The sequence below is a fragment of the Williamwhitmania taraxaci genome (assembly GCF_900096565.1).
Lineage (GTDB): Bacteria > Bacteroidota > Bacteroidia > Bacteroidales > Williamwhitmaniaceae > Williamwhitmania > Williamwhitmania taraxaci.
Genome location: NZ_FMYP01000032.1, coordinates 1 through 44,911, shown reverse-complemented (window position 1 = coordinate 44,911; position 44,911 = coordinate 1). Strand labels below are relative to the sequence as shown.

Genomic DNA, 44,911 nt, shown 5'->3' with positions numbered 1-44,911 from the left:
GATGCGGCAGTAACCAAACGAAGGTTGCGCAACCACGTGATGCACAAGGCTGCAAAGAATCGCCCGCTCACAAAACGGGAGCAGGAGTGCAACAAGCTCATCAGCAAAGTAAGGTATCAGGTAGAGCGAACCTTTGGATCAATCCGGCGCTGGTTTGGGGGAGGTACTGCGCGGTATGTGGGGCTACAGAAAATGCATACGCAGCACCTGATGGAAGCAATGGCATACAACCTTTACCGATCACCTAGGATAGCTATGTACATAAACGAAAAATAGGTCGAAAACCATGCCTATGGAAGCATGGTTAGCTCGATGATAGAGCATAATTGAAGAGTTCCACCTCAAAAAAGTGTTTTTTGAGCTGGAAAAACAGAGAAAAATGAATTCTTTGCCTTTTGCAACGGTCTCAATATAACCACACAGCAATGATTGAGAGTATTAAGGCAGGAGCAACTATCCTAAATGAGTCTTCAAACTTCATCGATAAGTTGATCGACAAGATTGATAAATACAAGGAAATAAAGCAGGATACTACCACATTCCTTCGGGTTCTTTACCTGGAGATCATTGGGAATATTGAGGTGCTAAAAGTGATAAATTTTTCAGAGTTTGATTCACTGAGGCCCAACGATGTAAAGGTGAAAAGTCCCCTTAGTCTACTTCAAACCGATGTGGCCGAAGGGGTTTTCTACAAAGAGCAGGTTTCCCCTAACCTTCAGCTTTATGAGAAATTAAAAAAGCAAGGGCAGGTAAAGAACCGAAACCTATAATACTCCCCAAAAATCAGACCACTGGTTAAGTTGAAAAAACGAATTAATTTACCAGCGATTATGAAAAAGGGAAGACGAGTATTTACCGGAGCTTTTAAAGCTCAAGTAGCCATCGCTGCGCTCAAGGAGCGCGAGACGCTAGCGGAATTATCTAAGCGCTTTGACCTGCACCCCCAAATGATTACCAAGTGGAAGCAGGAGTTTGTGGAGCGATCATCTGAAATCTTTGAGACCCGTGCCCCACAGGAGAGCTTTGAGGCCGAAAAGGAGCGCCTGTTTTCCAAAATTGGCCAGTTGGAAATGGAGCGCGACTGGCTAAAAAAAATTTCAAAAAGAGCGGGACTATGAGCGAGCTAAGGAGTTATGTGTCGGCAAATGAGCCCCTAAGCGTTCGAAAGCAATGCGCGCTTTTAGGGATAAACCGCAGCACCCTTTACTACGATGCCGTGGGAGAAAGCCCAGAGAACCTTGAGGTCATGCGGCATATGGATGAGGAATTCACCAAGCATCCTACGCACGGAGTGCTCCAAATGCAGGATTTCCTGCTGGCCCTAAGCTTTACCGTGAACGCCAAGCGGATTCGCCGGTTGCTGCGAAAAATGGGCATTATGGCCCTCTACCCTCGGAGAAACCTGAGCAAGTTGGGCCACGCCAAGTATATCCGGCCCTACCTGCTCCGAAACCTAGCGGTAATCCGGCCAAACCAGGTGTGGGCCATCGACATCACCTACATCCCGATGGCCAAGGGGTTCATGTACATGACGGCCATTGTTGATGTTTACAGCCGATACATCGTGGCCTGGGATGTATTCAACAGTTTGGATGCTAAGAACAGCCTCGCGGTGCTAAAATCGGCCCTAGCGCACCACGGAAAGCCCGAAATCATCAACTCCGATCAGGGAAGCCAGTTTACCTGTGCGCTATGGACGGAATACGTAGAGGAGGTTGCAAAGATCAAAATAAGCATGGATGGCAGAGGCCGAGCCCTCGACAATATTTTTATTGAGCGCTTTTGGCGTACCGTAAAGCAGGATTATGTTTATATTTGCCCCGCTAGCGATGGAACAGAACTTTACAAAGGGCTATCGGAGTTTGTTTCCTACTACAACAACGTTAAAACTCATCAGGGAATAGGAAGGACTAAACCGGTCGACTTATATACCGCGGCAGCCTAGGGATAGAATTGTTGCATAGCAAAGTAAGATAAAACCACTTTCCAACCTTCAACTAAGAAAGTGAGTCCTGTGGTCTAAGAAATGGGGAGTATTATAACCAAGCCTTGGTAGTAGTGGTGAACGGAGTTGAAAAAAGTTCGTCTAAACTATTCGTTTATGAGAATATTCTTCAGGCCATTTCCTTTGTAGTCTCAAAGTTGGAGTTACTTCGCAATCTGAGTTACTTATCCGATGAGGAGCAGGTAATCATTAAAAACATGAACATTAAAACGCGACTTATCAACATTAACCAGCGGCTCATTATGATAAAATCGGTAATGGACAAGATGGAGGAGATAAAGGAGATGGCGCGTTAGGTCTTTTGGCTCGAGATATGGTTAGAAAAGGAAGCGACACTAGCTTGCGAAAACGTTTATGGCGACTGTAAAAATAAAGCCCCCGAGCAAATTAACTCGGGGGCTTATATTTACTTTAAGCTTGATTAGAATGCAACAGATGCCTCAATCATAAATCCTTTAAATTCGCCACCATTGCGAATGTCTGTGGTAGGAAAGTCCTTGTATTTCTGAATAACATACTCAGCCTTAACTAGCATGTTTGGTGTAATGTTCCAACCTGCTGCCGCCGCCATGCGGTCAATTGTAACCTTATCCGTTAGGCCTGCAAGTTCTCCTTTGAATTGATTATAACGACCGCCAACATAAAAATTTTCGGTGCCACCAAAGCGGTAAAGAATATCTCCAGCAAACTGGTTTACTTTTCTTTCCGAAGCCTCAAATCTTGAACGACCCTTGGCATTCTCGTAGGTTCCAAAGAACTCAAGGCCATCATACTTAACAAAAAGGTTACCCATCATTGCCAGAACTTTATCGGAGAATCCTGGGTTTAGGCGACCTGAAGCCAACGTAGCAGAAGTAGAGTTGTTATACTCCATTACCATAAAGTAGTGAGAACCTGCTCGGTCGCCAGAAAATAGTGTGTTGCTGGCTGAACTTGCTGTATAGTATCCTGAAGCTGAAACGCGAACGCGAAGGTCCTCATTTACTTGCTTGTCGTAACCAATTTTTCCAATAAACGAAGGGCTTCTCTTTGCTTTATCGTCTGGTGTTGCTCCAATTGGAGCAGGTTCGTTCACATCACCCTTAATTTCGCCACCGGTTACGCCACCAAGAAGAAAGGCACCGTTGCTTCTGAACATTATGTCTCCACCAATCTCGGTAGTGAACGCATCCAATATATAACCCTCCATAAATGGATTAAAGAAGGTGTTACCTGCATCGCTGCGGCGGAAGTGAGCATCGCCGTAGTTTACCTCCATATGCCCCACACGAATGGTTGTAAATTCCATAATCCTGTCTACCATTGAGTTCTTTAAGAATGGCAACTTTTCAAATTGGATAAAACCACCCTTAACCCATGTCTCGTTGTGGTGACGGGTAGAGAGGTAGGTAACCAAGTTTAAGCTAATACCATCGGCAAGCGCTACATCAATATTTAGGTTGGCCATTGCAGTATTAAAACCGTTGGAAATAGGTGTAAGCGTATTAACATCAACGGGAGGAGTGCCTTGAAGTTTTACATCGGCAGTATTGCTGTGCTTAAGGTTTTGGAGCGATTGAGCAAAGTTACCTCCAATACGAACGTCAACTCCTTTGAATGCTACGCTATCGGTTTTGCTGGTTTCAAAAACGTTAACTCCGCGTTTATCGTTTGGTCGGATATAACCAATCTCAGCACGCTGAGCAAAAGCCCCAATGGTTAAGGTCGTTAGGAACATCCCAATACCAAATTTTAAAATTGTATTTTTCATAGTGGTTTGAAATTAAATGAGTAAGATTCGGATTTTCTTGTTGTGAGTTACCCTTTTTTTAGGGTGATTAAATAGACAATATTCACCTCGTCGCCCGTTTTCATTGCGCCAAACATGGCGGTTGGAGGTGTTACTTTAAATGATGTCATTTTAAATTTTTGGGATCCGGAGAACTCTACCTCTCCGTTAGCAAGAATTCTAACCTTTACCGGTAGCGAAACTTTTTGCGTGGTACCGGAAATGGTTAAATTCCCCATTATAGTCGTGGAAAATTCGCCGGATGCCTGTGCCGGAATGGATAAATTTGACGCGGAGAAGGTAATCTTGGGATACTTCTCTGCATTAAGCGCGGAACGCATCTTTCCGCTCATTATACTTCCCTCCGAAGCCTCAAGTGTTGCGGCATCGATATCAATCATTGCCGTTGTAATACCCGATAGGGATCCCTCGGTAATATTGAGGTTGGAGGCAACCCCCATCTTTTTTACATCGGCACTCCAATCGTGGAGATTGGAAGTACCCTTAATCGTAATCTTGTAACTCTTTAGATTGTATGACGTTTGGCCAATTCCCAGTTGGACAAATGCAAGGCAGAAGACGGTAGCAAGTAGCAGTGATTTCTTCAACATATTGTTTGAATTTTTATAATATAGTAAGTCTATAGGGTTGGTATAATAAACTCAAAAAATAGAATAAGGTTTAATTGTTCAGTCCATTCGGGATGTGTCTTTTGACGAATATTTAAAATAGTTCGATTAATAACAATGTGTTATTGCGATAACATCTTTTTAATCAAGTTGTTAAATTTTTTTCTTTTTCCCCAAAAAAACGAATACTAATTAGAAGATAAGCGAGAGTCATGTATTGTGGTTCGAGAGTCGTAATTCTTCAAGATTGGTTTTGTTGGTGATTAAGAAAAAACAGCGAACTTTGGCCTACTGATTTAAAAGAAAAAAGAAATGAAGATAAATAAGAGTGGGGCCAAGCTTTCTGCCATTGTAAGTATTGGGGAAAAATTGCGCCAGTTGAGCAAGGATACAGGTAAACAGCATCTACTACTTAATAGAGGTGTGCCTTCTGTGGTTAATATTGATCTTTCGGAGGTGGTTAAACTAATCGAGTTTAATAGCGCGGAACTTCAAACGTATCCACCAGCCCAAGGTCGGCTCGATCTCCGACAAGCTATTAACGATGAGTTCTTTGGAGGCAAATCAGATGCTGCTAAAATTTTCCTTACTGGCGGAGGAATGAGCGCTCTCGACCTAGTTTTTCAGACGGTAGAGGTGGAGAAAATTATGCTTCCGGTTTACTACTGGGGCGCGTATTTTCATATAACTACTATCAGGCAGAAGCAAGTGGGCGAGTATAACAGCTTCGACGATTTAGCGGATATGCTCCCCTCGTTGAAGAACAGTGCTGTAGTCATCGGTGATCCGGGAAATCCACTGGGCGAAAAATACGATGATGAAAAATTGTTTGAGGTTATAAAAATGTTGAACGATAATGGTACTATTGTATTCTTCGATAGCCCATATCGCCGTATTTTCTTCGATAACACCGACACCTTCTATCAGCGGTTGCTTCCACTTTCAAACGTTATTGTGATTGAAAGTTTCTCGAAAAGCGTAGGGCTAAGCGGGCAACGTATTGGTTTTGTTCACTGCAACAACACCGAGTTTAACGACGAACTCGCTGTTCGGTTGATGTATGCCACTAATGGAATAAATGCTTTTAGCCAGGCGTTAGTATTGAAACTGATAACTACAGAGGTGGGCCGGAAGGCAGTTGCACAGTTTAAAGCCATTACTATCGCCGATGTTAAGAAGAACGTTGAATACTTGCGTAGTAAGGGCTTTTTGGCTGAGGAATTTTACAACGGAAGCACTCCCGTAGGTATTTTTGCCATAGTAAACATGAGCGAGCAGGAGTTATTGAAATACTATATTGGTTCCGTTTCCCTAAGTTTTTTTACAAAATCGAAGAAGGAATACGCCAGCAAGTATGCCCGAATATGTATTTCGGTACCACACGCCGAGTTGGTTAGCTATTTCGATGCCATACCCGCACGATAATTTCACTTCTAACACCACCACCCTGCCAACAATGGCAGGGTTTTTCATTATGAGCCTCGCAGTTTATATTCTTGCTTTACTTTTAATGGTGTGCTAAAGTAATCGGAATTAAATAGTGTGGATTAAGCCATTCTCCTTTAAGCCATAGCGAAGAATAAACGCTATTTCTCTTCTTTTTGCTAACTTGCGCAATTGTTTTTCTACCAAACAAATCATGTTTGATGGTGTTTGACAGTAGTAATTTTGGGAGATATGCTTAAAAAAATAGTTTTGATTGCTGGCCTAGTTCTTTCTTGCTGCCTCATCGCTGGAATGTTTCTTAGTTTTTCCGAAGATGGTAAGAGTATTGTGCGGGAGATTGGAGCCTCTTTTCAAAGTATAGAGGCAGTTGGGTTACCCGATTCCCTTTATTTTGCTAATGAGAGAGTCCCATTGGAAAATTTCGACACCAAGGAGAGCCTCGATCGAGAGATGTTGGTGAACTCTTACTGGCACTCGCAGACGATCTATCTTTTAAAACTATCTACTCGTTATTTTCCGGTAATTGAACCCATTCTCAAACGCGAGGGAGTACCCGACGATTTTAAGTATTTGGCATTAGCCGAAAGTGGATTGCAGCAGCTCATTTCGCCTGCAAAGGCTGTGGGCATGTGGCAGATTCTTGAAGCAACAGCCAAGGAAGAGGGACTTGAGGTTAGTCCTGAAGTCGATGAGCGTTATAATGTTGAAAAGGCAACACTCGTAGCCTGCAACTATTTGAAAAGGTCATATGCAACCTATGGCAATTGGACAATGGCTGCTGCTTCCTATAATATTGGACGAACCGGTTTGTTGAAACAGGCTACACGGCAGGATCGGTATAATTATTATGATTTGCTTCTTGGGGAGGAGACCGGACGCTATATGTTTAGGATTTTGGCACTCAAACTTATCTTTCAAACCCCAGCACACTATGGGTTCGATTTGACTCAATCCGATTACTATCCGGCGCTAAGGTTCCGGGAGGTTGAGGTAGATAGTTCCATTACCCGGATTTCAGACTTTGCAGCCCAAATGGGTACCAGCTATAAGATGATTAAGTATTTTAATCCATGGCTCCGTGAGGCCTCTCTCAACAACCCAATGAAGAAAAAATACACTATTAAAATTCCGATAGACGGATTTAGGACGGAAGCATACATCAAGAATAATTAACGCAAAAATATATTCGAAAATTGAAAAGTAATGAACCGATTGAGGTTGTTTTCACCGAAGAGGAATATATTAGCGTATTCGGGGCCCGCGAGCACAACCTAAAGAACATTGATGTAACCATTCCGCGCAATAAGCTTACGGTAATTACCGGCTTAAGCGGCAGCGGAAAATCTTCATTGGCTTTCGATACTATTTATGCCGAAGGCCAGCGTCGTTATTTTGAGACATTTTCGGCCTATGCCCGCCAATTCTTAGGCAGTATGGAACGTCCCGATGTGGATAAGATTACTGGTCTGAGTCCTGTAATTGCCATAGAGCAAAAAACTACCAATAAAAATCCCCGCTCAACAGTTGGGACTATCACTGATATTTACGATTTTCTTCGGTTGCTTTATGCCCGTGCCTCCATTGCCTACTCTTACGAAACAGGCGAGGCCATGGTAAAATATTCCGACGATCAGATTATCGCCCTAATACAAGAAAAGTTTGCTGGGAAACGAGTGGCGATTTTAGCCCCATTGGTTAAAGGCAGGAAGGGCCACTACAAAGAACTTTTCGAGCAACTGCGCCGTAAGGGTTTTTTGCACGTAAGGATCGATGGTGAAGTTGTTGAAATGCGCTCGGCTATGAAGCTCGACCGCTACAAGGTTCACTTTATTGAACTATTAATAGATAAATTTCCCGTAAACGAAGCTGATACAAAGAGGCTCCGGGAATCGGTTCAGGCTGCCATGAAGTTGGGAGAAAATACCATTGTCGTGCTCGATATCGACAGCAAGGAGCAGCGCTACTTTAGCCGGCACCTAATGTGTCCAACTACCGGAATATCCTATAACGAGCCCGCGCCACACAGTTTCTCCTTCAATAGCCCTCAGGGAGCTTGTCCCCGTTGCAATGGACTTGGAACAGTGTCGGAAGTGCATTTGGAGGCTCTAATTCCTGATCCTAAAACTAGCATTAAAAAGGGAGGCATTAAGCCTTTGGGGCCGTATAAGAACAACCTTATATTTTGGCAGCTGCAGGCCATCGCAGAAAAGCATGGCTTTACGCTCGACGATCCTATCGAGGATATTCCCGAGGATGCGCTTAGCATCATTCTCTATGGCTCCGAAGAACCACTTAGAGTTAAGTCGCCTGTGCAAGGAGTAAATACTACCTACAAACTTAATTTTGGTGGAGTGCTCGATATTATTGGCCCCAACGACGATGAATCGAGTGCTAAGAGCAAGCGTGAGACTGAGCAATACCTTCGGTTGACCACTTGCCCTGATTGTAATGGGGCACGGTTGAAAAAAGAAGTGCTCAACTTTAGAATGGTCGATAAGAATATTGCTGAACTAAGCAAGATGGATCTTACTGCCTTGTATGATTGGTTCTCAACGGTCGAGAAGGATCTAACTGTAAAACAGTTGGCCATTGCTAAGGAAATTATCAAGGAAATACGTGAACGACTAAGGTTCTTGCTCGATGTAGGGTTAAGTTACCTTGCGCTGAACAGGAGTGCCCAAAGCTTGTCGGGTGGCGAGAGCCAACGAATACGTCTGGCAACCCAAATTGGTTCGCAGCTGGTAAACGTTCTTTATATTCTCGATGAGCCTAGCATTGGATTGCACCAACGCGACAATCATAAGCTTATACATTCCCTTAAACAGTTGCGGGATGCAGGAAACTCAGTAATTGTTGTGGAGCACGACGAAGACATGATACTGGCTGCCGATTATGTAGTGGATCTTGGTCCTCATGCGGGTAGGCGTGGGGGGCTGATTGTTGCTCAAGGAACTCCTGAGGAGATTCTTAAATCAGATTCGCTAACTGCACACTACCTAAACCGGAAGCTAAAAATTCCAATTCCCTTGGAACGTAGGGCGGGGAATGGAAAATCTATTCATCTTAACGGTGCTACTGGCCACAACCTCAGGAATGTCTCAGTCGAAATACCCCTTGGCAAGTTAATTTGCGTTACGGGGGTCTCTGGTAGCGGCAAGTCGTCGCTAATAAATGAAACGCTTCAGCCCATATTATCCAAGCACTTTTATAGATCACATAAGGAGCCGCTTCCCTATAAATCTATTGAGGGTATCAAAGATATCGATAAGGTTATTGAAGTGAACCAGTCGCCTCTTGGACGCACACCACGGTCAAATCCGTCCACTTATACAGGTGTGTTTTCCGATATCCGAAAACTTTTCGAGATGACGCCGGAGGCAAAGATTCGCGGATATAAGGCAGGTCGATTCAGCTTCAACGTTAAGGGTGGCCGTTGCGAGGAGTGTGGAGGTGCCGGGGTTCAAACTATTGAAATGAATTTCCTTCCCGATGTATATGTGGAGTGCAAGGTTTGTCGAGGCAGGCGTTACAACAGGGAGACTTTAGAGGTTAAGTATCGAGGTAAATCCATCTCGGATGTGCTAGACATGACCATTAATACTGCGGTGGAGTTTTTTGAACCTATGCCGGCAATTTACCAAAAGTTAAAAACCATACAGGAGGTTGGCTTAGGTTATATTACGTTGGGGCAACCCTCTACAACCCTCTCGGGGGGGGAATCGCAGCGCGTTAAGTTGGCTGCAGAACTTGCTCGACGCGATACCGGAAAAACGTTGTATATTCTCGATGAACCTACCACTGGGTTGCACTTTGAGGATGTAAGAGTATTGATGGATGTACTTAACCGCTTGGTGGATAAGGGAAATACTGTAATTGTAATTGAGCATAATCTCGACGTCATCAAGATGGCCGATCATATTATTGATATGGGTAAGGAGGGAGGCGCAGGTGGTGGCGAATTACTCTGTGCGGGCACTCCCGAAGATATAATCCATAATACGGATAGCTATACTGCTCATTTTCTCAAGGATTACCTATCTCGCTAGTAAGTTTTCAAACAAATACTCATTTTCGATTACAAATTGAATTGGGTTCCTATCTTTGCTATCTAGTTAGTAAATGTGGATTAGTATGGCAAAGTTGGTCGAGATAATTTGTGAAAACAACAATTCCAAGAAGCACTATCCGATGGGTGTAACCCTATTGGAAATTGCTAAGGATCAAAATATATCGTTAGCAAATCCAATTTTTGGTGCACTGGTCAACAATGAGGTTAGGGAGTTGGACTATCATGTGTTTAGCCCCAAGCAAATACTCTTTTTCGATTTGTCTTCACCTGCAGGAATGCGGATGTATCAGCGATCGCTCTTTTTTGTCTTGGAAAAAGCGGTTCGCGATGTTTTGCCGGGCAAGCGCTTATCGGTAGAACATTCTGTATCGAAAGGATTCTACTGCGAAATTGAGGGCTTTGAGGGAAGCATCCCGCTTTCCTTAGCCTTTACGCTAGGAGATAGGATGCGCGAAATTATTGCCCGCGACATTCCGTTTACCAGCGAAAAAATGGCTACTACCGAAGTTATTAAATACTTCGACAATCAAGGATACGCGGAAAAATCGATGTTGTTGAAAACACGACCTCGTTTATATACAACGGTTTATCGCCTCGATGACCGTATGGATTATTTCTATGGTTGCATGGTGCCCTCCTCTGGATATTTAAAAAAGTTTGATCTTGTTAAATACTACGACGGCCTACTGCTGATGGTTCCTAAGCGAAGTAACCCATCGGAGATGGAAGACCTTATTCTGCAGGATAAAATGTTCGATATCTTCCGAGAGTATAAGGCATGGGTCGAAATCTTGGGTGTTAGCTCCATTGGATCAATTAACCAAATGGTGCTCGACGGCAACGGCGATGAACTTATAAAGATTGGAGAGGCCTTACAGGAGAAGAAGGTTGGGCAAATAGCCGATGAAATACGCAAACACAGGGATACGGTAAGCATGGTTCTCATCTCGGGCCCATCCTCATCGGGGAAAACAACTTTTGCAAAGAAGTTGGCTATTCAACTTAAGGTTGCCGGTCTTACACCGGTTACCTTGTCGCTCGACAACTACTTTGTAGATAGGGATAAAACCCCCTTGGATGAGAATGGTCAATTCGATTTTGAATCAATATACTCCTTAGATATTGAGGCTTTCAATCAGGATCTTCTCTCTCTATTTTCTGGTAAGGAAATTGAACTTCCCAAGTTTAGCTTTGAGCATGGGAAGCGGTTTTATGATGGAACAAAGTTGCTTATTACGGATAAAACCATACTTCTGATAGAGGGTATTCATGCACTTAATCCACTTCTTACTCACTTGGTGGATGCCGACAAAAAGTTTAAGGTTTACGTTTCGGCCCTAACCAGCCTTTCGGTGGATGGACATAATCGTATCCCTACCACAGATAATCGTTTGATAAGGCGTATTATTCGCGATTTCCGCTATCGGAATTATTCTGCATTAGATACCATTAGCCGTTGGGAGAGTGTGCGTAGGGGCGAAGATAAATACATCTTCCCATTTCAAGAGGAGGCCGATGTTATGTTTAACTCATCCCTGCTTTTTGAACTGGGTGTTTTAAAGCAATATGCCGATCCGGTTTTACGTGAAGTTCCGCCATCGGTAAAGGAGTATGCCGAGGCACAAAGACTGCTCAAATTTCTGGAGTATTTTGTCCCCATCGATGACAAGGAAATTCCTCCAACCTCAATAATTCGCGAATTTTTGGGAGGAAGTAGTTTCTCATATAAGTAAGAATATGGCTTTTTTGCGGCTTTTTACTTAAAACCGATTGGCTTTCTGCAAAATAGGCAATATTTGTATTACTGGCCATCAACAACTAATTGCCTGAAGATCAGTATTTGTTTTTAGATTTAAGTGATCAGATTAAACTTTTTTTTACTATTCTGCAATTTCTTTAGTATTTGCATACTTTTTTGATACATTTTTCATTAATTTGCTTAGGGTTACAACTAACCATTTGGCTGCAATATGATAAAATCTATTATGCTTCTTTTCAACATGTTAGGATTCTTCCTGCTGAATATACTATTCTCAGGGAGTGTCGGTTTGAACATGGTTGCCCCCAAAGAAGTTAATGCGGGCAAAGAGTTTGAGGTCGAAGTCACTCTCGACAAGGGCGATATCAGCAGTTTTGCTCGATTTCAGCAAGATCTTCCTGCTGGCCTTTCTGCTCAGGCCGTAGAAACCTCTAATGGTGAATTTTCCTTCCGCGATCAAAAGGTTCGTTTCGTTTGGTTGCGGTTACCTGTTGAATCTACCATTACCATTAAGTATAAAGTTAGGGTAAACGATAGGCTCACAGGGAGCTTTAAGCTAGGTGGTAAATTCTCATACATTGAAGATAATGAGCGTAAAGAGGTGGCGGTAATCGATCAGCAGTTGGCGATTATTACTAATCCCGCAATGGATCCAACCTTGCTTGTCGATATCAATGAGTTTCAACAAATGGCTACCTCTAAGCTTATGGCATATGGTGCTGGTAGCGTAAAGGCTATACGCCAAGACCCATATCTCGAAGGAAATAGTAACGATTACTTGGTGAATGTGCTCGTTTCCAAGGGTGCTACCGATAAGTTCGCCAAAATTGAGGAAGTTGTGCCCGAAGGTTTTAGGGCCGAAGTGGTAGATGCAAAGGATGGCATCTTTACCTTCAAGGATCAGAAAGTGAAATTTCTGTGGATGAACCTTCCTGCCGAACAAACCTTTGTGGTTACCTATCGACTTATTCCAGAGGATGGGATTGGTCCTAAAGATATGGCCCTAAAGGGAACATTCTCCTTTATTCAGAATGAAACAACGCAGGTTATAGATATCGTTCAAAAGGGCACAGACCTTAAGAAACTTGACTCGCAGCAGTTAGAAGGTTTAGTTAAATCCACTCTGGTTTCCACCGAAGGCCAAGATGCCTTTAGCAGTTATACTCCCGATGCAGCAGGAGGTATTGATATTCCTGTGAAATATGTGGGTGCCGATAAGATGGCTGACATGGAGAAGCAACGCAACGGAACCGTTGGTCCAACTAATGCTTCTACTCTTTCCTATACTCTCGAACCAGAGAAGGGCGTTTACTATCGGGTGCAGATTGCCGCCGGACATAAACTCGTAAACATCAAACAATATTTTAAAAAGTTCAAACTTCAAGAGGAGGTTAGAACCGAGCAGCACGAAGGCTGGTATAAGTATTCGGTAGGTTCCTTCTACGTTTATAAGGATGCCCGCGATCACCGTAGCCAACTTTGGACATCAACGCCTATTGATGATGCCTTTGTTGCCGCCTATAATAACGGTAGGCGCATAACTGTTCAAGAAGCCCTGATGATAACCAACCATAAATGGTATAAGTAATAGCATACCCATGAAATTGATCTGGAGAGGATTATTAGTTGCCATTTTCGCCCTTGTGCTTATTCCTACGGTTAAGGCTCAGGACGAGGATCTTGTTAATTGGGATGCATACTTGACTACCGAAGTTGAGGTGATCGATCCGCAATATCGTCCGATTATTGGTGTTGGAACCGGTGTCATTAATTTTTATGGCGACGTTAAGGGATCGAACGGAAACTTGTTGATGGGTACTCTAGGCTATAAGTTCAATGTTAGCACCCTTTTAGGCAAGGGACAAGATTTTAAGTTTAACTTATACGTGCTTTACGGTGAATTGAAAGGGATCGACAACGATATGTCGTACCAGTTTCAGCGCGATATTCCTGGATATACTGGAAATACTAGCTTCGACTATAACTTCTTTCAGCTTGGAGCAAACGTTGAGTATAACTTTGGTCCACTATTTCGCTGGAAAGGAGTAAAAGTGAAGAAGGGAACCAAGTTTAAGGTTCTCGATCGTACCTTTAGGCCTTTCCTTTCCATTGGTATTGCTCCAATTCAGTATAGCGCTAAGGGAAACTTAACCTATGGAAGTGACCAACAGTACCATTTCTGGAGCGACGGCACCATTCGTGACCTTAGACAGACAGATCCTTTGGCTAATACCGCTCAAATAGTTAAACTCGATGGATCGTACGAAACCGATTTGCGCAAGGCAAATCTTTACGGAACAAAGAGTACTGAGCAGAGCACAATATCGTTTCCAGTCGATTTTGGGTTGGATTTTTACCTGAACTACCGCGTTAATCTGCGTGTGGGAACTTCAATAAACTATACCCTTTCCGATTTACTCGACAATGTGGATTCCAAATCGGTAAAGAACACTAGTGTTAAAGATAATGGTAGACCGGACATGTTTACCTTCACCTATATTGCTCTTCATCTTGACCTGTTTTCTGATCCTGAAACTCGCAGAGTTTCGAGCTTGTTTAGCGATGTTGATAATTTCGATTACGATGGATTGGCCGATGGCGACGTGGATGGAATACTCGACCTCATGGACCAATGCCCCGATACTCCTTTGCGCGAACCTATTGATTCAGTAGGATGCCCATTGGACGACGATAAGGATGGCATTGCCAACTATTTGGATTCTGAACCAAATTCAGCAATTGGTGCTCTGGTGGATAAAACCGGCTCAACACTAACCGAAACCTCATTTGAACGCTATAATACCGAAGGGCTGGCGGTAAGCCGCGATAAGGTTATTACTCTGCCGGTAAACCAAATTTGGACGCGCTCCGTACGCTTCGAACCCGGTATTGTGCCTGAAAAGTTTAAGACCATTGACGCCAATAGCGATGGTTATGTTTCCTACGATGAAATGCTTAAGGAAATTAATAAGTATTTCGATGGGGAGTCGAAGCTCCAAACTGCAGACATTTATGAACTAAACGAATTCTTCTTCGAGCAACAGTAGCACAACTAGGCGATTTTGATACAAAAAGTCCAAGACCAAAGCGGTTTTGGACTTTTTGTATTCTACGGAGCAAACCAATGTGAATACTTTTGATATCCGTGTTGGCTATATGGTATCATGATTTCATCCCTGCTTGAAATTATTTTCAAATAATATGGTGATTGCGATAACAACCAACTGAAATTAGTAGTAGTTTCGTTCGGTATTCTACGAACAACGAACTAACTCTATATTTTTATGAATATTAAAGTATTGGGCACAGGTTGTCCTAAGTGCAAGACACTTGAAAAGGTTACTCGTGATGCTGTACGCGAGATGGGGATTACTGCCGATATTGAAAAGGTGGAAGACATCGCTAAGATTATTAACTATGGAGTAATGCGCACGCCAGCGCTCGTTATTAACGAAACGGTGGTTGCTAGCGGTCGTATTCCTTCAATTTCTGAGATTAAAGAACTAATCACTAAGAATAAGTAGGCCGATGAAATCATTTAATATTCTATTGACTCTTGCCCTTATTGTTCCAGTTTTGAGCTGTAGCGCACAAGGAAAGAAAGTCGATGAAAAGGTTGCCCCTTCGAGCAAAATCGAAGCCTACTACTTCCACTTTAACTCGCGCTGCGTTACCTGTAAGACGGTTGAGGCTCAGGCTAAAGAAAACCTTGCGGTATTGTGCCCAGAGCAAATGAAGGCGGGGACAATTACCTTTCAGTCAATCAACCTTGATGATGCCTCGAGCACTGCAATTGCCGAAAAGCTTAAGGTTTCCGGCCAATCGCTCCTATTAGTAAAGGGTGCTGCTCAGATAAACATAACCAACGAAGGCTTTATGTATGCGCGCTCAAATCCCGATAAGTTTAAGGAAATCATCAAGCAGAAGGTAGATGGGATGCTAAAGTGATTTGAAGATGAAATGATTTGATGATTTGAAAATTGTCGTTCTATTGAGAGTTATTCATCAATTATATTGAATCTGCAATATCCCCAATCTTCAATGTATTATTTTCAGATTAGTTGTATTCTTTAAGTTTACGAATTACTAAGCGTTAGATTGTTCTTTTCTTTAAAGTTCAAAAATCGTTTGTCATGAGAAATGATAGAGATAACTTGATTGTTGATAAAACGTTTAGGTTTGCGATAATGATTGTTAGTTTCTGTGAACTGCTTGAAGAAAACAGAAAATTTGTTGTTGCTAGGCAACTTTTACGTTCAGGAACTTCAATTGGAGCAAATGTTCGTGAAGCCCAAAATGCAGAGAGTAAACTAGATTTTATTCATAAGCTTAAAATTGCTATAAAAGAGGCTGATGAGACGCAATATTGGTTACTGATTTGCAAAGAAAGTTTATCCTATCCTTCCGACGAAGATCTGTTAATTGAGATCACTTCTATCATAAAGATCCTTTCAAAAATCATAAGTAGTTCTAAGAATCAGAATAGTAGTTAACGCCTTTAACTGTGATTAGCGAATCATTATCAAATTTTCAAATCATCAAATCACCAAATTTGCAATGAACGACTTTCTTAATAGTATCCTCGAAAGCAGCAATACTCCTTGGCTATCGGCTTTGGTATTGGGATTTATGACGGCAATTAGTCCATGTCCACTGGCTACCAACATTACGGCAGTTGGCTTCATTAGTAAGGATATCGATAATCGCCATCGCGTGTTCATAAATGGGCTGCTCTACACCCTTGGCCGCGTTATTACCTATACCGCCATTCCCCTAATAATATTTTTGGGAGCGGATCAGTTTGCCTTCTCCGGTTTCTTTCAGCGCTATGGTGAAAAGATTCTAGGTCCTATGCTTATTGTTATAGGGCTATTTATGCTTGATCTGATTAAGATCAAACTCCCAGGCTTAAATCGGCTTTCGGAGAAGATGCAACAGAAGACCAAGTGGGGCTACTGGGATGCCATTGTGCTGGGAATGCTCTTTGCTCTGGCATTCTGTCCGTATAGCGGCGTGCTTTACTTTGGAATGCTTGTGCCCATGACGGTTTCGAGCGCTTCGGGACTTTACCTTCCCATAATTTTTGCCATTGCCACCGGAATTCCTGTTATCGTATTTGCTTGGATTCTTGCCTATACCGTTTCCGGAATCGGAGGAGCCTACCATAAGGTTAAAACTTTCGAAATCTGGTTCCGACGTATTGTGGCAGTGCTATTTATCGTTGTGGGTGTTTACTACATCATCAGGGTATTCCTCTAAAAACACGATTTAAGTGTTAGTTGTGTTTTAAGCAATTTTAGAATAAAACATGGAAAATAAAAAAAGAATAAAACTGATTGCTGCTGTGGCTCTGATTCTGCCAGCATTAATCTTACTGTATTATATGCTTCAGCCATTGGTTGATTACCTAACTTATAGTCTCGTTGGGTTAAATGCAGAAACTCACCTTGGAGCAGCAATCAATTTTTTTATTTACGATACGATTAAAATTCTGATTTTGCTATTTCTCATCAGTACGCTGATGGGGTTGGTAAATGCCTATTTTCCAATAGACAGGTTGCGGATCTATTTGACTACAAAAAAGATGTATGGTCTGCAATACTTCTTTGCATCATTATTTGGTGCCATTACACCTTTTTGTTCCTGTTCTTCCATTCCGCTTTTTATTGGTTTTGTGAAAGGCGGAATTCCGCTGGGGGTAACGTTTGCTTTTCTGATCACCTCCCCTTTGGTAAATGAGGTAGCCGTGGCAATGTTCCTAGGTTTATTCGGAATAAAAGCAACCCTGATTTATGCTATAAGCGGCATATTGTTGGGGACATTTGGTGGGTTCATCCTAGGGAAATTCAAATTAGACCGATATCTATCCGATTGGGTAAAGGAAATTCAGGCGATTTCGGAACAGGAATCGGAAGAATGGGAAATTGACCGAACTCCGTTCATCGATCGGTTGCCAACTATTATCCACGATGGCTGGGAAATTGTAAGAAAAGTGTTGGTCTACGTGATTATTGGTATTGCCATTGGTGCGGCCATGCATGGTTATGTTCCTGAAAATTTCTTTACTGCCTATCTTTCGGCTGATAAGTGGTATGCTGTACCATTAGCTGTGATTTTTGCCGTTCCTATGTATGCTAACGCTGCGGGAATCGTTCCGGTTATTCAGGTATTTGTTGCCAAAGGTGTTCCACTGGGCACAGCCATAGCTTTTATGATGGCGGTAGTGGGACTCTCATTGCCCGAAGCTACCTTACTCAAAAAAGTGATGAAGTGGAAACTCATCGGTATCTTCTTCGGAACCATCACCGTTTTCATAATTATTCTGGGATATCTTTTTAATCTAATCCTTTAGTCGGTATGAGGTATATATATTATTAAGCACAGAAATAAGGAGAGATTACCTGCCGTGAATAATGTGTAACTTATCTTAAAAGAGATTCATACAAGTCTCTCCTAATCGGGGTGACTTGCTTTCTAACTCCCGAATGGTGTTAGCAAGTACCCCACCAAAGCGGCGGGAAAACGTTCCTTTTTTAGGGAAGGTGATGTTATGGGAATGTTAGTAACGCATAGAAGTTATATCGACGGGCACCGTGAAATGCTGAGATAGATGATTGTTGTTTTTTTAATACACTTGGTATGATTACTTTTATCAGTGGTTCTCTGTTTCCTTTGTGTCTCCGTGATAATTTTTTTTAATAAACGAACAAGCATGGACAGTTCCGATACACAAGATATAGCTGTTAAGCTAGCACCGCTGCTCAGTGCGCTATCGCATCCCACTAGGCTGCAAATCCTGCTGCATTTGGCTAAGTATATCGATTGCCCCGCATGGAACATCGCCAACCAGCTGCCCATTAGCAAATCAACCGTATCGCAGCACATGGCCAAGCTAAAGGAGGCAGGTCTTATTGAATGCGATGCCGATGGAACCAGCCAGCGATATAGGCTTAGCGACAATACGTTTGCTCTTCTAAAGGCTTACTTCCTCAATTTTATTAATGAAATAGAGGCTTCGAAGGACAACAAGTTAGAGTGCTGTCCAAAGAATGGGTGTTCCTGATTTGTATACCAGACTATTCTAATCATTCCCTTACTCATAAAGATATGAAGATACTGATTCTCTGCACCGGCAACAGCTGCCGCAGCCAAATGGCTGAAGGCTTTCTGCAATCATACGATAGTAACCTTACCGTTCGTTCGGCCGGAACCGAGGCTTCGGGCACGCTCAACGAAAAGGCTGTTGCCGTTATGAAGGAGGTTGGTATTGATATCAGTCACCACACCTCCGATTCGGTCGATTTGTATCTCGACCAGGAGTGGGACTATGTGATTACCGTATGCGGCGGAGCCAACGAGAGCTGCCCTACCTTTACCGGTTCCGTGAAAAATCGCTGGCACATTGGCTTCGACGATCCTTCGCACGCCACCGGAACGGATGAGTTTATCTGGAGCGAGTTTCGCCGCGTTCGCAATGAAATCCGTATTACGTTTGAATCGTTCTACAACAGCCAAGTGAAGGGCATCCGACAGTGTGGCTGCTAGTGTTGACATATAGTTGATCAACTGTATAACCGCATTCGCTATAGAAAGCCAATAGTTTGTGTGCCTTTGCTAGTAAATCCCTTAGCCGAAAACAAACCCTCCATTTTATTCTCACAGTCATGTTTATTTTCTTACTTTAGTAAAGGAATAAACCATAGCGCTGTTGGGTTTATAAATGAGTTAGCGCAAATGCCCTGAAAATTGAGCAAGCGAATAAACTCATCGAGATATTTGGAGAATGTTACCTAATTGGATAACTTTGCACCATGGAAGAAGAATTAATCAGGAACATCTTTTACTTCAAGAACTACTACCTGAACTTCTTTGAGCAGTTAAAACCAGAAGTTAAGAAAAAGTTTAACTGGACGCTATTGTTGATTGCGACTATAGAAAGAGTTCCTGCTAAGTATTTCAGCCACATGGAAGGAACATCTGGTATTTATGAAATAAGAGTTGAAGTTGGAGGTGACATTTATAGAGTTTTCAGCTTTTTTGATAAGGGTCATCTTGTGGTTCTGGTCAATGGATTTCAGAAAAAATCACAGAAGACACCTAAAAATGAAATTGAATTAGCAGAAAAACTTAAAAAACAATATTTCGATGAAAAAGAAAGTGAATAACAACCTTACTTCATTTGCTGACCATCTCGATGAGCAATATGGAAAACGAGGGACAGAGGAGCGTGAAAGGTTCGAAGAAGGATTTGAAACTTTCAGGCTTGGCGCAATGATTCAAGAATTGCGAAAAGAACAGGGGTTAACACAAGAGCAACTTGCAGTGAAATGTGGAACAACAAAGACATACATTTCACGAATTGAGAATGACGCTTCGGATATAAGACTTTCGACTTTAATGCGAATTATTAGAGAAGGACTTGGTGGACATCTTCACTTGAGTGTCGACCTCAAATAGAAGGCTCATGCACTAATAAATAGGACTTTAAGCGGCACGTAGCGCCCAGCGAATAACGCTAGGTTGAGCTACATTCGGGGTTCAATGGTTTCTTTCTATGGGGTTTTCAATGCAATTATTCTTTTTCGGAGGGAAATTTACCGGCATAAGCTGGCCTCCTGCACGTCACTAACTCAACATAACAGTATACTTTCGCACCAGCATAGGCTTACGATTTCGGGTTACACCGGAGGCGCAAGCCTTTTTTGTTTGCGTAAGGGCATAAGCCTTTAGCCCACCAATACTGGCAGGGTATGATGGGTATATGTAGGTAGAGAAGACCTCGGAGAGGTTACATGTTTATAGAAAACCTGCGGGTGGTGAAGCGTGCGACCCCAGCTGGGGTCGAATAATCCTAAAGCGAATAATTTTCTATAAACATACAATCCCTCCGGGATTAGGACGGGGTGTATAGGTTAGTTAATAACCTCTCAAGGATTGATAATTACATGGTTAATATTGCTTAATGCATAGCATTTTTGTAAATTAGCAATTCCTCCTAAACTAAAACACTAATATCATGGCTAATACTTATACGCAAATTTATGTGCATACCGTTTTTGCTGTGCAAAACTGGAATGCACTCATATTGCCCTCATGGGAAGAAGATCTTTACAAATACATTACCGGAATCGTGCAAAACAAGGGGCAAAAAATGCTAGCCATCAACGGAACTACAAACCACATTCACTTTTTTATTGGCATGAAGCCTACATGCTGTTTGTCTGATTTAGTTAGGGAAATAAAAAAATCATCCGGTACCTTTATCAAAGAGAAGAAATTCACATCATCCACATTCCAATGGCAAGAAGGGTTTGGTGCATTTTCATATAGCCATTCACAGCTTACTGATGTAATACAGTATATTAACAATCAGAAGGAGCATCATCGGAAGCAAACTTTTAGGGATGAATACCTAGCATTTTTAAAGGCCTTCGACGTTGAATTCAAGGACGAATACCTGTTTGAGTGGATTTGATCGATACTCTACTCGAATTGTCTGATACATCATAGTAATACAGAACCCCGTCAATAGCGGGGTTTGTGCTGTAATGCAAAGGGGGATAGTTGCTTTTTGAACAACATGACGAAACCATTTCAGCCGCTATTTTGGACATGCTCGTACATGTTTCTGACCAGAATTGAATTAAAAGGTAAGTGTCTCAGAAAAAAACGATACAATTGTCAGCCCATTACGTTCTTTAAACCAAGACCCCGTTTTTGGGGGCAACATGACCGGAAATGGAGGTCTATATCACCGGAATATCCAACACATAAGCTGTATTGTTTGCCTATCAGGCGATTATGTTTTACTATAACACGATAGGGAATCCAAAATGCAGGATCTACTTTTACGATAAAAAGGTTGTGATTTACGTGTAAACGTTCTACATTTGTATATACACGGTTCAGTATTAGGTATGCACGGTTGGGTTTTAAGTATAAGTGAATCGTTTTTAAGAACAGGCGATTTGGTTTGTAAAACCCCCATAAGTATAACGTAATATACAACTTTACCATGCTAACTTTTAACTTCACAAGGATTTTTAAGCTGCGCGGGATTGATAAACCCTTCAGCTATCTTGTTAAGCTGGGCTACTCGGCAAACTATTCCACTCGGATAGTTAACAACAGGATGGAGCGACTTAGCTTAAAGGACATTGAAAAGCTATGCGAGCTGTTTCAGTGCACACCAAACGACTTGTTGGAATGGATTCCAAGAAGCAACGAAGTAAAAAACGACAATCATCCGCTATCCTCCTTAAAGCGTAGCAATAAAGTTGTACAACTCACCACAATGTTACACGCCGTTCCGTTGGATAAGCTCGCCGATGTTGAAACCATGATAAACGAAATACTAAAAAAGTAAGCGTTTTCGGCGGTCAAAAGTTAATGTTGTTGGGTCCGTTCGATATGCATTTTATTCGTACCTTTTGCTACTTATTATTTTGATAAGCTAGTAGAGCATTTTATACGAAATTTCTATGGCAAAAGAGAGCAATGCAAACAACAGTAAGGTCAAGCGTGCTTCAGCGCCTACTATTGATGTGCGATCGGGAATGGATGTAGAGTCTCTGAAGCAGGCAATTACCGAACACTTGTTCTACCAACAGGGTAGAAACATTGTGAATACATCGCTAAACGATCTCTACATGGCAGTGTCGCATACTGTACACGATAGGCTCTTGCAGCATGAGCACAAGACCATGAACGCAGTGTTCGACAATAATAATGTAAGGCTGGTTAGCTACATGTCGGCTGAGTTTCTTATGGGGCCACAGCTAGGCGTTAACCTGATTGACCTGAACATTATGGCCGAGATGGAACAGGCAGTTCAAGAGCTTGGCTTTAGCTTAAACACTATTATGGCGCAGGAGGAAGAGCCTGGCCTTGGCAACGGCGGTTTAGGTCGCTTAGCCGCATGCTATATTGATTCGATGGCTTCGCAGCAAATTCCAGCCATAGGCTATGGAATACGCTACGAGTTTGGCATTTTCGATCAGGTGATACGCGATGGCTGGCAGGTGGAAATCACCGACAAGTGGTTGCGTAACGGAAACCCGTGGGAGAGTGCCCGACCCGAGCTGGCGGTAAACGTTAAGTTCGGTGGTCATACTGAATCGTATCTAGACTCCAATGAGTATTTACGCTATCGCTGGAAACCCGACTATATGGTAACCGGAATCCCCTACGATACGCCTATAATGGGATATAAAGTGCCCTCATGTAACTTTCTTCGCTTGTGGAAATCGGAAGCCGAGGAGTCGTTCGATTTTTCGTCGTTCAACCAAGGCGATTACTATAAGGCGGTAGAATACAAGGTTAAATCGGAGAATATTAGCAAGGTGCTATACCCAAACGATGAGATGCTTGGAGGGAAAAAGCTGCGGCTAAAGCAGCAATACTTCTTTGTTTCGTGTTCGCTGCAAGACATGATGAATATTCATCTGCGGTTTGATGGCAAGCCTCAAGATTTTCATAAGCGGTGGGCTATACAGCTTAACGATACGCATCCTTCGGTGGCCGTTGCCGAACTCATGCGCATACTTGTAGACGAGTACCACGTTGACTGGGACGTAGCATGGCATACCACCTGCAGCACATGTAGCTACACTAACCATACATTGCTTCCTGAGGCATTGGAAAAATGGCCGGTGGGCCTGTTTGCTTATCTAATACCGCGCGTGCTGGAGATTATATTTGAGATCAACTACCGCTTTCTGAAAGAGGTAAGCAGTAGGTTTCCGGGCGATAACGGAAAGCTGTCGCGCATGTCGATTATTGATGAGTCGGGCGAAAAGTTTGTGCGCATGGCCAACCTTGCTTGCGTAGGTTGCTGTGCAATAAATGGGGTGGCCGAGCTGCATACCGAGCTGCTTAAGCAACAAATATTGCACGACTGGGTAGAGATGTTTCCAGAACGGTTTCATAACGTGACCAATGGAGTAACACCTCGTAGGTTTGTGGTGCTGAGTAATCCCGGATTAAGCAACCTTATTATCGAATCGATTGGCGATAAGTGGCCCGGCAAACTTGATGAGCTGCGTAAGTTGGAACCGTTTGCCGACGATGCGGCATTCCGAGAAAAGTTCAGGAGTGTAAAACTCGAGAACAAGAAAATACTTGCCGCCCTCATTAAAGAGCGCACAGGCGTTGTTGTTAATCCTTCATCGATGTTTGATGTTCAGGTAAAGCGAATTCATGAGTATAAACGTCAGCACCTTAGCGTGCTTCATATTATTGCACTTTACTTACGCATTAAGCAGAATCCCGACATTGATATTGTTCCCCGCACGTTTATTTTTGGAGGCAAGGCGGCTCCTGGGTATTTCTCGGCAAAACTTATAATTAAGCTTATCAACTCCGTGGGCGATGTGGTAAACAACGACCCCGATGTAAAAGATAGGCTCAAGGTGGTTTTCTTTCCCGATTTCAACGTAACCAACGCGCAGCTTATTTACCCGGCTGCCGATCTGTCGGAACAAATATCAACTGCGGGCAAAGAGGCCAGCGGTACCGGCAACATGAAGTTTTCTATGAATGGCGCCCTTACCATAGGCACGCTCGATGGGGCAAACGTAGAGATCCGAGAAGAGGTAGGCAACGATAACTTCTTTCTGTTTGGCCTTACTGCCGCTCAAGTGGAAGATGCAAAGCGGAATGGATACAACCCTCACTTTATTTACGACAATAACGAGGAATTGCGCAATGTAATAAGCATGATTAATTCGGGCCGATTCTCCAATGGCGACACCAACCTGTTTAAACCCATTACCGACAACTTGTTGTGGCACGATCCGTTTATGCTTATGGCCGATTTCTCTTTGTATATTGCTTGCCAAGACTTAGTTGCCGAAACATGGAAAAACACTGCCGAATGGAACCGGATGGCTATCCTCAACGTGGCACGAATGGGTAAGTTCTCCTCCGACAGGTCTATTCAGGACTATTGCGAAAAGATATGGAAGGTAAAGCCTTTTAATATCAGGAAAGCATAGTCTTGTAATTTCCCCGATGGTTTAAAGTTAAGAGGTTAAAGGACGGGCAGTGTTAGAGAATTGGGGAGAGCGCTGATTCTGTCTTGCAGCCATTATCCATGATTTGAGTGGTAGGTGATATTGATTATTCTATCACAACTTTTTCTTGACATTGATATAAACAATGGCAATGCTTATGGGTTACTAGAAATTATCTACCAGGCTTGCTTGATATTTAATTCTAGTGTCATTTTTGGCAGCAATGGAGCAGTATGATTCGATTCTTGATAAGACGACAGCATACAGACATAGAATTTCAGTTAGGGTGGTGGTGTATTGCCCAATTAAACGAATAGTGTAATTTTACAAAGCATAAAAAAGTAGAATAATGAATTTAGAATGGATACTTACCATTAATCCGGTTTTACTAGCGCTCATTGCCACCCTGTTTACTTGGGGAATAACCGCTTTTGGGGCATCAATGGTTTTTTTCTTTAAAACCATTAATAAGAAAGTTCTCAACTCAATGCTTGGCTTTGCGGCTGGAGTTATGATTGCTGCAAGCTTTTGGTCGCTACTAAAGCCATCCATCGAGATGGCCGAGGCCAGTGGTACAACACCATGGATTCCTGCTCTGGTAGGATTCCTCGCAGGGGGCGCTTTCCTTCTAATTATAGATAAGATATTGCCTCACCTTCACATGGGACTTTCCATAGATAAGGCCGAAGGTATTAAGACACCATGGCAGCGAAGTATTTTGCTGGTTTTGGCCATTACCCTGCATAATATTCCCGAAGGATTGGCAGTTGGGGTGGCCTTTGGTGCGCTTGCTAGCAATCCCACCACAGGAGCACTTGCGGGAGCCATTGCTCTTGCCCTTGGAATTGGTCTGCAAAACTTTCCCGAAGGTGCGGCTGTTTCCATTCCCCTTAGGCGCGAAGGATTCTCTCGGTTAAAGGCATTTCATTACGGACAACTGTCGGGTATAGTGGAACCTATTGCTGGTGTGATTGGTGCTTACCTAGTTTTAGTGATGACTCCTATACTGCCATATGCCCTCTCGTTTGCCGCTGGTGCCATGATATTTGTGGTGGTGGAGGAGTTAATCCCCGAATCGCAAACCGGAAACGAAACGGACCTCTCTACCATTGGAGCCATGCTGGGATTTGCCACCATGATGGTGCTTGACGTAGCCCTCGGTTAGTATTCCAGTCAATAGATGCGTCATCCTCATCAAACACCGATAATTGAATTGCTATGAACTTACGATTTCAGCACGATTGCACGAACATCGATTGGGAGTATGTATCGGAGGTTTTGCGAACTGTAGGGATGGCAAGTCATAGTGGAGCCATACATCATAAAGCATTTGGCAACAGCCACACAGTCCTCTTTGTATTTGACTCCGACAAGATTGTAGGCTTTGGGCGTGCCCTCTCCGATGGTGCATATCAGGCCGCAATTTACGATGTTGTCGTTCTTCCCGAATATCAAGGGAAGGGAATTGGTCGAATGATTGTGAATAGTATTATTAAAGAGTTGCCTCAGTGCAATATCATCCTCTATGCTGCACCAGGAAAGGATGCCTTCTATAAAACAATGAACTTTAAGAGGATGAAAACGGGCATGGCGCTATTCCTCGATGCGGATACGATGCAGGGGAGGGGTTTTGTAGAATAAGTTACTATTCATCGAAGGATAAACCGAGTAATCCATTTCATTCTTAAAACTATCATCGTTTTGCCTATCTTTGGCTTAGGATTGAACTCTGAAACGAGAATTGATTCTTAGTGAATTAGCAATAATTAAAAACGATCCATATGAACTATTCCGAAGACAAATCCTGGGAACATTTCGAGTCTGTTTTCAATGCTAAGCTGCCGGTTAAGGAAGCTTGGGGTAAAATCATCGATTTTCATGAGCAGTTAAAGCCCAAGAAATATTGGGATTCCCTGAGGCAGCTGGAGGTTGAGCCCGAGCAGGAAGAAATTAAGGAGTGGATGGCAGATATTGTTACCCTTTCGCCTATTCCGAAGGGTATTGCGGCCTTATGGATTGGTATTACCAAAATTTATGATGAGGAGGACAAGAAGGAGCTCTACGCCATCTACCTATCTGGAGCCAAGAGTTACGATAAGGATTACATCGATTGGGCGGTTAAATCTACCTATAAACCCGATGAAAATTTTGGTATTCTCGATGTGCTAAATCAAATGGATGAGATTATCAAGAAGGATAAGGATGACTACTCCTTCCTCGATTGGATATTGCCGCTGGCCTACTGTGCACTTACCTTAGATGAGATAATTCGAACTAAGAGCATGAATAAGCAACACTTCTTAAAGAACAACCCTAAACTCTTTGTCACCGTTGGCTTCGACGAAGGCGATTTTGTTAATCTAACGTCGATTGAGTAGCTAGCATTACGGTGACTTTTCTAGGTTTAATTTGCAACTATTTTTGGAAGAGCCTAAAGGTATATGCCTTTAGGCTCTACTGTCTTTCAAGTAAGTTACATTCCCTCGAATCAATCGCCAGGGATTTATCGGGCGGAGCAATTTAAACGCCTCATTCTGGCAACTGCATCAGAGCCTTAATCGATATTTTTTCTCGCACTTGTTAACCAATTCTCGGCCTTAAAGAATAACAATCTTTAAGTAAAGTGGATTGCTATTTTTCGTACCTTTGAAATTACCACAGGAGTTATAATGCCTTGGCTCAAATTGCTTAGGGGTCTATGTTATTAAGAGATATCGGATGTTTTAATCGTTTTCTATTCCAATGGATATGATAAATTTCGAAGCCTTATTTAAAATTTCTTACGGTTTATACCTAGTGTGCTCCGGCGATAAAAACAAGGGCAATGGGTTTGTGTCAAATACCGTATTTCAGGTAACCGCCAATCCACCACAGTTTGCTGCTTGCTGTAACAAGGATAACTATACGGCAGAAGTGATCAAAAAACATGGAGCGTTTTCTGTTTCGGTAATGGATAAGAATGCCTCCGCCGAAATGTTTGGAACTTTTGGATATCGGAGTGGTAAAGATTTCGATAAGATGGCCAACATGGATATTAAATACGGCGAAACCGGCGTTCCAATTGTGATGAATGATTGCGTTTCATATATGGAGTTAAGGGTTGTTCAAACCGTTGATGTGGGTACACACTTGATGTTTATTGGTGAGTTGATCAGTGCCGAGATTATTGATGATACCAAGGAGCCATTGACTTATCTCTACTATCGTGAGGTGAAGAAAGGTGTGGCACCCAAGAATGCTCCTACCTATGTTGATAAATCAAAGTTAATTGCCAAGCCTGCCCAATTGGAATTGAAGAGCTATAAATGTCTCGCCTGTGGATATATCTACGACGAGGCCGTCGAAAGTATAAGATTCAAGGATCTTCCCGACGATTGGATTTGCCCAGTATGTGGCTCCGAAAAATCGGATTTCATCGAAATTTAACTGATACGCGCTATGACAAAATCATTAAAAGGGACCAAAACAGAGCAGAATCTGTTGAAGGCATTTGCAGGAGAATCGCAAGCACGAAATCGTTATGATTTCTTTTCGAGCGTTGCAAAAAAAGAGGGTTATGAGCAGATTGCAGCCATATTTATGCAAACATCTCTTCAAGAAAAGGAGCATGCTAAGCGATTCTTTAAATTTCTTGAGGGTGGAATGACTGGGATTACAGCAACCTATCCATCAGGCATAATAGGAACCACAAAGGAAAATCTAAAAGCTGCTGCCGAAGGCGAAAATGAGGAGTGGACTACCTTATATCCAAACTTTGCTGAAATTGCAAAAGAAGAAGGTTTCCCTGAAGTCTCGGTGGCCTTTAAGATGATTGCAAAGGTAGAGGTAGAGCACGAGCGCCGATACTTAAAACTCCTCCAAAATATTTCGGAAGACAAGGTCTTTATGAAGGATGGAAAGGTTTGGTGGGAATGCCTCAATTGCGGCTACATTTACGAATCGGCAAAGGCACTGGAGACTTGTCCTGCTTGCCTGCATCCTAAGGCCTATATGCAGCTTTGGAGCGAGAATTATTAAAGGTAGACTCTTTTGGATTAAAGATACAAACCGGGGTTCATCTCCGGTTTTATTTTGATTTGGTGGCATTTATTTTTGCATTTATTCTCTCCTCGAGAGTATGATGTCGTTTTTGCAAAATCAGTTTAAGCCAACAAAATGTTTGTATTTATTCATTGCAAGAAAAGCTTTACAGAATAATCCGAAACACTTGTAAATTTGTTCAGTGAATTGCCTACCTTTGGATTAGGACTACCTGATGAAATAGTTTTTAACGAATACCGATTAGCCATGCAAACAGATAGTAAGAATACCCTATTTGATGCTTTCCCGGTATTGCACACCGAAAGACTTGATCTTATTGAGATAACGCAGGCACATTTGGCTGATCTCTTTAAACTGTTTAGAGACGAGGAGGTAACTCGGTTCTATAACCTTCTTCCGCTCAAATATGAGCACGAAGCTCAAAAACTTATTGATTGGTTTCAAAACCGATTTGCCGATAAACTTGGTATTCGGTGGGGCGTTGCCTTAAAGGGCAGTCAGAATATTATTGGAACTGTTGGCTTTAATAGTTTTACCAAGCACCACCGAGCCAATATTGGCTACGACCTACAACCAGACCATTGGAATAAGGGCTACATTACCGAGGCCTTACGAGCAGTTATTCATTTTGGGTTTAATCGGCTCGAGGTAAACCGAATTGAGGCAGAGGTTATGCCGCTGAACATTGTTTCGGACAAAGTGCTCGCCAAGTTGGGATTTACCAACGAAGGAATACTTCGTCAGTGGATGTTCTGGGACGATAAGCACTACGACATGAACATGTTCTCCCTTTTACGATCCGATAATCCTTTCTGTAAGGCGTAGTGCTTTCGTGTTTCTAGTTGTTGCTTTTGCCCAATCGCCACTATCTGACCGCATACACTGCTGGGTTTGTTAGTGTATGTTTATCGGGTTTTAGGATGTTTTACTATCTGTTTAATTTCCCTTCTCCCTAACCCCACAAAAAAACCAGAACTCTCGCTCCGGTTTTTCCATATATCGTTACTGTTTCATGGCTCTGTCCATTTCGCGCTTGGAGTCTTTGCTCTTTAGATCCTCGCGTTTATCGAATACTTTCTTACCCTTGGCAAGGGCAATGTCCACTTTGCAATATCCTTTTTCGTTTATGAAGAGTTTCAATGGAATAATGGTAAGCCCTTTTTCCTGCGATTTCTTCTTAAGCTTGATCAACTCCTTCTTGTTTAGGAGCAGCTTGCGCTCGCGGTTGGGATCATGGTTAAAGCGGTTGGCCCACCAATACTCGGCCACGTGCATTCCCTTTATCCAGAGATCGCCATTTACAAAGTAGCAATAGGCTTCCACCAAGCTTGCCTTGCCCATCCGGATCGATTTAATCTCCGTTCCGGTAAGTACAATTCCCGCTGTGAATGTCTCCATTAGTTCAAAAAGGAAAGTTGCCTTCTTGTTTCTAATAACTATTGGAGTGTAGCCTGTTCCCATGATCAGAATGAATTAGTAAAATAGTCCAAAAAAGCCTTTGATGATTACCAAGCAAACGGCAAGCACAGCGGCGTGAATAATAATGCTGATAAAGACAAAGCCAATAAGTTTCTCTTCGGCTATTTTTAACATCTCTTTCGCCCCAACCCAGAATAAGTAAATCCCATAAATGCAAAGGAGGTTGAAGATAAAATTGAGTTGTGGAATGATTAAAGCCAATGATCCGAATAAGAAAACCGGAGCGTAGGAGAAAATCATTAGGCGAAGCACCTTGTTGCTGTGCTCTTCCACCTCAAAGGAATGGGTGATTCGATCCAGTATGAGAGCTGTAGCAGCAACTGCAGCACCAAGGCTGGCTCCAATACCAATACCCAAAAAGATAGCCTCAAAGAACATATCTTCCCATATTACTCCACCAATAATACCCGCAATGGCAATTAGCGCCGCCATCGGTAGAAGGAACAATATCAGCAGATTATTGAAGTCGTAAGGAAGGGTTTCTATGGTTTTCCATTCCTGTTTTGGGTTAAGCATAAACTTGATAACGAATTCAAGCCTTTTAATCAATGTCATATTCTATTATTTAGCCGACAAATTTAGCTTATTTTTGACAGAGTTTTGCGCTCCGTATCCTTAACTGCTCAATTAGACATGGAAAACCTCGACCTAATTTCAATTATTGGACCAACAGCAGTTGGAAAGACTACTGTTGCTGCCCATTTGGCGGCAGTTCTCGATGGGGAAATCCTTTCGGCCGATTCGCGTCAGGTGTATCGGGGGATGGATCTGGGCACGGGAAAGGATTATGCCGATTACCTGGTAAATGGTAAGTCGATTCCATACCATCTTATCGATATTGTGGATGCCGGTTACAAGTATAGCGTTTTTGAATTCCAAAACGATTTTATAAAAGCCTATTACGATATTAAGCAGAGAGGCCGCATGCCCATTCTTTGCGGTGGAACGGGCATGTATATTGATGCGGTGGTAAAGGGTTATAAGTTAATGAAGGTTCCCATTAACGATGAATTGCGCAGCGAACTTGAACTGCTGCCCGAAATTGATCTTGAGGCTCGCCTTACTGCCCTTAAGAGTGTGCACAACCATACCGATTTTGATACGCGAAAACGGCTTATCCGAGCCATCGAGATTGAACTCTACCAGCAGGAACATCAGGTGGAGGCGATGGCCTATCCCCAAATCAAGAATATCTATTTTGGCATAACGGTTGATCGAAATACTCGCCGCAAGCGTATTACGGAGCGATTGCATACACGGTTAAGGGCGGGAATGGTTGAGGAGGTTGAGGCGCTCATTAAGGGGGGCGTTCCGGTGGAGACAATGCTGTTCTACGGCCTCGAGTATAAGTTTATTGCCATGTATATTCTTGACCAGATTACCTACGACCAAATGGTAGAGCAACTCAACGTTGCCATTCATCAATTTGCTAAACGACAGACAACCTGGTTCCGCAAAATGGAACGTGATGGTAATAACATTCATTTGATTGATGGAATGCTGCCGATGGAGGAGAAGATTGCTATTATTCTTCAGAAAATAGGTTGAATGGGGCAATGTGCCAGCGAGCCAATAAGCTAATGAAATGAACCAGTAATATGGTAATGCGACAATTAAGAAATAAAATTTTTTAGCAGTTAACTAGTTGTCGCATTGAATAATTAGTGTATTGACACATAGAGTAGAAGGGACATTAATCAACATCGAGTGTAGGATTTTTTCACGAAAAAATTGCTGTAACTGTAGGTTGTATCGAAAAAGTGGTTAATATTGCATCCTGACAAAAGCGAGAAAATGTATAATACTTCAAAATATTGGTGGCGTAATTTAATCACGGAATCCTGTGAGTGATACGCGCTATGCCTAAAAACCATTGATGCCCATTGCTACACGCGGTGGGCATTTTTTTTATAATAAACTCTGAATCATGAATGCAGTAAAGACTCAAGTAAATAAATATTGGTGGCGTCATACCTTCCCTCCCGGAAGCTGACGTACTATGCCATATCCTCAGGGGAAAGGGCTCGTCGGTTATCCGGCGAGCCCTTTTTTTGTGCGCCTATTATAAACTCAAAAAAATCTGCTATGACCCTTCATGTAATTAAAGAAACCATGCTTGCCGATTTGGTTACTCCGGTGAGTATCTACCTCAAGTTAAGGGATGTATATCCCGGAGCCTTTCTGCTCGAGAGTAACGATTATGAGCAACCGGAGACCAGCCGCTCTTTTATCTGCGTGATGCCCATAGCCTCGGTTAAGGTGTTGAAGGGTGTTGCCACAGGTCGGTTCCGAAACCAACCTCCACTGGTGAGCAATATTCAGGAGCGCGGAAACCTTGTCTCCTTCCTCGAAAAATTCCTTTACTCATTTAAGGTTGAGGGCGAACGGGTCGATTTCAATGGCTTTTACGGCTATACCTCCTACGATGCGATTAAATATTTCGAAAAGGTTAATGTTCGTGGAGACGAATCCCTTCCAGAGATGGATTACCGGCTCTTTAGGATTATGATCTCGGTAAATCAGCTGAGTAACGAGCTGATCATTGCCGAAAACCTGGTCGATAATGAACCTAGCCGTATTCCCGAGATCGTAGCATTGCTCACCAACCGACGCGTACCCCTATTCCCTTTCGAATGCTGTGGGGAGGAGGTCGCCGCATCTTCCGATGAGCACTTCAAGGGTATGGTGACCAAGGCCAAGCAGCATTGCCAGCGCGGCGATGTTTTCCAACTGGTTACTTCACGGCTATTTAGTCAGAAATTTTTGGGTGATGAGTTTAATGTTTACCGTAGCTTACGTTCCATTAACCCTTCACCCTATCTCTTCTATTTCGACTTAGGTAGCCGCCGGCTCTTTGGTAGCAGTCCTGAGACGCAAGTTAAGGTCTACGATAATAAGGTTGAGGTGAATCCCATTGCGGGAACCTTTCGTCGAACTGGTAATGTGGATTTAGATAAGATCTTGGCTGAGCGTCTACTTGCCGATCCTAAGGAGAATGCCGAGCATGTTATGCTAGTCGATTTGGCACGTAACGATCTAAGCAGAAATGCCCAAGAGGTTTCGGTGGATGTGTTTAGAGTCGTTAAACAGTACTCTCATGTTATTCACCTTGTCTCGACGGTCAGCGGAAAGATAAAGAGTGGGCGAACAGGCATTCGTGTTTTCGCCGATACCTTTCCTGCAGGAACTCTTTCGGGTGCGCCTAAGGTAAAGGCGATGGAACTTATTGAGCAGTATGAGGCGTCACCCAGGGGCTACTACGGTGGTTGCGTTGGATTTTTTGGGCTCGATGGTTCCATAAACCAAGCCATTACCATACGCAGCTTTCTGAGTCAGGATAACACTCTTTTCTACCGCGCAGGTGCCGGGGTGGTAGCCGATTCCACCGAAGAGTCGGAATTGCAAGAGGTCGATAATAAGTTGATGGCACTTCGTAAAGCCATTGAAAATGCGCATAATCTTTAAATCGTAAAGACATGAATGTATTAATAATAGATAATTACGACTCCTTTACCTACAACCTTGTGCATATGGTAGAGGCGTTAACCGGAAAGCAGGTTACCGTTGCTCGGAACGATGAAATTTCACTCGATGCCATTGAACCATTCGACAAGATTTTGCTTTCACCTGGCCCTGGAATTCCCAGCGAGGCTGGAAGTCTAAAAGCCATTATCGAACGGTTTGCTCCTGCCAAAAGCATACTGGGTGTATGCTTAGGCATGCAGGCTATTGCGGAGGTATTTGGTGGTCGCTTAGAGAATATGGGCAAGGTAGTGCATGGCTTTGCCGATGATGTTTTAGTGGGAGAACCCCACGATAGAATATTTGCCGGAATGCCCAATACTTTTCGGGCAGGACGCTACCACAGTTGGGTGGTAAGCAAGAGTGAATTGCCCGCCAGCCTAAGGGTCACTGCCACCAATTCTGAGGGTTTAGTTATGGCCATTTCTCATAGCAGTTTCGATGTAAGGGGGGTTCAGTTTCACCCGGAGAGCGTTCTTACGCAGCATGGACTTGCCATGATTGCCAACTGGTTAGATTCTCCAACTTCGGGTGGCGTAGTTTTGCCTGCAAAGGGGAGTCGATCCTTCGATTTTGATGGAATATCATTTGGTTTAACCTGTTAACTGGAGCTACGATGAAAGCAACAATAAACGAACTGTTTCAACAAAAACTTTTTAGTAGACACCAAGCCTCGGAGATGCTGGTGAATATGACCAATGGAACCTTCTCTTCGGCCCAGACGGCAGCTCTGCTTGCCACTTTTCAGGTGCGAGGAATTACAGTAGATGAATTGGCTGGATTCCGGGATGCCCTTCGCGATATGTGCCTTAGGGTAAACTTATCGGAATTTGATACGATCGATCTATGCGGAACCGGTGGCGACGGCAAGGATACCTTCAATATATCTACCCTCGCTTCCTTTGTGACGGCTGCGGCAGGAATAAAAGTATCTAAGCATGGGAATTACGGCGTGTCTTCGGTGTGTGGCTCCTCCAATATTCTCGAATACTATGGCTACCGTTTCTCGGCCGATACCTGTAAACTTAAGCGCGAACTCGATCAGGCGGGGATTTGCTTTTTACACGCCCCGCTGTTCAATATCGCCATGAAAAATGTGGCCGACGTGCGCAAACAACTTGGCGTTAGGACTATCTTTAATATGCTTGGGCCATTGGTAAACCCCTCTTTCCCCAAGGCGCAGATGGTTGGCGTGTTTAGCGCTGAGTTGGCTCGGATATACGCATACCTCTTTCAGCAAGAGGATAAGCCCTTTGCCGTAGTGTATAGCCTCGATGGTTACGATGAGGTTTCGCTCACCTCGCCATTTAAGTTCTTCAGCAATAAGGGTGAAGAGTTGATTGACCCCGAGGATTTACACCTACCTGAACTGGACGAGTGCGATTTGGCGGGAGGTACAACCGTGGAGGAGTCGGCCCAACTCTTTCTTCGAATCATAAAAGGAGAGGGAAGCAGCGTTCAAAATGCTGTTGTTTCGGCTAATGCAGGAATTGCCATTAGCGTTAAGACCCCAAGTAAATCGATGGAGGAGTGCATAGGCATTGCTCGTGAGGTAATAGAGTCGGGGAAGGCCTATAAAAGTTTCGAAACATTAATGAATTTAAACCGATAGATCACATGGATAGTATACTAAATACCATTGCCGCAAAGAAATTGGTAGAGGTTGCCGAGCGGGAGCAGCTCTACCCAATAAAGCTATTGGAGAAGAGTATTTACTTCGCCACGCAGCCCGTTTCGCTTAGGAAATACCTAACTCGCCCCGATAAGAGTGGGGTGATCGCGGAGTTTAAGCGAAAATCGCCATCGCTTGGTGCCATTAATCCTTACGCCGATGTGGCAAAGGTTTCAGTGGGTTATATGCAAGCGGGTGCTTCGGCACTTTCGATACTTGCCGAGGGAAACTATTTTGGCGGCAACTTGGAGCATGTAACCAAAGCTCGGCGGCTGAACTATTGCCCCATTCTTCAGAAGGATTTTATGCTAAAGCCCTATCAAATATATGAGGCAAAGGCAAGCGGTGCCGATGCTATTCTCCTGATTGCTGCATTACTTTCCATTGCTGAAACAAAGACAATGGCCCAGTTGGCTCATTCATTAGGGCTCGAAGTATTAGTGGAGATCCATTCGAAGGAGGAGTTGCCCTATGCTGAGTTTGCCGATATCGTTGGCGTAAACAACCGCAATTTGAAGGATATGGCTGTATCTGTTGAACAGTCGTTAAATCTCCTACCACTTCTTCCAAAAGAGATGGTGAAGATTAGCGAGAGTGGAATTCATTCGCCCGAAATGGCGGCGATGCTTAAGCGCGAAGGGTTTAACGGTTTCTTGATTGGTGAGCGATTCATGCGCGAGGCCGATCCGGTGCAAGCTTGCAGGGAGTTTATTAATCGTCTTCAAACGCTAACTTCAACAATTGAATGCTATGATAGTGAAGGTTTGCGGGCTTAATAGCCAAGCGAATGCCCTCGATGTGGTTTTGGCTGGTGCCGATATGGTTGGTTTTATCTTCCATCCGGCTTCACCACGGCTAATACTGCAGCCGTTTGGTGCCGAATTTAATGGGTCGATTCCTTCCTTCGTAAAGCGGGTTGGAGTATTTGTGAATGCATCACTAGAGGAGGTTTTGATTGCCAACGCGAACTACTCCCTCGATATTGTGCAGCTGCATGGCGAAGAGAATACTGATTACTGTGCTCGTTTGATGGATATGGGGATTCCGGTTATTAAAGCATTCTCGGTAGATGAACGTTTCGATTTCCGCATTACTAATGCATTTCACCCATACTGCACGATGTTTTTATTCGATGCTTCGGGGCGCAATAGAGGCGGAAACGGTATCTCGTTCAGTTGGGATTTACTCAACAGCTATGTGGGAGAAACGCCATTTCTTTTAAGCGGAGGAATCTCTATCCATCACCTTCCTACAATTAATGAGATGAAGCATCCGGCCATGGTTGGGGTCGATATTAATAGCCGATTCGAAATTTCACCAGGCGTGAAGGATATAGCCAAGGTGAGAGAATTTGTTGAGGGTATTCAGAAAAAGAAACTGAAAGTGACTGGACACGACGAGAGATAAACACATAATCTGGTAGATGTTAACCTATCGCTTATAACTTAAAAATCACAAGGAATGACTATAAAAACTAACAATGGATATTACGGCCGCTTTGGCGGAGCCTACATACCCGAGTTGCTCTTTCGAAATGTAAATGAATTGCAGTTACGCTACGTCGAACTGTTGGAGTCCGATGCATTTAAAGCTGAGTATGCCTCCCTGCTCACAAACTATGTAGGACGTCCATCACCGCTTTACTTTGCTCGGCGACTTTCTGAGAGGTATGGGGCCCGAATTTACCTGAAGCGGGAGGATTTAAACCATACCGGATCGCATAAAATCAACAATGCCATTGGCCAGATATTGCTTGCTAAGGCCATGGGTAAGCACCGAATTATTGCTGAAACGGGTGCTGGACAGCACGGCGTGGCTACGGCTACCGTGTGTGCTCTCATGGGTTTAGAGTGTGTTGTTTATATGGGCGAAATTGATGTGAAGCGTCAGCAGCCTAATGTTCAGCGTATGGAATATCTCGGGGCCAAGGTGGTGGCGGTTACCAGCGGTAGCCGCACGCTGAAGGATGCTACCAACGAGGCTATTCGCGACTGGATTAATAACTCCGAGGATACCTACTATCTTATTGGTTCTGTCATTGGCCCACATCCATATCCCGACATAGTGCTAAGGTTACAATCTGTGATTTCGAAGGAAATTTCCGAACAGTTGCTCACCCATGAAGGGAGAACTAGCCCTGATTATGTGGTTGCCTGTGTTGGAGGTGGTAGTAATGCTGCAGGAGCATTCAGCCACTTTATTGGAGACACATCGGTTAAACTTATTGGAGTTGAGGCGGCTGGAAACGGTGTTGAATCAGGTGATACTGCTGCCACGCTGGCTTGTGGCAGTCAAGGAATGATTCACGGTTGCCTTACCTACCTCATGCAAACCTCCGATGGGCAAATCATTGAGCCTTACTCCATTTCGGCAGGGCTTGATTATCCGGGTATTGGCCCGTTGCATGCATATTTAAATGAAACCGGTGGTGCCACCTACCTATCTGTAACCGACAGTGAGGCTATGAATGCCGGAAGATTGCTTACCCGTTTGGAAGGGATAATTCCAGCTATTGAATCGGCTCATGCGCTCGCTGTCCTGAATAAACTTACGTTTCGGAGTACCGATGTTGTGGTAGTAAACCTCAGTGGGCGTGGCGACAAGGATATGGACACTTACCTAAACTATAATGGCTATGAACAGAATTGATGCACTTTTCTCTACAAAGGAGAGCAATATACTTTCGGTATTCTTTACGGCTGGATATCCTCGGCGCGACACTACCGTCGAAATTGCCCATGCGCTTCAGTTGGCCGGTGTCGATCTTATTGAGATTGGCATGCCTTTTTCCGATCCTATGGCCGATGGACCAATTATTCAGCACTCCAGCAAGGTTGCCCTCGAAAACGGAATAACCATTGAACTCCTTTTCTCCCAGTTGGAAACTCTTCGGGCGAAAGTCGCAATTCCTGTTGTTCTAATGGGTTACTTCAATCCGGTTCTGAAGTTTGGTGTCGAAAGATTTTTGAAGCGTTGCCAGGAGTGTGGCGTTGATGGGGTAATCATTCCCGATATGCCTCTCGATGTTTTTGATGCTCAGTATGCCGAAGCCTTTTCCCAATATGGCATCTACAATATTCTTCTGGCAACTCCCACCGCAGAACCCGCTCGTATCGAGATGCTGGCGAAGCAATCGCAGGGCTTTATCTATATGGTTTCGTCGGGGGTAACAACTGGAGGAACTTTGGATGCGAAGCGCTTTGAACAGCTTCGGACTGCTACCTCAATTGCCAATAGGTATAAACCACTCTTGGTTGGGTTTGGTGTTTCGAACCACCAAGACTTTGATGTGGCAGCCCAGTATGGCCGTGGTGCAGTGGTTGGATCGGCATTTGTAAAGATGCTGGAACAATCTGACAACTTGACTAATGACATCAAAATATTTGTAAAAAGTATAGTTGGTTGAAGTAGTTTCAAATAGGCTGGAGCCATTCTAAATTACTTAACTTAAATCGCTAAACTCCTTATTAAAATGGTTATTCAACTTAAACAAGATATCACAGAGCCGCAGCGTGCGGCTATATCGCAGGAACTGGAGCGTGCTGGTTACTCTTTTCGTGAGGTAATCACCAGCATTGCTTGCTACTGGGTGGCCATTGGCAATAACGATATGGATATCCGGTCCATTGGAAACTTACCGGGGATTACCGATATTCACCGGGTTACCGATAGCTACAAGCTGGTTTCGGGCATGTGGAAACTTACCCCCAGCAGCATTCCGCTAGGGAATGGGATTAGCATAGGTGGGGGCAATTTTACCATAATGGCTGGCCCATGCTCCATCGAAAATGACGCGCAGGTGAGTGAGGTTGCAGGCTTTCTAAAGTCCAATGGAGTGTTTGTTATGCGAGGTGGCGTTTTCAAACCACGCAGTTCGCCCTATTCCTTTCGAGGAGTTGGGATTGAAGGGCTCCGCTACTTTCACTCCATCTGCAAACTCAATGGTGTATTGGTGGTTTCGGAGGTAATGGAACCCGACCAAATAGAGGCGATGTATCCCTATATCGACATCTTTCAGGTAGGAACGCGCAATGCGCAAAACTTTAGCCTTCTCGATGCGCTAGGCAGGGTAGATAAACCCGTGATGATAAAGCGCGGATTCTCGGGAACCATCGAAGAGTTGCTTTACTCGGCCGAGTATGTGTTCTCGGGAGGAAACGAAAAGATCATCCTTTGCGAGCGGGGTATTCGAACATTCGAAAAGGCCTATCGAAACACTCTCGATTTGAACGCGGTGCCTATTCTTAAACAGAAATCGCATCTTCCAGTGGTGGTCGATCCCTCTCATGGAACGGGAATTCGTAATTTAGTGGAACCCATGTCGCTGGCAGCAGTAATGGCCGGAGCCGATGGCGTTATTGTGGAGATTCACCGAGAGCCTGAAAAGGCTTATTCCGATGGAATTCAATCGCTCTGTTACAGTGAGGCCGAGCAACTCTTCGATAGGTTGAGGCAAACGGTTTCCCTAAAATCAACGTTTGGACTTTCATAGACCATTCCTGTTCCAGACTTAGCGTTGCACTGATCGGGAAGTGAAAAAGGGAAGCCATTTGGCTCCCCTTTCTTAAATAATCACGTTAACCTACTTCTTAAGGTATTTATCCAACCAGCTGAAGAACTCTCGTTGCCAGATAACTGCATTTTGTGGTTTGGTCACAAAGTGAGTCTCGGTAGGGTAAACCAATAGTTTACTAGGTACACCTTGAAGTTGAGCCGCGTTGAACGCCTGTAAGCCTTCGGTGTATGGAATGCGTAGATCCATCTCGCCAACCACAATCATGATTGGGGTATCCCAGTTGCCCACCAACTTGTGAGGGCTATTGGCGTAGGTGCGCTGAGCCACCTTGTTGTTCTTATCCCAGTATGCTCCACCAAAGTCGTTGTTAGGGAAGAATGTCTCCTCTGTGCCTGCGTAGAAACTCTCGAAGTTGAACATACCATTGTGAGCAATGAACACTTTGAAACGCTTTTGGTGCGTGCCGGCAAGATAGTAAACTGAGTATCCACCGTAGCTAGCACCCACACAGCCGAGTCGGTTCTCATCTACCCACTTTTCTTGCTTCACATTATCTATAGCGCTAAGGTAGTCCTTAATATTCTGTCCACTATAATCACCTGATATCTGCTCGTTCCAAGCCTTTCCAAACGATGGAACACCGCGACGGTTAGGAGCTACAATTACGTAGTCGTTAGCCGCCATAATTTGGAAGTTCCAGCGGAAGCTCCAGTTTTGGCTAACGGTGCTTTGAGGTCCACCTTGGCAGTAGAGTAGGGCAGGGTAAACCTTGGTGCTATCGAAGTTTGGAGGAAGAATTACCCAGGTAAGCATATCCTTTCCATCGGTAGTCTTAATCCAGCGCTCCACCGATTTGCCCATCTTGATGTGACGGTAAATGTGCTCGTTGGTCTTGGTAAGCTGGGTTTCGGTACCGGTAGCCTCATCTACAGTGAAGAATTCCGGAGCCATGCTCATAGACATCTTCTCACCAAGAAGCACATCTCCACGTTTTTGTGCAAATACGTAGTTGTGCATTCCTTTGGTGATTTGGGCTATTTGTTTCGAGGCAACATTAATTTTGTAGAGCTGCTCTGTTCCTTTTATACCGCTAGCAAAGTAGATATCTTGGCTGTTGGGAGCCCAGTCGAATTGCTCTACGTTTTGGTCGAAGCCATTGGTGAGGTATGTCTTTGTACCGGTAGTCAACTCCATAACGAATAGGCGCTTTTGATCCGATTCGTATCCGTTTTTTTCCATACTCCACCAAGCCAGATACTTTCCGTCGGGAGAGTAGGCCGGATTTCGATCGTAACCCATGTTCTCCGTGGTAATGTTTTTGGTTTCACCGCTCTCGAGGTTATAGAGGTATAAATCGGAGTTGGTGCTCACAGCATACTCTTTGCCAATCAACTTCTTGGAGACGTATACGATGTTCTTTCCATCGGGGCTCCACTGCACCTCGGCAATATCGAAGTCGGTAGCCATTGGCGTATCCCATGCCTCATCTTTATTAATGTCCTTTGCCTCACCAATGTTTCCCTTTGCGAAGTTGGCTACAAACACATGGCTATAGGAGCCATCTTCCCAGTAGTTCCAGTGGCGATACATGAGTTGCTCAATGATGCGCACGTTGGCTTTGGGCATGTCGGGGTGCTTGTCGATGGTTGCCATATCCACCTTCACATCCATGGCGTAAAGGATTTTGTCCTCCAATGGAGAGATGTTGAACCCATTGATATCGCCATCTACTTTAGAAAGTTGTTTGAGATCTTCGCCAGTAGCCGTAATTTCCCAAAGTTGGGACGAACCGCTGCGGGTGGAAAGGAATCGGATAGATTTTCCGTCGGCACTCCACTGTGGGTTCGATTCGGAACCAGTGGCATCGGTAAGTTTTACTGGGTTGCCGCCCGAGGTGGGTATTACGTATAGGTTTGTAACGCCCTTGTTATCCTTGAGATTGTAGTAGGATATGGTATAGGCAAGGGTTTTTCCATCGGGGGAGAGGGCGGGGGAGCCAACTCGACCAAATTTCCAAAGGATTTCAGGTGAAAGAATTCCTTTACTGATCTCATCTGCGGTTAAGGCAGTATCGATTGTAAATGTGGCATCGGTTGATGCAATTTCCTTCTTGCTGTCGCACGACCATAGCGATGTCATAAGCGCCATACCGATTAGCGTTAGTTTTAAGGTTGATTTTTTCATTACGTAATGGGTTTGTGATTTCGGTGTGAATTTATCCTTATTTTTTGAAGATTATATCTATACATAGAGTGATTTTGATATATAATTCATCCAAGCCATCCTTAGAGGATTCCGAAGGGAAAGGATTATAGGTTAATCTGCTTTATTCTCAGAACGGAGGGGTTAGTTTGCGTGTTCTGGCGTTGCCGTAATGCCACACAACGGTGTAAATAGACTCAAGACCTGAAACCCGCTTCATTCCTGAATTATTTATTCCTTTCGCTTTGGTTGTTTTGATGAAAGGGTTAAGTTTGTGTTGCATCTATTAGCCGAAATAAACACCAAGTGTATGGTTAGATGCGACACAGAACTAAATAAAGTATGGTGACCGTATTTATAAATTGGAACATCGACCCTGAGATCATAAAGTTATTCGGAGTGTTTTCTATCCGGTATTACAGCCTTCTGTTTTTGACAGGATTGTTTTTGGGCTATTATATTGTGAAACGAATTTACATCAAAGAGAATTTGCCAATTGAAAAATTGGAAAAACTAGCTATTTTTATTTTCATTGGGACAATCGTCGGTGCAAGATTTGGTCATTGTTTATTTTATGAGCCAGAGTATTATTTCAAACAACCACTGGAAATAATCCTACCATTTAGATGGGATGCCGGCGGGAGATTCGAATTCACAGGTTTTCAAGGTCTAGCAAGCCATGGAGGTGCAATAGGTGTATTGACTGCCATTGTGTTGTATTGCAAAAAGTATCATACTAACTTTTTGTGGGTGTTAGACAAAGTTGCAATTGCAACACCTGTAACAGGAGCATTTATTCGTTTTGGCAATTTCATGAACTCAGAAATCATTGGTGAACCCACGGGCTCAAATTACGGCATCGTTTTTCAAAGAGTCGATTTATTGCCTAGACATCCAACTCAACTCTATGAAGCTTTCTTATACTTGACAATTTTTCTTGTTTTATACAGGATATATTCTAACCAAAAAACTAAAAGACAGAACGGCTATGTTTTTGGATTGTTTCTAGTTCTGTTATTTGGAGCACGATTTATATTAGAATTTTTAAAGATTAATCAGGTTGATTTTGAGAACGGAATGATTTTAAATATGGGTCAACTTTTGAGTATCCCGTTTATTTTGAGTGGCATTGGATTAATCATTTGGAAAAGGACACCTGTGCATAACAGCAAACAACATGGTAATACGGGCAGTTCTGATTTGTTGGTGGGAAATTAGGATTCTAAAGTGCAACATTTGTCAGGCGTTTACCGGTAAAATTACACTCTGCGCATAGAGGCGTGATGTTATCGATAATGCAGAAAGAAATCTCAATTAAGATTTTAACGTTCAAGTAATTTTTTTCTTCTTATAGTGCGGAAACAGCCGGAGGGAGCGGCAATATGTTTCGTAGAGTAGGAGTAAGTTCAATAGTATTTTACAAAAAGAGTGTCAAAGTATTTGTTAGAAACAAGATTTATAACTTTGACCTATGGAACGAAAAAAGAGAACACTCCATCCGCGACTATCTAAATTTATTTAGGATGAAACGCCTCGGCCTGTTTCGCCATTACCTATTCTTTTTTGCTACTGCTTACACTTTCGGCTTTCAGCGAAGGATTAGCCTTTATTATTTGGGGGAAACGCACGCCCTATTCTATCCGTCAACCGTTGGCGGCAAAGAAACCTATTAATATTTTGTGTTGAATGTGTAGCGTTATAATAAAAACAAATGTATATTTCGTAAATATTGGTTATTTTAAACTAACTAAAACCCAGGACGATGAAGACATTTTTTTTAGGTGCATTTATGTTGATTAGTTCATTAGCGTTTTCTCAAAACATACCGTTACTGTATTCGTGGAACGATTATCAAGGAGCCTATTCGGTTGCTGCAATTGAGGAAGATGGCGCTAATTTCAAAATCTTTAGAATTGAGACCGTTTCTATTGAAATGCTAAAAGCAAGAAAAAGAGATGATTTGGTAATTGTTCTCTCGAATAAAGGATTGAAACACTGTAATAATGTTGAAGTTTTGGAGGTGAGCAAAGTTGGCGAAAAACAATCGCTAAGGAAACAATATTGGATGCTACCTGGTAATGCTGTGATAAATCCAGACAGTAAACCTAACCAGTTCTTTTCGGAGATTGAGATAAGCCGAATGTTTCCTAAAATGTTTCGAACAGAAGCTCCCCCTAAATACACTTTTGAAAACAGAAGGATTAAAACCTATGCCTTTGATACGTATTATCAACAGTATTTTCTTTCTAAAAGTGATCTGATAACCTGTGAACATCCAACACGAAAAGATAAACAAGCATCAAATGCTACTTACAATACCAATTTCGATGCAGTATCAAATAGTATCATTGCAGCCTATCCTGCCGAAAAAAATGAAGATGATAAGTATTTCAGTTTTAAGAATTATGAGATAGTAATAACTTCTCCATCCTGTACTACCTTATATCCGCAACATAAAAGCATAAAATAATCGGGAACCCCTGTAATAATAATCATCACAAGGCTTTCCCGATTAAAATATTTTCACCTACTTAGGTGAAAACTAGATAAAACGGTCGAAGTTGTGCCACCCATTTCGGTTCAAGTTGTGCCAGGCGTTTCGGTCGAAGTTGTGCCACTTTTTTAGGTGCATTTAGGCTATTGTTTCGGTCGAAGTTGCGCCACCCGTTTCGACGCAAATTGCGCCATTGAGCCATTGAAAGGAATGATTTCTATCTTATCGCTGAAACTTAAATCAGGGATATGGCCGCAAAGAAGATAGATATCATGGATGTACGACAATTAATTCAG

45 protein-coding genes are annotated in these 44,911 nt (G+C 43.2%); 40 read left to right on the top strand and 5 right to left on the bottom strand.

Features of this window, described 5'->3' with window-relative positions:
* From BLS65_RS09720 to BLS65_RS09700, 5 genes are all read left to right on the top strand, one after another.
* Positions 1-276: transposase (locus BLS65_RS09720; protein WP_139180962.1), on the top strand; the 276-nt coding region annotated here is incomplete at its 5' end.
* A 149-nt stretch (positions 277-425) separates the two neighbouring features.
* A complete protein-coding gene (locus tag BLS65_RS09715; protein WP_092438415.1) occupies positions 426-770 on the top strand; it encodes a hypothetical protein in 345 nt (114 codons plus the stop codon).
* A 60-nt stretch (positions 771-830) separates the two neighbouring features.
* Positions 831-1,118 carry a transposase gene (locus BLS65_RS09710; RefSeq protein WP_092438413.1) on the top strand — a complete coding sequence of 96 codons (288 nt, stop codon included), beginning with the start codon at positions 831-833 and terminating at the stop codon, positions 1,116-1,118.
* Entirely contained in the window at positions 1,115-1,945 is an 831-nt protein-coding gene (locus BLS65_RS09705; RefSeq protein WP_092438411.1) for an IS3 family transposase, read from the top strand. The genes BLS65_RS09710 and BLS65_RS09705 overlap by 4 nt, the downstream gene beginning before the upstream one ends.
* Before the next feature lie 113 nt (positions 1,946-2,058).
* Positions 2,059-2,301, top strand: coding sequence for a hypothetical protein (locus tag BLS65_RS09700; protein ID WP_125869823.1), 243 nt, complete (start codon positions 2,059-2,061; stop codon positions 2,299-2,301).
* A 125-nt stretch (positions 2,302-2,426) separates the two neighbouring features.
* Here the strand turns inward: BLS65_RS09700 and BLS65_RS09695 are convergent, their stop codons facing one another.
* Together BLS65_RS09695 and BLS65_RS09690 are read right to left on the bottom strand one after the other, a co-directional pair.
* Positions 2,427-3,755 (bottom strand): hypothetical protein, encoded by a 1,329-nt coding sequence (locus BLS65_RS09695; RefSeq protein ID WP_092438407.1) that lies wholly within the window; start codon positions 3,753-3,755, stop codon positions 2,427-2,429.
* 47 nt (positions 3,756-3,802) lie between these two features.
* The gene (locus BLS65_RS09690; RefSeq protein ID WP_092438405.1) at positions 3,803-4,384 is read right to left on the bottom strand and encodes a YceI family protein; all 582 of its coding nucleotides are present in this window, start codon (positions 4,382-4,384) and stop codon (positions 3,803-3,805) included.
* A 330-nt stretch (positions 4,385-4,714) separates the two neighbouring features.
* Between BLS65_RS09690 and BLS65_RS09685 the strand changes: the two genes are divergently transcribed.
* The 24 genes from BLS65_RS09685 to BLS65_RS09570 all read left to right on the top strand — a co-directional run bounded on the left by BLS65_RS09685 (position 4,715) and on the right by BLS65_RS09570 (position 29,555).
* The gene (locus tag BLS65_RS09685; RefSeq protein WP_092438403.1) at positions 4,715-5,827 is read left to right on the top strand and encodes a pyridoxal phosphate-dependent aminotransferase; all 1,113 of its coding nucleotides are present in this window, start codon (positions 4,715-4,717) and stop codon (positions 5,825-5,827) included.
* A gap of 252 nt (positions 5,828-6,079) precedes the next feature.
* On the top strand, positions 6,080-7,021 hold the full coding sequence (locus tag BLS65_RS09680) for a lytic transglycosylase domain-containing protein (RefSeq protein ID WP_092438401.1): 942 nt from the start codon (positions 6,080-6,082) through the stop codon (positions 7,019-7,021).
* Positions 7,022-7,041: 20 nt separating this feature from the next.
* Positions 7,042-9,894 (top strand): excinuclease ABC subunit UvrA, encoded by a 2,853-nt coding sequence (gene uvrA, locus BLS65_RS09675; RefSeq protein WP_244500684.1) that lies wholly within the window; start codon positions 7,042-7,044, stop codon positions 9,892-9,894.
* 85 nt (positions 9,895-9,979) lie between these two features.
* A complete protein-coding gene (locus tag BLS65_RS09670) occupies positions 9,980-11,650 on the top strand; it encodes a nucleoside kinase (RefSeq protein WP_092438397.1) in 1,671 nt (556 codons plus the stop codon).
* Positions 11,651-11,887: 237 nt separating this feature from the next.
* Positions 11,888-13,264, top strand: a complete 1,377-nt coding sequence (locus BLS65_RS09665) for an SPOR domain-containing protein (protein WP_092438395.1) — start codon at positions 11,888-11,890, stop codon at positions 13,262-13,264.
* Between the two features lie 10 nt (positions 13,265-13,274).
* A complete protein-coding gene (locus BLS65_RS09660; RefSeq protein ID WP_092438393.1) occupies positions 13,275-14,723 on the top strand; it encodes a hypothetical protein in 1,449 nt (482 codons plus the stop codon).
* A 237-nt stretch (positions 14,724-14,960) separates the two neighbouring features.
* Positions 14,961-15,200 carry a thioredoxin family protein gene (locus BLS65_RS09655; protein WP_092438391.1) on the top strand — a complete coding sequence of 80 codons (240 nt, stop codon included), beginning with the start codon at positions 14,961-14,963 and terminating at the stop codon, positions 15,198-15,200.
* 4 nt (positions 15,201-15,204) lie between these two features.
* A complete protein-coding gene (locus tag BLS65_RS09650; protein WP_092438389.1) occupies positions 15,205-15,624 on the top strand; it encodes a nitrophenyl compound nitroreductase subunit ArsF family protein in 420 nt (139 codons plus the stop codon).
* A 185-nt stretch (positions 15,625-15,809) separates the two neighbouring features.
* Positions 15,810-16,169: a four helix bundle protein gene (locus BLS65_RS09645; RefSeq protein WP_092438387.1), complete on the top strand. Its 360-nt coding sequence runs from the start codon at positions 15,810-15,812 to the stop codon at positions 16,167-16,169.
* Positions 16,170-16,233: 64 nt separating this feature from the next.
* Positions 16,234-16,935, top strand: coding sequence for an aromatic aminobenezylarsenical efflux permease ArsG family transporter (locus BLS65_RS09640; protein WP_092438385.1), 702 nt, complete (start codon positions 16,234-16,236; stop codon positions 16,933-16,935).
* Positions 16,936-17,059: 124 nt separating this feature from the next.
* Entirely contained in the window at positions 17,060-18,028 is a 969-nt protein-coding gene (locus BLS65_RS09635) for a permease (protein WP_092438419.1), read from the top strand.
* Positions 18,029-18,388: 360 nt separating this feature from the next.
* Positions 18,389-18,739 (top strand): ArsR/SmtB family transcription factor, encoded by a 351-nt coding sequence (locus tag BLS65_RS09630; RefSeq protein WP_092438383.1) that lies wholly within the window; start codon positions 18,389-18,391, stop codon positions 18,737-18,739.
* A 44-nt stretch (positions 18,740-18,783) separates the two neighbouring features.
* A complete protein-coding gene (locus tag BLS65_RS09625; protein WP_092438381.1) occupies positions 18,784-19,221 on the top strand; it encodes an arsenate reductase ArsC in 438 nt (145 codons plus the stop codon).
* 266 nt (positions 19,222-19,487) lie between these two features.
* On the top strand, positions 19,488-19,841 hold the full coding sequence (locus BLS65_RS09620; RefSeq protein ID WP_092438380.1) for a type II toxin-antitoxin system RelE/ParE family toxin: 354 nt from the start codon (positions 19,488-19,490) through the stop codon (positions 19,839-19,841).
* Entirely contained in the window at positions 19,822-20,133 is a 312-nt protein-coding gene (locus BLS65_RS09615; RefSeq protein WP_092438378.1) for a helix-turn-helix domain-containing protein, read from the top strand. Before BLS65_RS09620 ends, BLS65_RS09615 begins: the two co-directional genes overlap by 20 nt.
* A gap of 559 nt (positions 20,134-20,692) precedes the next feature.
* Complete coding sequence (gene tnpA / locus BLS65_RS09610) at positions 20,693-21,151, top strand: IS200/IS605 family transposase (RefSeq protein ID WP_092438376.1); 459 nt, start codon at positions 20,693-20,695, stop codon at positions 21,149-21,151.
* 540 nt (positions 21,152-21,691) lie between these two features.
* Entirely contained in the window at positions 21,692-22,042 is a 351-nt protein-coding gene (locus tag BLS65_RS09605; RefSeq protein WP_092438374.1) for a helix-turn-helix domain-containing protein, read from the top strand.
* Positions 22,043-22,157: 115 nt separating this feature from the next.
* A complete protein-coding gene (locus BLS65_RS09600; protein ID WP_092438372.1) occupies positions 22,158-24,671 on the top strand; it encodes a glycogen/starch/alpha-glucan phosphorylase in 2,514 nt (837 codons plus the stop codon).
* A 367-nt stretch (positions 24,672-25,038) separates the two neighbouring features.
* Positions 25,039-25,854, top strand: coding sequence for a ZIP family metal transporter (locus tag BLS65_RS09595; protein ID WP_092438370.1), 816 nt, complete (start codon positions 25,039-25,041; stop codon positions 25,852-25,854).
* 53 nt (positions 25,855-25,907) lie between these two features.
* On the top strand, positions 25,908-26,330 hold the full coding sequence (locus tag BLS65_RS09590) for a GNAT family N-acetyltransferase (protein ID WP_092438368.1): 423 nt from the start codon (positions 25,908-25,910) through the stop codon (positions 26,328-26,330).
* Between the two features lie 140 nt (positions 26,331-26,470).
* Complete coding sequence (locus BLS65_RS09585) at positions 26,471-27,067, top strand: hypothetical protein (protein ID WP_092438365.1); 597 nt, start codon at positions 26,471-26,473, stop codon at positions 27,065-27,067.
* A gap of 370 nt (positions 27,068-27,437) precedes the next feature.
* Positions 27,438-28,115, top strand: coding sequence for a flavin reductase (locus BLS65_RS19035; RefSeq protein WP_170830065.1), 678 nt, complete (start codon positions 27,438-27,440; stop codon positions 28,113-28,115).
* Between the two features lie 12 nt (positions 28,116-28,127).
* Positions 28,128-28,706: a rubrerythrin gene (gene rbr, locus BLS65_RS09575; RefSeq protein ID WP_092438361.1), complete on the top strand. Its 579-nt coding sequence runs from the start codon at positions 28,128-28,130 to the stop codon at positions 28,704-28,706.
* A 198-nt stretch (positions 28,707-28,904) separates the two neighbouring features.
* Entirely contained in the window at positions 28,905-29,555 is a 651-nt protein-coding gene (locus tag BLS65_RS09570; RefSeq protein ID WP_212590524.1) for a GNAT family N-acetyltransferase, read from the top strand.
* Between the two features lie 177 nt (positions 29,556-29,732).
* Here BLS65_RS09570 and smpB read toward each other — a convergent pair whose 3' ends face one another.
* Positions 29,733-30,191: an SsrA-binding protein SmpB gene (gene smpB, locus BLS65_RS09565; protein ID WP_092438357.1), complete on the bottom strand. Its 459-nt coding sequence runs from the start codon at positions 30,189-30,191 to the stop codon at positions 29,733-29,735.
* A 12-nt stretch (positions 30,192-30,203) separates the two neighbouring features.
* On the bottom strand, positions 30,204-30,764 hold the full coding sequence (locus BLS65_RS09560) for a YIP1 family protein (RefSeq protein WP_092438355.1): 561 nt from the start codon (positions 30,762-30,764) through the stop codon (positions 30,204-30,206).
* Positions 30,765-30,842: 78 nt separating this feature from the next.
* Here BLS65_RS09560 and miaA point away from each other — a divergent pair, with 78 nt between their 5' ends.
* The 9 genes from miaA (at position 30,843) to aroF (ending at position 39,895) form a co-directional block, all read left to right on the top strand.
* Positions 30,843-31,757 carry a tRNA (adenosine(37)-N6)-dimethylallyltransferase MiaA gene (miaA, locus tag BLS65_RS09555; RefSeq protein ID WP_092438353.1) on the top strand — a complete coding sequence of 305 codons (915 nt, stop codon included), beginning with the start codon at positions 30,843-30,845 and terminating at the stop codon, positions 31,755-31,757.
* Positions 31,758-32,294: 537 nt separating this feature from the next.
* Positions 32,295-33,674 (top strand): anthranilate synthase component I family protein, encoded by a 1,380-nt coding sequence (locus tag BLS65_RS09550; RefSeq protein ID WP_092438351.1) that lies wholly within the window; start codon positions 32,295-32,297, stop codon positions 33,672-33,674.
* 11 nt (positions 33,675-33,685) lie between these two features.
* Positions 33,686-34,336 carry an anthranilate synthase component II gene (locus BLS65_RS09545; RefSeq protein WP_092438349.1) on the top strand — a complete coding sequence of 217 codons (651 nt, stop codon included), beginning with the start codon at positions 33,686-33,688 and terminating at the stop codon, positions 34,334-34,336.
* 11 nt (positions 34,337-34,347) lie between these two features.
* On the top strand, positions 34,348-35,343 hold the full coding sequence (trpD, locus tag BLS65_RS09540) for an anthranilate phosphoribosyltransferase (RefSeq protein ID WP_092438347.1): 996 nt from the start codon (positions 34,348-34,350) through the stop codon (positions 35,341-35,343).
* A gap of 5 nt (positions 35,344-35,348) precedes the next feature.
* Positions 35,349-36,179: an indole-3-glycerol phosphate synthase TrpC gene (locus BLS65_RS09535; protein WP_092438344.1), complete on the top strand. Its 831-nt coding sequence runs from the start codon at positions 35,349-35,351 to the stop codon at positions 36,177-36,179.
* Complete coding sequence (locus BLS65_RS09530; protein ID WP_092438342.1) at positions 36,154-36,810, top strand: phosphoribosylanthranilate isomerase; 657 nt, start codon at positions 36,154-36,156, stop codon at positions 36,808-36,810. The genes BLS65_RS09535 and BLS65_RS09530 overlap by 26 nt, the downstream gene beginning before the upstream one ends.
* 54 nt (positions 36,811-36,864) lie before the next feature.
* A complete protein-coding gene (gene trpB / locus BLS65_RS09525; protein ID WP_092438340.1) occupies positions 36,865-38,052 on the top strand; it encodes a tryptophan synthase subunit beta in 1,188 nt (395 codons plus the stop codon).
* On the top strand, positions 38,039-38,809 hold the full coding sequence (gene trpA, locus BLS65_RS09520) for a tryptophan synthase subunit alpha (protein WP_212590523.1): 771 nt from the start codon (positions 38,039-38,041) through the stop codon (positions 38,807-38,809). Before trpB ends, trpA begins: the two co-directional genes overlap by 14 nt.
* 66 nt (positions 38,810-38,875) lie before the next feature.
* Positions 38,876-39,895, top strand: coding sequence for a 3-deoxy-7-phosphoheptulonate synthase (aroF, locus tag BLS65_RS09515; RefSeq protein ID WP_092438336.1), 1,020 nt, complete (start codon positions 38,876-38,878; stop codon positions 39,893-39,895).
* 90 nt (positions 39,896-39,985) lie between these two features.
* On the opposite strand, the gene BLS65_RS09510 is transcribed toward aroF, so the two are convergent.
* Positions 39,986-42,103 carry a dipeptidyl-peptidase Dpp5 gene (locus BLS65_RS09510; RefSeq protein ID WP_244500683.1) on the bottom strand — a complete coding sequence of 706 codons (2,118 nt, stop codon included), beginning with the start codon at positions 42,101-42,103 and terminating at the stop codon, positions 39,986-39,988.
* Positions 42,104-42,463: 360 nt separating this feature from the next.
* Here BLS65_RS09510 and lgt point away from each other — a divergent pair, with 360 nt between their 5' ends.
* Positions 42,464-43,339 carry a prolipoprotein diacylglyceryl transferase gene (gene lgt, locus BLS65_RS09505; RefSeq protein WP_092438334.1) on the top strand — a complete coding sequence of 292 codons (876 nt, stop codon included), beginning with the start codon at positions 42,464-42,466 and terminating at the stop codon, positions 43,337-43,339.
* A 544-nt stretch (positions 43,340-43,883) separates the two neighbouring features.
* Entirely contained in the window at positions 43,884-44,591 is a 708-nt protein-coding gene (locus tag BLS65_RS09500) for a hypothetical protein (RefSeq protein WP_092438332.1), read from the top strand.
* Positions 44,592-44,911 lie beyond the last annotated feature (320 nt).

Excerpts from the sequence above, each read along its gene's own strand:
- BLS65_RS09715 (WP_092438415.1), top strand. The coding sequence starts at position 426 with ATGATTGAGAGTATTAAGGCAGGAGCAACTATCCTAAATGAGTCTTCA.
- BLS65_RS09710 (WP_092438413.1), top strand. The coding sequence starts at position 831 with ATGAAAAAGGGAAGACGAGTATTTACCGGAGCTTTTAAAGCTCAAGTA.
- BLS65_RS09705 (WP_092438411.1), top strand. The coding sequence starts at position 1,115 with ATGAGCGAGCTAAGGAGTTATGTGTCGGCAAATGAGCCCCTAAGCGTT.
- BLS65_RS09695 (WP_092438407.1), bottom strand. The coding sequence starts at position 3,755 with ATGAAAAATACAATTTTAAAATTTGGTATTGGGATGTTCCTAACGACC.
- BLS65_RS09690 (WP_092438405.1), bottom strand. The coding sequence starts at position 4,384 with ATGTTGAAGAAATCACTGCTACTTGCTACCGTCTTCTGCCTTGCATTT.
- BLS65_RS09685 (WP_092438403.1), top strand. The coding sequence starts at position 4,715 with ATGAAGATAAATAAGAGTGGGGCCAAGCTTTCTGCCATTGTAAGTATT.
- BLS65_RS09680 (WP_092438401.1), top strand. The coding sequence starts at position 6,080 with ATGCTTAAAAAAATAGTTTTGATTGCTGGCCTAGTTCTTTCTTGCTGC.
- BLS65_RS09670 (WP_092438397.1), top strand. The coding sequence starts at position 9,980 with ATGGCAAAGTTGGTCGAGATAATTTGTGAAAACAACAATTCCAAGAAG.
- BLS65_RS09665 (WP_092438395.1), top strand. The coding sequence starts at position 11,888 with ATGATAAAATCTATTATGCTTCTTTTCAACATGTTAGGATTCTTCCTG.
- BLS65_RS09660 (WP_092438393.1), top strand. The coding sequence starts at position 13,275 with ATGAAATTGATCTGGAGAGGATTATTAGTTGCCATTTTCGCCCTTGTG.
- BLS65_RS09655 (WP_092438391.1), top strand. The coding sequence starts at position 14,961 with ATGAATATTAAAGTATTGGGCACAGGTTGTCCTAAGTGCAAGACACTT.
- BLS65_RS09650 (WP_092438389.1), top strand. The coding sequence starts at position 15,205 with ATGAAATCATTTAATATTCTATTGACTCTTGCCCTTATTGTTCCAGTT.
- BLS65_RS09645 (WP_092438387.1), top strand. The coding sequence starts at position 15,810 with ATGAGAAATGATAGAGATAACTTGATTGTTGATAAAACGTTTAGGTTT.
- BLS65_RS09640 (WP_092438385.1), top strand. The coding sequence starts at position 16,234 with ATGAACGACTTTCTTAATAGTATCCTCGAAAGCAGCAATACTCCTTGG.
- BLS65_RS09635 (WP_092438419.1), top strand. The coding sequence starts at position 17,060 with ATGCTTCAGCCATTGGTTGATTACCTAACTTATAGTCTCGTTGGGTTA.
- BLS65_RS09630 (WP_092438383.1), top strand. The coding sequence starts at position 18,389 with ATGGACAGTTCCGATACACAAGATATAGCTGTTAAGCTAGCACCGCTG.
- BLS65_RS09625 (WP_092438381.1), top strand. The coding sequence starts at position 18,784 with ATGAAGATACTGATTCTCTGCACCGGCAACAGCTGCCGCAGCCAAATG.
- BLS65_RS09620 (WP_092438380.1), top strand. The coding sequence starts at position 19,488 with ATGGAAGAAGAATTAATCAGGAACATCTTTTACTTCAAGAACTACTAC.
- BLS65_RS09615 (WP_092438378.1), top strand. The coding sequence starts at position 19,822 with ATGAAAAAGAAAGTGAATAACAACCTTACTTCATTTGCTGACCATCTC.
- tnpA (WP_092438376.1), top strand. The coding sequence starts at position 20,693 with ATGGCTAATACTTATACGCAAATTTATGTGCATACCGTTTTTGCTGTG.
- BLS65_RS09605 (WP_092438374.1), top strand. The coding sequence starts at position 21,692 with ATGCTAACTTTTAACTTCACAAGGATTTTTAAGCTGCGCGGGATTGAT.
- BLS65_RS09600 (WP_092438372.1), top strand. The coding sequence starts at position 22,158 with ATGGCAAAAGAGAGCAATGCAAACAACAGTAAGGTCAAGCGTGCTTCA.
- BLS65_RS09595 (WP_092438370.1), top strand. The coding sequence starts at position 25,039 with ATGAATTTAGAATGGATACTTACCATTAATCCGGTTTTACTAGCGCTC.
- BLS65_RS09590 (WP_092438368.1), top strand. The coding sequence starts at position 25,908 with ATGAACTTACGATTTCAGCACGATTGCACGAACATCGATTGGGAGTAT.
- BLS65_RS09585 (WP_092438365.1), top strand. The coding sequence starts at position 26,471 with ATGAACTATTCCGAAGACAAATCCTGGGAACATTTCGAGTCTGTTTTC.
- BLS65_RS19035 (WP_170830065.1), top strand. The coding sequence starts at position 27,438 with ATGATAAATTTCGAAGCCTTATTTAAAATTTCTTACGGTTTATACCTA.
- rbr (WP_092438361.1), top strand. The coding sequence starts at position 28,128 with ATGACAAAATCATTAAAAGGGACCAAAACAGAGCAGAATCTGTTGAAG.
- smpB (WP_092438357.1), bottom strand. The coding sequence starts at position 30,191 with ATGGGAACAGGCTACACTCCAATAGTTATTAGAAACAAGAAGGCAACT.
- BLS65_RS09560 (WP_092438355.1), bottom strand. The coding sequence starts at position 30,764 with ATGACATTGATTAAAAGGCTTGAATTCGTTATCAAGTTTATGCTTAAC.
- miaA (WP_092438353.1), top strand. The coding sequence starts at position 30,843 with ATGGAAAACCTCGACCTAATTTCAATTATTGGACCAACAGCAGTTGGA.
- BLS65_RS09550 (WP_092438351.1), top strand. The coding sequence starts at position 32,295 with ATGACCCTTCATGTAATTAAAGAAACCATGCTTGCCGATTTGGTTACT.
- BLS65_RS09545 (WP_092438349.1), top strand. The coding sequence starts at position 33,686 with ATGAATGTATTAATAATAGATAATTACGACTCCTTTACCTACAACCTT.
- trpD (WP_092438347.1), top strand. The coding sequence starts at position 34,348 with ATGAAAGCAACAATAAACGAACTGTTTCAACAAAAACTTTTTAGTAGA.
- BLS65_RS09535 (WP_092438344.1), top strand. The coding sequence starts at position 35,349 with ATGGATAGTATACTAAATACCATTGCCGCAAAGAAATTGGTAGAGGTT.
- BLS65_RS09530 (WP_092438342.1), top strand. The coding sequence starts at position 36,154 with ATGATAGTGAAGGTTTGCGGGCTTAATAGCCAAGCGAATGCCCTCGAT.
- trpB (WP_092438340.1), top strand. The coding sequence starts at position 36,865 with ATGACTATAAAAACTAACAATGGATATTACGGCCGCTTTGGCGGAGCC.
- trpA (WP_212590523.1), top strand. The coding sequence starts at position 38,039 with ATGAACAGAATTGATGCACTTTTCTCTACAAAGGAGAGCAATATACTT.
- aroF (WP_092438336.1), top strand. The coding sequence starts at position 38,876 with ATGGTTATTCAACTTAAACAAGATATCACAGAGCCGCAGCGTGCGGCT.
- BLS65_RS09510 (WP_244500683.1), bottom strand. The coding sequence starts at position 42,103 with ATGAAAAAATCAACCTTAAAACTAACGCTAATCGGTATGGCGCTTATG.
- lgt (WP_092438334.1), top strand. The coding sequence starts at position 42,464 with ATGGTGACCGTATTTATAAATTGGAACATCGACCCTGAGATCATAAAG.
- BLS65_RS09500 (WP_092438332.1), top strand. The coding sequence starts at position 43,884 with ATGAAGACATTTTTTTTAGGTGCATTTATGTTGATTAGTTCATTAGCG.